The following is a 57,671-nucleotide window of genomic DNA, read 5'->3' as shown; positions in this document are numbered from 1 at the left end:
TGTGGCGCAAGCGGACGTTGCTGGCACGCACGCGTGAGAGGATGTGGCTGCAGGACGGGGATTTTCTCGACATGGACTGGCACGGGCCACATCAGGTCGACGCGCCGCTCGTGCTGGTGCTGCATGGCCTGACGGGCTCTTCGAACTCGCCTTATGTGGCTGGCCTGCAAAAAGCGCTCGCAACGCAGGGCTGGGCAAGTGTGGCGTTGAACTGGCGCGGCTGCTCCGGCGAGCCGAACCTGCTGTCGCGCAGTTACCATTCCGGCGCAAGCGAAGACCTGGCCGAAGTCATCGCGCACCTCAGATCACTGCGCCCTCTGGCGCCGCTCTATGCCGTGGGCTACTCGCTGGGCGGCAATGTGCTGCTCAAGTACCTGGGTGAATCCGGCATGAGCAGTGAGTTGCTCGGTGCAGTGGCGGTCTCGGTGCCGTTTCGGCTGGATGAATGCGCCAACCGGATCGGACAAGGATTCTCCAAGGTCTATCAGCGGCACTTCATGCGCGAGATGCTGGCGTACATCCGCGACAAGCAGAACCGCTTCCAGAACGAAGGTCTAAGCGAAGGCCTGGCGGAACTGGCGGCGTTGGGATCTCTGGAAAACATGCGCACCTTCTGGGACTTCGATGGCCGGGTGACGGCACCACTGCACGGCTTTACCGACGCCCAGGATTATTACCGCAAAGCCTCAAGCCGCTATTACCTGGGCCAGATTCAGACGCCAACCTTGATCATCCAGTCAGCGGACGACCCGTTCGTCTTCCCCCACAGCCTGCCCGAGCCTGAGGAGCTGTCCCCCTGCACGGAGTTCGAGCTGCAGGCCAAGGGAGGGCACGTCGGGTTCGTCGAAGGCTCGCTGCGCAATCCGGGCTATTACCTTGAGCGACGCATTCCGCTGTGGCTGAGCATCGCCCACGAACGGGATAACCCTTACCTGAACTGACGCAGAATCAACCTGCGCCTGTTGCGACTTCACGCGTCGGATCGGTGATCCACTCGCTCCACGAACCGGCATACAGCGTCCCCAGTGGATAGCCGGCCAGGCACATAGCAAACAGATTGTGGCAGGCTGTCACGCCCGAACCACAGTATGAAACCAGGCTCTGCGCAGGCCGCCCCTGAAGCTTCTCGGCAAAGTGCTGCTTGAGCTGCTCGGGCGCAAGAAAACGTCCGTCTGCACCCAGGTTCTCATTGAACGCTGCGCACTGCGCACCGGGAATATGCCCGGCAATCGGGTCGATGGGCTCGACGTCTCCCCGAAAACGGGCTTCAGCGCGAGCATCGATCAGGGTCATTTCCGGGCGCCCCAGACGACCTTGCAAGCGGCTGGCACTGAGCACTAGCGACATGTCCGGCTCACCCGTGAAATCTCCCGCTTCGCCGCGCGGCGCATCCAGGCTCAGCGGCAGACCCGCCGCATGCCAGGCCTTGAGACCACCGTCGAGCATATAAACGCCCTCGCGCTTGCCCAGCCAGACCAGTAGCCACCAGGCGCGAGCGGCAAACATGCCTGGACCGTCGTCATACAGCACGATGTCACTGTCATCGCAAATGCCCCACGCCTGAAAACGCTGCAACAGCGCTTCCGGGTCCGGCAGTGGATGACGGCCGGTCTTGCCTTTGATGACGGCCCCACTGAGGTCTCGATTCAAGTCGGCATAGCGGGCACCTTCAATGTGGCCCTGCGCATAACTGCGCTGCCCGTAATCAGGATCTTCCAGAGCAAACCTGCAATCGAGAATCACCAGCCCCGGCGCTTGCTGACGTAAAGCCAGCTGTTCAGGACCAATCAGTTGCGCGATGGACATGACACACTCCTGTGACAGAAACCAAATGGCTCAGCGGTAGGTTGAGCCGTTACGTCAGCACCTCGTGCAGCGGTGCATGAAACGCTTCACACAAGGCGTCGAACGCTTCCCGGGCCTTGGGAGTAATAAAGCCTGATTCAAGCATCAACACTTGATAGACACCGCGTCGAATAGCAACTTCGCTCAATTGCCCGGTATTTTCACGCGCGGTGCACAGAAAACGCACCCACGACGTCAGAACGATCCAGGTATTGATACTCATCCACTCGATCTGCGACTCATCCATTTGCAGAATGCCCGCTTCAATGAATTTCCGGTAGATCGCCATCGCCTGAGCCAGACAGCGCTGGGAGAACACCCGATAGCGCGCGGCCAGTTCCGGGTCGCTGCTCAGCAAATGCTCAAGGTCGCGATGCAGGAAGCGGTAGCGCCACATGCCATCGAGGATGGCCATGAAGAAGTCGCGCTTGTCATCGATGGTCGGCAAACGGTCCGCAGTCGGGACCAGAAAGCTTTTCACCAGGGCGTCGTACTCACTGAACAACTCGGCGATGATCGCTTGCTTGTTGGGAAAGTGGTAGTAGAGGTTGCCGGGCGAGATTTCCATGTGCGCGGCAATATGATTGGTCGTGACGCTGCGCTCGCCTTGCTGGTTGAACAACTCCAGGCTGACTTGCACGATGCGTTCACGGGTTTTGGTGCGTGGTGCCATGCTTGCGTGAACCGCTCGAATACTGATGAGATGATGGCGATAGTAGCGCATGGGCATCAATTGCGAACCCTCAGGCGGTCTGATAGACGCGACTGACCTGCCCGGAAATTGACTTTTTAGAGCAATAGCTCTACACACAATGCACGCCCATTGCCCCGAGACAGCGCCATGCTTGCCGAACACGATGCCCATCCCGCCGACCAGACACTTCAGGCAATGGCATCAGCCTTTACTACCCAGCGAGCGGCCTTTTCAGCCAACCCCATGCCGCCTGCGGAGCAACGCCTGCAGTGGCTCAAGCAGTTGGGCAAATTGCTGAGTGAGCACAGGCAGGCACTGATCGACGCCATCCGTCAGGATTTCGGCCATCGCAGCGCCGATGAGACGCTGCTGGCAGAGCTGCTGCCCAGCCTGCTGGGCATTCGCGATGCACGCAAACACCTCAAACGCTGGATGAAATCTTCCCCTCGACGCGTCGGCCTGGCCTTCCAGCCCGCCTCGGCCAAGGTCGTCTATCAACCGCTGGGCGTGATCGGCGTGATCGTGCCGTGGAATTACCCGCTGTTCCTGGCAATCGGGCCGCTGATCGGGGCCATGGCGGCGGGCAATCGGGTCATGCTCAAGCTCAGCGAGTCGACGCCCGCCACGGGGGCGCTGCTCAAGCGGCTGTTCGCCGAGGCCTTCCCGGAAGATTTGGTCGCTGTCGTGCTGGGCGAATCGGACGTTGGCATGGCGTTCTCGCGCCTGCCGTTCGATCATCTGCTGTTCACGGGTGCCACGAGCATCGGCAGGCATGTGATGCGTGCTGCTGCCGAAAACCTGACCCCGGTGACACTGGAGCTGGGTGGCAAGTCGCCTGCTATCGTGTCCCATGACGTGCCCCTTAAGCACGCGGCCGAGCGTATCGCCTTCGGCAAGACGCTGAACGCCGGCCAGACCTGCATCGCGCCCGACTACGTGTTGGTGCCAGAGGATCGCCTGGCCGGGTTCGTCGAGGCCTATCGGCAGGCCGTCAAACGCTTCTATCCCACGCTGGCCGACAACCCTGACTACACCGCGATCATCAATCAGCGCCAGTTCGACCGCCTGATGCGCTATCAGGAAGATGCTGCCCGTAAAGGCGCGACCATTGTCTCGCTATACGAACAAGGCCAGGACAGGCGAATGCCGTTCAGTGTCCTGCTTGACGTGCGCGATGACATGCTGGTCATGCAGGACGAGATTTTCGGTCCGCTGTTGCCCGTTGTGCCTTATAAACGAATCGAAGATGCCTATGCCTACATCAATCAACGTCCTCGCCCGCTGGCGCTGTACTACTTCGGCTACAACAAGGCCGAACAGCAACAGGTGCTGGAACGCACTCACTCAGGGGGCGTGTCGCTCAACGACACCTTGATGCACGCGGCTCAGGACGACTTGCCCTTTGGCGGCGTCGGCCCGTCGGGAATGGGCAACTACCATGGGCGTGAGGGCTTCCTGACGTTCAGCCAGGCCAAGGCAGTGTTCATCAAGCAGCGCTTCAACGCCGCACGGCTGATTTATCCGCCTTACGGCCGTGCGATTCAACGTTGGGTTTATAAACTCTTTTTGCGCTGATCAAAAAAGTACTGCACGCCTGTAAACAGGGCTTTTTGAGCCGAAGATGGCCGATTATCGGCGTAATACGACTTTTGAAGCCCGCTGCGTGGCTTGGCCCATCGGGTAGGCTGCGATACCATCCGAGTCCCACAACGGACTCCGACCAGGACGACGCGATGAACCGAGTGTTGTACCCAGGCACCTTCGACCCTATTACCAAGGGCCATGGAGATCTGGTCGAGCGCGCCTCGCGCCTGTTCGACCAAGTGGTCATTGCCGTTGCCGCCAGCCCCAAGAAAAACCCGCTGTTTCCCCTGGAACAGCGCGTCGAGCTGGCACGCGAGGTCACCAAACACTTGCCCAACGTTGAAGTCGTGGGTTTCTCCACGCTGCTGGCGCATTTCGCCAAGGAACAGGGTGCCAATGTGTTTCTGCGCGGTCTTCGCGCCGTGTCGGACTTCGAGTACGAGTTTCAACTGGCCAACATGAATCGCCAGCTGGCCCCGGACGTCGAAAGCCTGTTCCTCACCCCGTCCGAGCGCTACTCGTTCATTTCCTCGACGTTGGTGCGTGAAATCGCGGCGTTGGGCGGTGATATCACCAAGTTCGTGCATCCTGCAGTCGCGCAGGCGCTGACAGAGCGTTTCAAGCGATAGCACAACGCTGGAACGTGCAGGTGCAACCCGAGGCCTAATGCGGCACAATTCGCCGCATTGGTTTTCATATGCCCCGGCGTCGGCCGCGGCAGGAGCATTTCATGTCCCTTATCATCACCGACGATTGCATCAACTGCGACGTCTGCGAACCCGAGTGCCCGAACGAAGCGATTTCACAAGGCGAGGAGATCTACGTGATCAATCCGAACCTGTGCACCGAATGCGTGGGCCACTACGACGAACCACAATGCCAGCAGGTCTGCCCTGTGGATTGCATCCCGCTGGATGAAAATCACGTGGAGAGCAAGGAACAGTTGATGGACAAGTACCGGATCATCACCAGCAGGGTGGTCTAGTTCCGTCGTTATTCCTGTTTACCGTAACCGTCGCCCGTACACCCCAGACAACGCACGAAGGCCGACTTGCCAGGGTCGACCACCAGCGCCTTGGCGGTCGCCTTGAAATTGCCGCCCGCCGCCGCAAACGGTGCTGCGATGACGAACAGCCCGGTGCCGATCACAGTGGCAGCAATCAACAAGGGGCGCGCGATCAGCAGATCACCGACCATGGCGAACACAGGTGGATTCTGGATGGTGTAAACGGGATTACCGCTGCCTGCGGGAATATCCGCTGCAATGGCGGGCACGGCCTGCAGGCCGAAGAGCAGCGCCAACGTGGCAGCAAGAATGCGAAACGGGCTCATAGCGTGGTCCTTCAGGCGTGGCGTTGAGGTTTTGCCCATCACTATAAACAGCGACGGGGGTTAAGCAAGGGGCCTGATGTTTCAAGACCCTGCCCTGTTCTCAGCGCTGACACTTGGGGCAATACACACTTGCTCGTTGACCCAGTTTGATTTCACGCAACGTCGAGCCGCAGACCTTGCACGGCTGATCGGCACGCCCGTACACGAACAACTCCTGCTGAAAGTAACCCGGCTTGCCATCACCCCCGATGAAGTCACGAAGCGTGGTGCCTCCCCGCTCGATGGCGTAGGCCAGGATGCGCTTGATCTCGATCGCCAGCTTGAGGTACCGCGCCCGGGAAATGCTTTTCGCCTCGCGGCGCGGATCGATTCCGGCCGCAAACAGGGCTTCGGTCGCGTAGATATTGCCCACGCCCACCACCACCGCGTTGTCCATGATGAACGGCTTGACGGCAATCGACTTGCCCCGGGAACGCTCATAGAGACGTTCGCCATCGAACAGATCGGTCAGCGGCTCGGGACCGAGGCGAATCAGCAGCTCATGGGCATGCGGATCCAGGCTCCAGAGCATGGCACCGAAACGCCGTGGATCGGTGTAACGCAGGGCGAGGCCCGACTCCAGCTCGATGTCCACGTGCTCATGCTTGAGCGCAGGCAGACCGGCTTCGACCAGGCGCAAATTGCCTGACATGCCGAGGTGGCTGATCAGGGTGCCGACCTCGGCCTGAATCAGCAGGTATTTGGCGCGGCGGTTGACCTGGACGATGCGCTGCCCGGAAAGCCGGACATCGAGGTCTTCGGGAATGGGCCAGCGCAAACGACTGTCGCGCACAATCACGCGACTCACGCGCTGCCCTTCCAGATGGGGCGCAATGCCGCGTCGGGTGGTTTCGACTTCAGGTAATTCAGGCATGGATAACTCGGTCGTGCAGAAAGGAACGGCGGGCGACACGCAGAATCAGCGGGCGCCCAGCTCGCGAATGCTTTCCCTCAGGTATTCAAAGTCGTACTCGGACAGGCCGACATAGTCCAGCACCAGCGGGCCGACGCTTTCCCACTCGTGATCTTCTTCCTGATTGCCCAGCACGCGGTAGGACTGGCAGATGTGCTCGGCCATCTTCAGCGGGGCCAGCAGATTCTTTAGCGCCGCATTGCGACTGGTATCGTCCTGGAATATCCCAAGGGCATTGTGGTGATTGGCGATGGCTTCAGTGACATGATCCGGCAAGCGCCACGACTTGGCCGTGTAATAACCGACCACTGCGTGATTGGTATCGAACGCCTCGTTCTCGGTGTCTACCACGCGGCAGTCGGGGCCGGTATTGGCGTAGGCGCTTTCAAGCACGCTCATGTAATGCGGAAAACGCTTGAGCATCAACGGAATGCCGCAATCGTGGAAGAGGCCAAGGGCGTAGGACTCGTCCACCGCTTGCGAGCCAATGCGCTTGGCCAGCGTCAGGCTGGTCATCGCCACATCCTGAGCGGTGTCCCAGAAACGGTTGAGCGTGACAATGGTTTCGTCAGTCATCTGGCCCTTGATCGACTGCGCATTGATCAGGTTGATGACGGTACGACTGCCCAGCAGGTTCACCGCCTTCTGAATCGAGGCGATCTTGTTGGAAAGCCCGTAATGAGGCGAGTTAACGATTTTCAGCAGCGCACCGGACAGGCCCGGGTCCTGTGAAATCAGCCGCGCAATCACGCCCAGATCAGGATCAGGCATGTACTGTTCCATCTGCAAATCCACCATGATCTGCGGCTGCGGGGGCACACTGATACCCTGCAACGCTTGCTGGATCTGCTCGGAAGTTAGCTCGGGTGACAGCTGTGAGGGCATAGGTATTTACTCGAAGGCATAGCTGGATTCTGCCCCCTCATCGGGCAACGGTCCATCACCTTCTTCGCTCATTTTCTCGGAACTTTGCCGCGCGCCCAGCTTCGGACTCTCTGTGACCGGCGTGAGCCCGGCCCCACGAGGGCCAGTAATACGCCACCCCTAAGCACGAGACTGGAGGACCCCATGTCCAACGCGTTGAATGGCAAACGAATCGCAATTCTTGTAACCGATGGTTTCGAGCAAGTAGAACTGACCGGCCCCAAGCAGGCCCTGGAGCAAGCAGGCGCTACCGTGAAAATCCTTTCCAGCCAGGATGGCAAGGTCAAAGGCTGGAACCATGACAAGCCTGCCGACGACTTTCAGGTAGACGCCACATTCAAGTCTGCCAACGCAGGCGACTACGATGGCATCGTCCTGCCAGGCGGCGTACAGAATTCCGACACGATCCGGCTGGACAGCGACGCTCAAAAGATCGTCACCGAGGCCAGCCAATCGGGCAAACTACTGGCCGTCATTTGTCACGGCGGCTGGTTGTTGATTTCCGCAGGCCTGGTCAAAGGCAAGACCATGACCAGCTTCAAGACTTTGAAAGATGATCTGGTCAACGCAGGTGCCGAGTGGGTCGATCAGGAAGTGGTCACCGACGGCAACCTGATCAGCAGCCGCCAGCCCGATGACATCCCGGCGTTCAACCGCACACTGATCGACGCGCTGTCGGCGTAATCGGTTGCGTTAATTGTCGTCATCCCGGCGCGTAACCGGGATGACGCGCTATAATCCCGCTCTTTTTTCCGGAGCGACGTCATGTCCCTGCCTAGCTTGCGCCTCAAAGCCAACGCCGACCGTCGCCTGCGCGCCGGTCACTTGTGGGTCTACAGCAATGAAATCGATGTAGCCGCCACCCCTCTTCACGGCTTTGCAGCAGGTGACCAGGCCATCCTCGAAGCCGCCGGCGGCAAACCGCTGGGCATCGTTGCCATGAGCCCCAACAACCTGATCTGCGCCCGCCTGCTGTCACGCGACATCAAGCTGCCTTTGGACAAGTCGTTGCTGGTTCACCGCCTGAATGTCGCGTTGTCATTGCGTGACCGGCTGTTCGACAAGCCCTTCTATCGCCTGGTCTACGGCGATTCAGACCTGCTGCCGGGCCTTGTGGTGGATCGTTTTGGTGACATTCTGGTGGTGCAGCTGGCTTCAGCCACCATGGAGCACCATAAAGAAGATGTCATCGCTGCCCTGGTCCAGGTGCTCAAGCCAAGTGGCATCCTGTTCAAGAACGATTCCGCCGCTCGTGATGCCGAAGGCCTGAATCGTTACGTGGAAACCGTCTTCGGTCTGGTTCCCGAGTGGGTCGCGCTGGAAGAAAACGGCGTGCAGTTCGAAGCACCGGTCATGGCTGGCCAGAAGACCGGCTGGTTCTACGACCACCGCATGAACCGTGCGCGCCTGGCGCCTTATGTCAAAGGCAAGCGCGTACTGGACCTGTACAGCTACATCGGCGGCTGGGGCATTCAGGCCGCCGCATTCGGCGCCAGCGACGTGACCTGCGTCGACGCCTCGTCCTTCGCCCTCGATGGCGTGGAACGTAACGCGGCGCTGAACGGTTTTGCCGAAAAACTGACCTGCATCGAAGGTGACGTGTTTGAAGCCCTTAAAGAGCTGAAGGCGGGCGAAGAGCGCTTCGACGTGATCGTTGCCGATCCGCCTGCGTTCATCAAACGCAAGAAAGACATGAAAAACGGCGAAGGCGCCTACCGCCGCCTGAACGAACAGGCCATGCGCCTGCTCACCAAGGACGGTATTCTGGTCAGCGCGTCGTGCTCGATGCACCTGCCTGAAGATGATCTGCAAAACATTCTGCTGACCAGCGCCCGCCATCTGGACCGCAATATCCAGCTGCTGGAACGCGGCAGTCAGGGCCCGGATCATCCTGTCCATCCGGCCATTGCCGAAACGCGTTACATCAAGAGCATTACCTGCCGGTTGCTGCCTAACAGCTGACCCTGCGCCAGGCCCTGTACGAAAAGTCGGCGAGCGCAGCCACTTTTCGTGCAGAGCCCGTGGCCGATGACGAGTCTGCCCGAGACGCCCTCGATACGCCGAGGGCGACTGCGCGACGATAAATATCCTGAAACATGCTGCCCACAGCTCGATAGATATCTATCGCGTCGCTGTTTTTCGCGCTGATAAATTGTTAGCGTCCTGTTAGCAAACACCGACAGACGTACGGTTCAGGACAACACTCAAAATGGACTTTGTTTAATTTAAATGGATTTAAATCATGATCGACTCTACCTATGTTGACTACATTCGCGACGACCTGAACAGGATGGCGGCCGACCAGTTGTCCAAAGGCCTGCTTTCCCCGGAAGGCGCAGACCTGATTCACCATGTCGTCAATGCCCCGACGGCCTCCGATGACGATGGCATCACCATCGGCCGGTTTGTCATGCCACTTCATGGCGGTGTCAATCTCATCCGTCTTTTCGTGATTCGTGGCCCGGAAGGTCAGTACATTCTTTATGTACCTGAGCAACCGGCTGCTCCGACTGATCGAATCTTCCATGAAAACCATGACTGGACGCGTACCGGTTACGTACTGGGCGAGTTCCTGGGCAAGCCTGGCGGGCTGGAATACATGATGAATCTGGTGCAGGAAGATCAACGCCAACATGTTGCCGATTACTTCGAGGAAATCACTCGCCTGCCTTCTTCGTGGATCAAGGAAGCGCTGGTGTTCCAACCGGTCACAGGCGAAACCTATCTGCATCAGATTCAGGCCATCGTGAATCGTTGATTGCTGGCAGTTACGCCTGATACACAACAGGCATACGTCGCCGACAGGGCCCTGTCGGCGACTTTTTCATGCCTGTAAATCCTGACACGGGTCCAAGACTCAGCATTCCGGCATCCGGCCCGCGGCGCCTGTCCCTGCCGATACGTCCTCCTGAAAGATCACGCTTCGCCCTTGCGCCACAAGGCAAGCGTTTCCTCCGCCCTCCATCGGTGTAGAATCGCGCTATTCATCGCCAGTCATCCCCCGGCGGGTTTATGAGCTCAGGCCGAGTACACGGTGATCCCGTGGTTTTCGGTTTCTTCGCTGCATCCGGTCACTGCCGAATGCGAGCGACGTCAATAGAAGCTCACTCCCTTCCTGATCAGCCTTATTTTGCCGGAGTGCTCCAATGCCTGATTACCGCTCGAAAACGTCCACCCACGGCCGCAACATGGCCGGCGCCCGTGCCCTTTGGCGCGCCACGGGCATGAAGGACGAAGATTTCAAGAAACCGATCATCGCCATCGCCAACTCGTTCACCCAGTTCGTACCGGGCCACGTTCACCTGAAAGACATGGGTCAGCTGGTGGCACGCGAAGTCGAACGCGCCGGCGGTGTGGCCAAGGAATTCAACACCATTGCGGTGGATGACGGCATCGCCATGGGCCATGACGGCATGCTGTATTCGCTGCCGAGCCGCGAGATCATCGCCGATTCCGTGGAATACATGGTCAACGCCCACTGCGCCGACGCCATCGTCTGCATCTCCAACTGCGACAAGATCACCCCCGGCATGCTGATGGCCTCATTGCGCCTCAACATCCCGGTGATCTTCGTGTCCGGCGGGCCGATGGAAGCGGGCAAGACCAAGCTGGCCAGTCACGGGCTGGATCTGGTCGATGCCATGGTGATCGCCGCCGACTCCACAGCCAGCGATGAAAAAGTCGCCGAGTACGAGCGCAGCGCTTGCCCGACATGCGGTTCGTGCTCGGGCATGTTCACCGCCAACTCGATGAACTGCCTGACCGAAGCGCTGGGCCTGGCCTTGCCGGGCAATGGCTCGGCACTCGCCACTCACAGTGACCGTGAACAACTGTTCCTGCAGGCGGGCCGTACCATTGTCGACCTGTGCCGACAGTACTACACCCACAACGATGACTCGGTGCTGCCGCGCAACATCGCCAACTTCAAGGCGTTCGAGAACGCCATGACGCTGGACATCGCCATGGGCGGCTCGACCAACACCATCCTGCACTTGCTGGCCGCAGCGCAGGAAGCCGAGATCGACTTCGACCTGCGTCACATCGATCGCCTGTCCCGCAAGGTGCCACAGCTCTGCAAGGTCGCCCCGAACATCCAGAAGTACCACATGGAAGACGTGCATCGCGCAGGCGGCATCTTCAGCATCCTAGGCGAGCTGGCTCGCGGCGGCCTGCTGCACACCGATCTGCCGACCGTGCACAGCAAGACCCTGGCCGAGGGCATTGCCAAGTGGGACATCACCCAGACCACCGATGAAGCGGTTCACACCTTCTTCAAGGCAGGCCCTGCCGGCATCCCGACGCAGACCGCGTTCAGCCAGTCGACCCGCTGGGACAGCCTGGATGACGACCGTGAAAACGGCTGCATCCGCAGCGTCGAACACGCCTACTCACAGGAAGGCGGTCTGGCCGTGCTCTACGGCAACATCGCGCTGGATGGTTGTGTGGTGAAAACCGCAGGTGTCGACGAGTCGATCCATGTCTTTGAAGGCAACGCCAAGATCTTCGAAAGCCAGGACAGCGCCGTGCGCGGGATCCTTGCTGACGAAGTGAAGGCTGGCGACATCGTGATCATCCGCTACGAAGGCCCGAAAGGCGGTCCGGGCATGCAGGAAATGCTCTACCCGACGTCGTACCTGAAATCCAAAGGCCTGGGCAAAGACTGTGCGCTGCTCACCGACGGGCGTTTCTCGGGCGGCACCTCGGGCCTGTCCATCGGCCACGCGTCGCCTGAAGCGGCGGCTGGTGGCGCAATCGGTCTGGTGCGCGATGGCGACAAAGTGCTGATCGATATCCCGAACCGCTCTATCAACCTGATGATCGACGACGCGGAACTGGCTGAGCGCCGTGCCGAGCAGGATAAAAAAGGCTGGAAGCCGGTCGAAGTACGTCCGCGCAAAGTCACCACCGCCCTCAAGGCCTACGCCCTGCTGGCGACCAGCGCCGACAAGGGCGCCGTGCGTGACAAGGCACTGCTGGACAAGCTGGTGCCATAAAGCAGCGTCGCTTACGCAAAAAGCCCGGCAGAGATGCCGGGCTTTTTGTTGGGCGTGTGTGCCATCAAGCGCGGACGCAGAGCGCAGCCGCGATCACATTCGACTCACTGAATTTCGTCCGGTTTGACGATGACCCAGTTCTTGTCGGCTGTCACCGGCAAACCTTCCTTGGCCTGAGCCTCGGCATTTTTGGTCATCATGCCGTTGAGCTGGGTCATGTACTTGTCCTTGCGGTTGATCCACAAGTGCACGCCGCCTTTGCTGACGTCAACGCTGTGGAACAGCATGTAGCCATCGCTCGTCGGCGTGTCGCCGCCAACCAGTACCGGTTTTTTCCACTGATCGATATAAGTCAGGATCGCCGCCTGCTTGCCAGCCATCCAGGTGGCCGGGGTCCACAGGTACGGGGTCAGTTCCAGGCCCATGTTGCTTTTCGCATCATATTTGCCTGCCGTGATCTGTTTGCGCGCAGTGGTCAGCTCACCGGTTTTTTTATCCTTGAGCAGCAGCGATACACCAATCACGTTCTCCGGTTTGACGTTGTAGCCGTACTTGGGATCAGAGGCGACCATGCGCACCAGCTCTTCGGATGCAGCGGTCATCACATAGACATCGATGCCGTTTTCCATCAGCTTTTTGTACAACTCGGTTTGCCCGGTGAACACGCGTGGCGGCTCGACGTTGAGTTGCTTGACGGTATCGCCATCGTAGTAGGTGGCCGGAATCGGTTTGCCGAGCGCCATCAGCTCGTCTACGTAGCCTTTGAGTTCCTGCAGGGTGAAGCCGGAAAACACCTGAGCGACCCATGGGTAGCAGACCATGTCGTCCAGCTCACAGAGGCGATAGTAATAACTGAACAGGCTTTCCTTGTGCTCGGCGGTGTCTTTGAACGGGATCAGCTTCAGCGACGGGTCGAGCTTCTCGCGGGTAATCAGGCCTTTGTTTTCCATGTAAGGCAGCAGCGACTCTTCGAGGTCGAAGCGGTAGCTGGTGTTGTCCATGTCAAAGACGGCATAGTTGCCCTTGTTGGCGTTGGCCGCGATCATCGCATCGAGTGCTTTCGCGGCAGGCTCGGGCCAGTGCTTCAATTCAGTGGCGGCGAAAGCCTGGCCGGCAAGCCCGACGCAGAGCGCAGCAATCAGCATTTTTGGCGCGAGTTTCATAGACGAAGTCCCCTTCTTGAAAATTTGAAGGGTCAGACCGTAACAAAATATTGTGAACACAAAAGTGCGTCAGCGACCTTTGAGGCGTTAGAAGACGTCACTTGCCCCACTGATCACGACAGCAAAACCAAAAACGACACTTTTGTGACATTTTGTTTGCTGTCGTCCCATACCTCAAAAATCAAACCCGCTCCCACACCTCGAAGGCGTAGGCAGGCTTGTCTTCAACAGCGGCATTTTCAGTATTGGAAACCAGCTTCCACTGCGCCGTATCGAACTCGGGAAACCAGGCATCGCCCTCCGGGCTCAGCGCCACGCGGGTCAGATAAAGGCGATCGGCCTGATCCAGGCCTTGCGCGTACAACTGCGCGCCACCAATCAGCATGATTTCACCCACGCCTTGCTCGTGCGCCCATTCCTCGGCACGTTTCACCGCAGCGTCGAGTGAAGAGAACACCTCGGCTCCTTCAAGCTGAAGGTCCGCCTGGCGACTGACCACCAGGTTCAGGCGACCGGGCAATGGCCGCCCCAAGGAATCCCAGGTCTTGCGGCCCATGATGATCGGCTTGCCAAGGGTGGTTGCCTTGAAGTATTTGAAGTCCCCCGGCAAATGCCAGGGCATGGAATTGTCGACGCCGATCACTCGGTTTTCACCAAGGGCGGCAATCAGGCTGAGGGAGAGATGAGTCGTCATGGTGCGAGGATATCAGAGCGCGCCCGGCAAGCCACTGAACTGTTACGCGTCGTGCTCAGTCCCATGACAGCGGTTATGCTCACCGCTGAATTCATTGAAGAGACGCCGTGTGACTGCGCTGACACCACTCGATACCCTTTGGCTGACCGAAGCTGTGCGCCTGCGCGAACGACAGGCCGGCACGCTGGACGACCAGGAAGCCAACCGCCGCGCCCGCGCTGCCGAGGGCGACCTCACGACCCGCATCACCCATCGCGCCTTGTGGCTCGCGGAGCGCGACGGAATGGTTACCGCGCTGCATCACTGGAAACAGGGTGCGCGACTGGCACTGATGGCGCTGGCGGTATTGGCCATCATGAGTGGCACGGGGCTGGCCTTCGCCGCGATGGGCGACGGGCAGACGCCTGTGAATGTGTTCTGGGCGCTGGGCAGTCTGCTCGGGCTGAACCTCATCCTGCTGATCAGTTGGGCGATGGGCCTGGTCTTTGCCGGACGCCATAACAGTGGGCTAGGTCGTCTCTGGCTGTGGCTGAGTGAAAAGCTCGCCCGCGACGCCCAGGCCGCACAACTGGCACCTGCGTTGATCCTGCTGTTACAGCGCAAACGCCTGAATCGCTGGGCGCTGGGTCTTATGGTCAACAGCCTGTGGCTGATCGCCCTGCTCAGCGCATTGATTGTGCTGTTGATGCTGATGTCGACGCGGCGTTATGGCTTTGTCTGGGAAACCACCATCCTGAGCAGCGACACCTTCGTCAACCTGACCCAGACCTTGAGCACGATTCCGTCCTGGCTGGGCTTCAGCGTGCCGGACGAAGCCATGATCCGCGCCAGCGGCAACGGCGCACTGAGCCTCGAAAACGCCCGTCAGGCCTGGGCTGCCTGGCTGGTCGGCGTGCTGCTGGTCTATGGCATCCTGCCGCGCCTGCTGCTGGCCGCGCTTTGTCTGTGGCGCTGGAAGCGTGGCAAGGCTGCATTGCAACTGGATCTCGAACTGCCCGACTACCTCGAACTGCGCGAGCGACTGATGCCCAGCAGCGAGCGCCTGGGCGTCAGCGACGCGGAGCCGGCGTTGATGCATCAGGTGCAGCGCGAGGCAGGGACCACCCAAAGTGACGGCGCCTTGCTGGTGGCCATCGAGCTGGATGATCAACACGTCTGGCCGCCGCATCTGCCCGCTGGCGTGGCCAACGCAGGCGTGCTGGACAGCCGCGAATCCCGACACAGACTGCTGGAACAACTGACTCAATACCCGCCCGCACGCCTGCTGATTGCCTGCGATCCGCGCCGCTCGCCTGACCGTGGCAGTCTTGCGCTGATCGCCGAGCTGGCCCGCTGCGCAGGCGCGACCCGCGTCTGGCTGTTGCCTGCGCCTGCCGGACAGGCTCTGGACCCCGAACGTCTGGACGACTGGCACGTTGCACTGGATCAACTGCAATTGCCATGGGCAGACAGCACGCCCATGAGCTGGCTGGAGACAGGCCATGAGTGAAGCGCACACACCCGCAGCCATCAAGCTGGCAGTGGTCGGACACACCAACGTGGGCAAGACCTCGTTGCTGCGAACCCTGACAGGCGACGTCAGCTTCGGCGAAGTCTCCCATCGGCCCAGCACTACACGGCATGTCGAGGGTGCCCGCCTGTCGGTGGACGGCCAGGCCACCGTCGAGCTGTACGACACGCCTGGCCTGGAGGACGCCATTGCCCTCCTCGACTATCTGGAACGTCTGGATCGCCCCGGCGAACGGCTGGACGGTCCGGCGCGCCTGACGCGCTTTCTGGAAGGCAGCGAGGCGCGACAACGCTTCGAGCAAGAAGCCAAGGTCCTGCGACAGTTGCTCGATTCAAATGCAGGTCTGTATGTGATCGATGCCCGCGAACCGGTGTTGTCCAAATACCGCGACGAGCTGGCGGTGCTGGCCAGTTGTGGCAAACCCCTGCTGCCGGTCCTCAACTTCGTCAGTGCGCAGCAGCATCGCGAACCGGAATGGCGCGAAGCGCTCTCGCGCCTCGGCCTCCATGCGCTGGTGCGTTTCGACAGCGTCGCGCCGCCGGAAGACGGCGGGCGTCGTCTTTATGAAAGCCTGGCGCTCATGCTTGAAAGTGCGCGACCGCAGCTGGAACGCCTGATTCAGGACCAGGAAAAGCAGCGCCAGGCCAAGCGCCACAGCGCAACACGCCTTATCGCTGAAATGCTGATCGATTGCGCGGCCTGCCGGCGCAGCGTCGAGACGATACCGGATCAAGAGAAACAGGCGATAGACGCACTGCGTCAGGCAGTTCGTCAGCGCGAACAACAGTGCGTCGAGGCGCTGCTCAAGCTGCATGCGTTTCGCAAGGATGACGTGACCGCCAGCGATTTGCCGTTGATGGATGGCCGCTGGGGCGACGACCTGTTCAACCCCGAAACCCTCAAACTGATGGGCGTGCGCGTCGGTGGTGGTGTGGCGGCAGGTGCTGCGGCCGGAGCTGGCGTCGACCTGATGGTCGGCGGTGTCACCCTCGGCGCCGCTGCGCTGGTGGGCGCGATTGCCGGCGGCGCCCTGCTGACCGCGCGCAGCTATGGCGGACGCCTGCTCGGCAAACTCAAAGGGCATCGGGAACTGACCGTCGACGACGCCGTGCTGCGCCTGCTGGCATTGCGTCAAAGCCAGTTGCTGGTTGCGCTGGGTGTCAGAGGTCATGCGGCGATCAACAGCATCGAATTGACCACTCCGCAAGACAAGACCTGGCGCAAGGGCAAGCTGCCAGAGCCCCTGTCACGCTCCCGCGCCCACCCGCAATGGTCGTCGCTCAATCCCCGTGCGCGGTTGAATCAGGCCGAAAGGCAGGAGGCGATTGATGAGTTGGCGGGGGTGATTTTGCGGGAGTGAGGCCCTGCATTACATTGCCTTGCAGCAAACTCATCACAGTGGGAGTGAGCGTGCTCACGAAGAGGCCGGTCCATCCGCTGAAATAGAGGCGTGCGAACGGTGGCTTTCGCGAGCAAGCTCGCTCCCACAAAGTGTTGAACGTGTACACACGGGACTGTGAGAGGCGGCTTGCCAGCGATGGCGTCAGTTCAGCAACCATAAAAAAACCCGCATCTCTGCGGGTTTTTTATTACCTCAAGGAATCAACCCTTGAACACGTCATCCACGCTGGTCAGCGGGTAGTGTTTCGGATACGGCAGGGTGGCCACGCCGCTTTCAATGGCGGCCTTGGCGACTGCGTCGGCGATCAGGCCCAACAGGCGAGTGTCCATTGGTTTCGGGATGATGTACTCACGACCGAATTCCAGTTTGATACCGCCGTAGGCGTCGCACACTTCCTGAGGAACAGGCAGCTTGGCCAGTTCGCGCAGGGCGTTGGCTGCAGCGATTTTCATTTCTTCGTTGATGCGCTTGGCGCGAACGTCCAGAGCACCACGGAAGATGAACGGGAAGCCCAGCACGTTGTTGACCTGGTTCGGGTAGTCCGAACGGCCAGTGGCCATGATCACGTCGCTGCGAGTGGCGTGAGCCAGTTCCGGGGAGATTTCCGGATCAGGGTTCGAACAGGCGAACACGATCGGATCCTTGGCCATCAGATTCAGGTTTTCCGGGCTCAGCAGGTTCGGGCCGGACAGACCCACGAACACGTCAGCGCCATCCAGCGCATCGGTCAGGGTGCGCTTGTCGGTTGCGTGTGCAAAGACAGCCTTGTACTGGTTCAGGTCGGTACGGCCGGAATGGATCACGCCGGTGCGGTCGACCATGAAGATGTTCTCGATCTTCGCGCCCATGCTCACCAGCAGCTTCATGCAGGAGATGGCGGCAGCGCCCGCGCCCAGGCAGACGATCTTCGCGGAATCGAGGGACTTGCCGACGATTTCCAGGGCGTTGATCATGCCGGCCGCGGTCACGATAGCGGTACCGTGCTGGTCATCGTGGAAAACCGGGATGTCGCACTGTTCGATCAGCGCTTTCTCGATTTCAAAGCACTCAGGTGCCTTGATGTCTTCCAGGTTGATACCACCGAAGGTGATGGAGATACGCTTTACGGTATCGATGAAAGCCTGCGGGCTTTCCGAATCGACTTCGATATCGAACACGTCGATACCGGCGAAACGCTTGAACAGAACCCCTTTACCTTCCATGACAGGCTTGGAAGCCAATGGGCCCAGATCGCCGAGGCCGAGGATCGCGGTGCCATCGGAAATAACTGCTACCAGGTTGCCTTTGCCGGTGTACTTGTAAGCCAGCTCAGGGTCGCGGGCGATTTCACGCACGGGTTCAGCAACGCCAGGGCTGTAGGCCAGAGCCAGGTCACGAGCGGTTGCAGTCGGCTTGGTGAGTTCTACGCTCAGCTTCCCTGGACGAGGGTTGGCGTGGTACTCGAGCGCGGCAGTTTTCAAATCTGACATGTATTGGATTCCGCTTTTTTTACTGTGGGACAGACGGACCGCCGAGGATACGCAAGATGCATAGTCCTAACAAGACTGGCCAGTCACTGCTGTCAAGGGGCGAGAAGTTAGACTTTCCGCTAAGGCACTCGGAACACAAAAAGCCGAACCGCTCGTCGAAAGGCCTGTAATTGCAGGCGATGCCTAGAGATTGAGCATGGCCGGGTGGGTCAGCGGCATCAGCCAGCGAGCCTGTCCTGACTGTAGACCACCGCGCCGGGAGCGGTCCACCACCCAGCCTCGTGCTTCAACATGTCGCCCCTTTAGACGCTCAAGTCTGGCGACATCGAAGGCAGGCAGCAGATCAGGCGCAATACGCAAAACCATTGAACCGTCGAGTTCGAGCCAGACGCCGCCGCGGTTACGGTGAACGCTCTTCACCTGCCCGGACACCACGGCAAAGCCGCCCTTGTCGATCTGAGCGGACGATTGCACAGGCGAGTTGCGCCACAGCCCCACTTTGTTCTGGCGCGCCTGCCGCTCGGCGCTCTGCTGGCAGTCGACCAGCGCCGTATTGGGCATAATGACGACCAGATAACCAAGCCCTTCGCTGAGCAACTGCGCTTCAAGGTTGGTGCCGTCGCGGCCGTAGACATTGGCCAGCGTACGACCGTAACGGTCCTTGGGCTGCTGGCCGACCTGCAGGCGGACCTGACCTGCGCTCTCTTTCACCAAGGCTTGCAGGCGTCGCTTGCCCGCCTCGGCAAACGGCTCGGCGGACTGGCCGAGCTTGCCGGTTTCAGGCGTATTGAGCCCGATCATCCGCACACTGCGGCCGTCGTCCAGGCGCAGCGTGTCGCCATCCACCACGCGCTGCACCTGTACGACGGGCAGGCCGTCCGGCGCAGGACAGAACGCGTGCGCGCTGGACAGCCAAATCGCGGACATAAAAAAGACGCCCACAAGGGGCGTCTTTTCAAGCAGCCTGGACATGCCCATAAGGCAACCAGTCTTACTTCGCTTTGGTTGCGCCGAACGCACCGAAACGGGATTTGAACTTGTCGACACGGCCGCCGATGTCAAGCGTCTTCTGCTTGCCAGTGTAGAACGGGTGGCACTCGTTGCACACGTCGAGGCTCAGAGGAGCGGCGAGCGTGGAACGGGTCTTGATGACATTGCCGCAGCTGCAGGTAGCGTCAATGGCTTCGTAAACTGGATGGATATCAGCTTTCATCGGTACTTCCTCGGTCTAGCGTGCCGCCACCCAACACTATTGTTGAATACCGCACGGAAATAGGCCGTGGATAGTACCAGACAATCGAAACGACGCAAGCGAACCTTTGCACCGGTCGTCTGCTAAGATCGCCCATCGCCCACGACCGCCACAGGGAAACACCGCGTGCCCAACGCCATCCTGCGCCTTGCCCTGCCCTCGCCGCTGCGCCGCCTGTTCGATTACCGCGCGCCCGCAGGTGTGCTACGCAGTGATCTGCAGCCCGGCATGCGCCTGCGCGTGCCCTTCGGGCGGCGGGAAATGATCGGTATTCTGGTCGAGGTCGTGGACCACAGCGAAGTACCTGCCGACAAGTTGAAACCTGCGATTGCGCTGCTGGACAGTCAGGCGCCGCTGCCGCCTTCACTCTTCAAGCTGTGCCTGTGGACGTCCCAGTACTATCAGCACAGCCTGGGCGACACCCTGAGCTGGGCCTTGCCGGTGCTGCTGCGTCAGGGAGAACTGGCTGAAACCCGTCAGGAGCGTTTCTGGCATGTTTCTCCGGGGGCCAGCGTCGACGACTCGCGCATCGCCCGTGCGCCCAAACAGCGCGAAGCCTTGACCACCCTTGCCCAGCATCCGCATGGCGTGGCGCATCAGTTGCTCAGCAAGCTGATGCTCAACAAAGACAGCCTCAACCTGCTGCTGGCCAAGGAGCTGGTGTACGTCGAAGTACGCAGCCACGCGCCCAGCGCCCGGCATGAACACTGGCTGGCCCAGCCGGAACTGCCACTCAACACCGAGCAGCGCGCCGCCTATGAAGCCATCCGCGCCGGGTTCGACAGCTTTCATGCGTTTCTGCTGGCGGGGGTGACGGGCAGCGGCAAGACCGAGGTCTATCTGCAGTTGATCCGCGAAACCCTCGAAGCGGGCAAGCAGGCGCTGGTGCTGATCCCGGAAATCAACCTCGGGCCGCAGACCCTGGCGCGCTTCGAGCAACGCTTCAATGCGCGCATTGCGCTGGTGCATTCGGCCGTCAACGACCGCGAGCGACTGGACGCCTGGCTGGCAGCACGCGATGGCGAAGCCGACATTATTATCGGCACTCGCTCGGCCCTGTTCACGCCCATGAAGAACCCGGGGCTGATCATCATCGACGAAGAACACGACGGCTCCTATAAACAGCAGGAAGGCCTGCGTTATCACGCCCGCGATCTGGCGCTGGTGCGCGCCCGCCAGGAAAACATCCCGATTGTGCTCGGCTCGGCCACCCCTTCGCTGGAAAGCCTGCACAACGCCTACACCGGTCGTTACGGCCTGCTGCGCCTGAATCAACGGGCGGGAGGCGCGCAACAACCGCGCTTTCTGCGACTGGATGTGAAGAGTCGTCCGCTGGACAGCGGCATTTCCGGCCCAATGCAACAAGCCATTGGTCAAACGCTCGCGGCAGGCCAGCAAGTGCTGGTGTTCCTCAACCGACGCGGTTTCGCACCGACCCTGCTTTGCCACGATTGCGGCTGGATGTCCGGCTGCCAGCGCTGCGATGCACGCATGACAGTGCATCAGCGCTCGGGCGAATTACGCTGTCACCACTGCGGGTACGTTGAAAGAGTGCCGCGCCAGTGTCCATCGTGCGGCAAGGTCGACCTGCGGCCGGTCGGCGCAGGCACCGAGCGCGCGGAAGAAAGACTGGCGATTCTGTTCCCGGATTACCCGGTGCTGCGAGTCGATCGCGACAGCACCTCGCGCAAGGACGCGATGAATCAGCTGTTCGCGACCATCCAGCGCGGCCAGCCATGCATTCTGGTCGGCACGCAGATGCTCGCCAAGGGGCATCACTTCCCGCGCGTGACGCTGGTGTCGATTCTGGATGCCGACGGCGGGCTGTTCTCAGGCGATTTCCGCGCCAGCGAGCGCATGGCACAACTGATCGTCCAGGTCGCCGGGCGCGCAGGCCGGGCCGAGGAGCCGGGCCGGGTGATCATCCAGACGCACCTGGCCGACCATCCCTTGTTGATCCAGCTCACCGAACAGGGCTATTTCGCCTTCGCCGAACAAGCCCTGAGTGAACGTCGCTCCGCCGGCCTGCCGCCGTTCTCGCACCTGGCATTGCTGCGCGCCGAAGCCCACAAGCCAGGGCAGGCTGAAGCGTTTCTCGATCAGGCCTGCAGCGAAGCCGAACATTTGCTGACTGAAATGAGCCTGGGCGGCATCGAGCTGCTCGGCCCGGTGCCCGCACCAATGGAACGCCGCGCCGGACGGTATCGGGCGCAATTGCTGTTGCAGTCCAGCGCCCGAGCGCCGCTGCATAAACTGTTGAGCAACTGGCTGATCGCTCTTGAGCAGATGCCCAGTGGCAGGCAGGTCAGGTGGTCGCTGGACGTGGACCCGGTGGATTTATACTGAGCTATCCATGTGAATAAATACGCTTTCGTGGGAGGCGGCTTGCCGGCGATACGATCATTCAGGCGACCTTTCAGTGACTGAACCCCGCGATCGCTGACAAGCCGCCTGCCACATTGCCTCCACAGTTATGGGCCTGAAAACCAACACGGTTGGCAACACGGCCTGAGCAACGGATAATGCGGAGTTTTTCCACCCGCGCTTCCATGCGCCACCGCGCTTGCGGTCGAAGAGAGCCTCATGAAAGACACCATTCGCCAGCTGATCCAACAAGCCCTGACCCGTCTCGTCACCGAGGGCGTCTTGCCAGAAGGACTGACGCCGGCGATCCAGGTAGAGAACGCTCGCGACAAGACCCATGGCGATTTCGCCAGCAACATTGCGATGATGCTCGCCAAGCCCGCCGGGATGAAGCCGCGTGACCTGGCTGAAAAACTGATTGCCGCACTGCCCGCCGACGAGCAGGTCAGCAAGGTGGAAATCGCAGGCCCCGGCTTTCTGAATTTCTTCCAGAACACTCAGGCCCTGGCAGCGCGCCTGGATGCAGCCCTCGCCGATCCGCAGCTTTCGGTGCGCAAGGCAGGCCCGGCCCAGCGTGTGGTGGTCGACCTGTCGGCACCGAACCTGGCCAAGGAAATGCACGTAGGCCATCTGCGCTCGACGATCATTGGTGATGGCGTGGCCAATGTCCTCGGCTTTCTGGGCGACACGGTCATTCGCCAGAACCACGTCGGCGACTGGGGCACGCAGTTCGGCATGCTGCTGGCTTATCTGCAGGAAAAACCGGCGACCAGCGACGAGCTGTCGGACCTGGAAAACTTTTACCGTGCGGCGAAACAGCGTTTCGACGAGTCTGAAGAGTTCGCCGAGCGCGCTCGCGGGCTGGTGGTCAAATTGCAGGGCGGCGATGCCGAGTGCCTGGCACTGTGGAAACGCTTCAACGAGATCTCGCTGTCGCACTGCCAGAAGACCTACGAGCGTCTCAACGTCAACCTGACACCGGCCGATGTCATGGGCGAAAGCGCCTACAACGACGACCTGGCCAACGTCGTCAGCGACCTGAAGGCTGCCGGGCTGCTGGTAGAGAGCAATGGCGCGCTGTGCGTGTTCCTCGAAGAGTTCCGCACCGCCGAAGACACGCCGCTGCCGGTCATCGTGCAGAAGGCCGGTGGTGGCTACCTGTATGCGACCACCGACCTGGCCGCCATTCGTTACCGCAGCAAGGTGCTCAAGGCTGATCGTGCGCTGTATTTCGTCGATCAGCGCCAGGCGCTGCACTTCCAGCAAGTGTTCGAAGTGGCGCGTCGTGCAGGCTTCGTACATGAAGGCATGCAACTGGAGCACATGGGTTTCGGCACCATGAACGGCGCCGACGGCCGTCCGTTCAAGACCCGCGACGGCGGCACGGTCAAGCTGATCGACCTGCTCGACGAAGCCGAAGAGCGCGCCTACACGCTGGTGAAAGAAAAGAATCCAGAGGTGGCCGAAGCCGAACTGCGCAGCATCGCCAAGGCCGTGGGCATCAGCGCGGTGAAGTACGCCGACCTGTCCAAGCACCGCACCAGCGACTACAGCTTCAATTTCGATCAGATGCTGAGCTTCGAAGGCAACACCGCGCCGTACCTGCTGTACGCCTACACCCGTGTATCCGGGGTGTTCCGCAAGCTGGGTACGCCGTTCGACGCCAGCAAGGGCCAGATCGTGCTGCAAGCGACGCAGGAGCAGGAACTGGCTGCGCGTCTGGCGCAATTCGCCGAAACCCTGAACAACGTCGCAGAAAAAGGCACGCCTCACGTACTCTGTGCTTACCTGTACGACCTTGCGGGTCTGTTTTCGAGTTTCTACGAAAACTGCCCGATCCTCGGTGCCGAAAGTCCCGATCAGCAACAGAGCCGCCTGCGTCTCGCCGCTCTGACCGGTCGCACCCTCAAGCAAGGCCTGGATCTGTTGGGTCTGGAAACTCTGGAGCGTATGTAAGTTGGCAGTTGCGAAGAAGAAACCGGCTCCCAAGCGCGGCGCCAGCCGTTATCAGGCACCCGCGAAGAAGCCGATTCCAGGCTGGTTGTGGCTGGCAATTGGCTTGACCGTAGGGGCGTTCGTCGTCTTTCTGATGAAGCTTGAGCCGGGCGGCGAAGACGTCAAGCGGGTCAAGGCCGACGTCAAGGCTGCGAAGATCGCCGAAGCGAACAAGACGCCACCAAGCCCGACGGCGCCGGTCAAGCCCAAGTACGACTTCTACACGCTGCTGCCGGAATCGGAAGTGATCGTGCCGAACGAGGCGGTGCCGGAGAAGACGCCACCTGCGGTCGCGCCGATTGCCCCGGTTTCGCCGGAACAGGCCGCCAAGATCGACACCGCACGCGCTCAGGCCGCCCTCAGCGGCCTGACCCCGCCGCCGCAGCCTCCGGTCGCTACGACCAAGCCGGCAGCGGTGACGACGTTCTTCCTGCAAGCGGGTTCGTTCCGCAAACAGGCTGATGCGGAGAAGGTGCGTGCGCAAATCATCCTGCTGGGCCAGACGGCGACCGTGGAGTCGGGCACTGTGAAGGACGAGACCTGGTACCGCGTACTGGTCGGCCCGTTCAGCAACCGCGAGCAACTGACCACGGCCCAGAAGCAACTGGCGGGCGGCGGATTTAGTAACCTCTTGTTGCAACAACGCCAGAGCCGGTAAGGCGTTGATCGTGTCCATGCGCCGCGTTCATCGTCATACCTAAACCTTGCTGCAACATCCCGTGGGAGCGGACTTGTCCGCGAAAGCCATGGTTCAGACGACCCTGCTTCAGCGGATGTGCCGGCCTCTTCGTGAGCAAGCTCACTCCCACCAGGACTGTGGGAGGCGGCATGCATTCAGTCAGAGACCTCGATGATCGTTCCCGCGCGCCCGTGTGGTAACGCCGCCCGGGACGCTCCGCGCCCGCTCTCGAATGTGACGCAGAGCGTCACGGGATGCATGCCCACGCGCAGTGGAACGATCACACCCGTCGGCCTGACACCATTCAGACGGCCATTCACCGCCAACGGTTGAAATACCCGCCCCCACCCCCATATGAGTCTGCATCAGGGCATTTTCGCCCCGCTGCGTGGAGACTCTCCCCTTGACCACCATCGTTTCAGTGCGCCGTCACGGCAAAGTCGTCATGGCTGGCGACGGCCAGGTTTCCCTGGGCAACACCGTCATGAAAGGCAACGCCAAGAAAGTGCGTCGCCTGTACCACGGCGAAGTGATTGCCGGATTTGCCGGTGCCACCGCCGATGCGTTCACGCTGTTCGAGCGCTTTGAAGGCCAACTGGAAAAACACCAGGGCCATCTGGTGCGGGCCGCCGTCGAACTGGCCAAGGACTGGCGTACCGACCGCTCGCTGAGCCGTCTGGAGGCCATGTTGGCCGTCGCCAACAAGGATGCCTCGCTGATCATCACCGGCAACGGCGATGTCGTCGAACCGGAAGACGGTTTGATCGCGATGGGTTCCGGTGGCGCATTCGCCCAGGCCGCAGCACGCGCCCTGCTGCTCAAGACCGATCTGTCGGCACGCGAAATCGCGGAAACCTCCCTGCACATCGCAGGCGACATTTGCGTGTTCACCAACCACAACATCACTATTGAGGAGCAGGACCTCGCCGAATAAGCCACTGCTGGCTTGTTTGCGCTAGAGGACCGTCAATCATTATGTCCATGACTCCCCGCGAAATCGTCCACGAACTCAACCGCCATATCATCGGCCAGGACGATGCCAAGCGCGCCGTCGCGATTGCCCTGCGCAACCGCTGGCGCCGCATGCAGCTGCCTGAAGAGCTGCGCGTCGAAGTGACGCCCAAGAACATTCTGATGATCGGCCCGACCGGTGTCGGCAAAACCGAAATCGCCCGTCGTCTGGCCAAACTCGCCAACGCGCCGTTCATCAAGGTCGAAGCGACCAAATTCACTGAAGTCGGCTATGTCGGCCGCGATGTCGAGTCGATCATCCGTGACCTGGCCGACGCCGCGATCAAGCTGCTGCGCGAACAGGAAATCGTCAAGGTGCGTCATCGTGCCGAAGACGCCGCCGAAGACCGCATCCTCGACGCCCTGCTGCCTCCGGCACGCGTCGGCTTCAACGAAGATCCAGTGCAGACCAACGATTCCAATACCCGTCAGCTGTTCCGCAAGCGCCTGCGCGAGGGTCAGCTGGATGACAAGGAAATCGAGATCGAGATCAACGAGGCCGTGGGCGTCGATATCTCCGCGCCGCCCGGCATGGAAGAGATGACCAACCAGCTTCAGAGCCTGTTTGCCAACATGGGCAAGGGCAAGAAGAAAAACCGCAAGCTCAAGGTCAAGGAAGCGCTCAAGCTGGTGCGTGAAGAGGAAGCCGGCCGCCTGGTCAACGACGAAGAGTTGAAGGTCAAGGCGCTGGAAGCCGTCGAGCAACACGGCATCGTGTTCATCGACGAGATCGACAAGGTCGCCAAGCGCGGCAATTCCGGTGGCGTGGACGTGTCCCGTGAAGGCGTTCAGCGCGACCTGCTGCCGCTGATCGAAGGCTGCACGGTCAACACCAAGCTGGGCATGGTCAAGACTGACCATATCCTGTTCATCGCTTCGGGCGCGTTCCACCTGAGCAAGCCAAGTGATCTGGTGCCTGAGCTTCAGGGCCGTCTGCCGATCCGTGTCGAACTCAAGGCGCTGTCGCCACAGGACTTCGAGCGCATTCTCAGCGAGCCGCATGCGTCGCTCACCGAGCAATACTGCGCGCTGCTCAAGACCGAAGGCCTGAATATCGAATTTCAGCCCGATGGCATCAAGCGTCTCGCGGAAATCGCCTGGCAGGTCAACGAGAAGACCGAGAACATCGGTGCCCGTCGTCTGCACACGCTGCTTGAGCGCCTGCTCGAAGAAGTGTCGTTCAGCGCAGGCGACCTGGCCACCAGCCCGGACGCAGCGCCCATCGCCATTGATGCCGACTACGTCAACAGTCACCTGGGCGAACTGGCCAAGGACGAAGACCTGTCGCGCTATATTCTGTAAACCTGCCAGACGCCTCGGGAGCGCCGCCAAGGCGCTCCCGAGGACGATCAATGGCTCGACAGCCCATCGAACCGGACCCCATGACCCCGATCCCTACCGCCATCAAGCTGCACAAAGCCTCCAGAACCCTGACACTCACGTACGCGTCGGGCGAGGAATATCATCTGCCCGCCGAACTGCTGCGGGTGCATTCTCCGTCGGCTGAAGTTCAGGGCCACGGCAACCCTGTCCTGCAGTACGGCAAGCTGAACGTGGGCCTGACGAAAGTGGAACCGGCCGGGCAATACGCGCTGAAACTGACCTTTGACGATGGTCACGACAGCGGGCTGTTCACCTGGGACTACCTGTACCAACTGGCCGTGCGTCAGGAGTCGCTCTGGGCCGATTATCTTCAGGAACTGGAAAAAGCCGGCAAGTCCCGCGATCCTTCCGAGCACGTCGTCAAACTGCTGCTCTGACCTGCATAACCCCGCCCCAGCCGCTCTGGCACGCCTGCGTCGTTTTAGGACGCGCTTTCTAATCGAATTTGTTTCAATGGTCCGCGCAGCGGCCAATGACTGACGCTGCTTGCGATTTTTGCAAATCTCGCGTAACCAATGGCACTGGCAGTTCCTCTGCATCGAACGATGCACATACGCGGTATGCAAGGAGTGGTGACACGAAGCGCAGTGGTTAAGCTGCGTTCGCGGTAGCCTGCATGAAAAACGGGGAATGGGTCGCCAAGCCATCTTAGGTCACACGAGCAGTAGTACCGGCTATTCGCCTGTGTCGCTGGTTCACAGGGAAGAAGTGGCGGTACTCGTCTCAGGACAACGGAGCGTCGTAGATGAGTAACACGAAAGACGATGATTTGCAGCGCCAGGCCTCTGAAAACACCTTGAATCTCAATCCGGTGGTGGGCTTGCGCCGCAAGGATTTATTGAGCACCGCGCGCATGGTCTTGCGCCAGGCGATCAAGCAACCGATCCACAGCCTCAAACATGTCGCTCACCTGGGTGTTGAACTCAAGAATGTGGTGTTCGGCAAATCCGCCCTGCAACCCTCCCCGGATGATCGACGCTTTGCCGATCCGGCCTGGAGCCAGAACCCCCTTTACCGTCGCTACCTGCAGACTTACCTGGCCTGGCGCAAGGAGCTGCACGACTGGATCGGCAGCAGCAACCTGACGCCGCAGGACATCAGCCGTGCTCACTTTGTGATCAACCTGATGACCGAAGCCATGTCACCCACCAACTCGGCCGCCAACCCCGCCGCTGTAAAGCGCTTCTTTGAAACGGGTGGCAAAAGCCTGCTGGACGGTCTGTCACACCTCGCCAAGGACCTGGTGCACAACGGCGGCATGCCGAGCCAGGTCAACATGGATGCCTTCGAGGTGGGCAAAAGCCTGGGCACCACCGAAGGCGCTGTGGTGTTTCGCAATGACGTGCTGGAACTGATCCAGTACAAGCCGATCACCGAGCAGGTCCACGAGAAGCCGTTGCTGGTGATTCCGCCGCAGATCAACAAGTTCTATGTGTTCGACCTGAGCCCGGAAAAGAGCCTGGCGCGCTTCTGCCTGCGCAGTAATGTGCAGACCTTCATCATCAGTTGGCGCAACCCGACCAAGGCACAGCGCGAGTGGGGGCTGTCGACCTACATCGAGGCGCTCAAGGAAGCCGTTGACGTCGTACTGGCGATCACCGGCAGCAAGGACCTCAACGTGCTGGGCGCCTGCTCGGGCGGTATTACCTGCACCGCGTTGCTGGGCCACTATGCAGCGCTTGGCGAGCAGAAGATCAACGCCATGACCCTGCTGGTCAGTGTACTGGACACCACGCTGGACACGGACGTCGCGCTGTTCGTCGATGAGCAGACCCTGGAGACAGCCAAACGCCATTCGTATCAGGCAGGCGTACTCGAAGGTCGGGACATGGCCAAGGTCTTCGCCTGGATGCGGCCCAACGACCTGATCTGGAATTACTGGGTCAACAACTACCTGCTCGGCAACGAACCGCCGGTCTTCGACATTCTGTTCTGGAACAACGACACCACGCGTCTGCCCGCAGCCTTTCACGGCGACCTGATCGAGATGTTCAAGAACAACCCGCTGATCCGGCCCAACGCGCTGGAAGTCTGTGGCACGCCCATCGATCTGAAGCAGGTCACCACCGACGTGTTCTGCCTGGCAGGCACCAACGATCACATCACCCCGTGGGCCTCGTGCTACAAGTCTGCCCGGCTGTTTGGCGGCAAGACCGAGTTCGTGCTGTCCAGCAGCGGGCACATTCAGAGCATTCTCAACCCGCCGGGCAACCCCAAGTCGCGCTACATGACCAACTCCGAGCTGCCGCCGACTGCAGACGAATGGCAGGAGAATGGCACCAAGCACACCGACTCGTGGTGGCTGCACTGGCAGACCTGGCAAACCGACCGGTCGGGCAAGCTCAAGAAGGCGCCCACCACCCTTGGCAACAAGACGTTCCCGGCAGGCGAGGCATCGCCCGGCACCTACGTTCACGAACGCTAGACTCAAGGAAGAAGGCACGCTGCCGTTCACTATGGAAGTGACCGGCAGCGCTCGTTAGGCGAATGACAGACGTACGATCTGGTCGAAACGCAGGACAGCTTTCCCAGCGGTTTAACCAACAGGGCTTCGCGCATGCCTCAACCGTTTGTATTTCGCTCCATCGACCTGGACGGTCATACCATTCGCACCGCCGTGCGACCTGGCAAGAGTCATTTGACGCCGCTGCTGATCTTCAACGGCATCGGCGCCAACCTCGAACTGGTGTTTCCGTTCGTCGACGCATTGGACCCGGACCTGGAAGTCATTGCGTTCGATGTGCCGGGGGTCGGCGGCTCGTCGACGCCCAAACGGCCCTATCGCTTTCCCGGTCTGGCCAAGCTCGCCGCGCGCATGCTCGATTATCTGGATTACGGACAGGTGAACGCGATTGGCGTGTCATGGGGCGGCGCGCTGGCCCAGCAGTTCGCCCACGACTACCCCGAGCGCTGTAAAAAGCTGGTGCTGGCTGCAACAGCGGCAGGCATGGCAATGGTGCCGGGCAAGCCGCGGGTGCTGTGGTTGATGGCGAGTCCACGCCGGTATATCCAGCCGTCCCATGTGATTCGTATCGCCCCGGAAATTTACGGCGGTGCGTTTCGGCGTGATCCTTACCTGGCCGCCAACCACGCAGCCAAGGTCCGCTCGTCCGGCAAGCTGGGCTACTACTGGCAGCTGTTTGCGGGCATGGGCTGGACCAGCATCCACTGGCTGCACAAGATCCATCAACCGACACTGGTCCTGGCCGGTGACGACGACCCATTGATCCCGCTGGTAAATATGCGCCTGCTGGCTTGGCGGATACCCAATGCCCAGCTACACATAATCGATGACGGACATTTGTTTCTGATCACTCGAGCCGAAGCCGTGGCCCCCATCATCATGAGTTTTCTACAGCAGGAACGACAACGCGCGGTCATGCACCCGCAACCTGCACCTCCCAGAGCGCGCTGAAGCCGTCCGTCATGGTCGAAGGCACTGGAACGCTTCGCGAACAAAAATGCTTCACCGACTGCGCCAGAGACAGGAGTGTCGAACCGCGCAGAACGACGCTGGCCGCCGGGATGGGGCCTGCGCCAGTCCATGGTTGATGGCTTGACGAAGGAGTGTTGCCCTCATGCAAGAAAAACCAAAGAAGGTGGCAGAAATGACACCGACCACCTTCATCAACGCGCAAAGCGCTTTCACGGGTTTGCGCGGGCGAGACCTGTTTTCTACCCTGCGCAGTGTCGCCGCCCAAGGCTGGCGACATCCCTTTCGCAGCGCTCGCCACGCCCTCGCGCTGGGCAGCCAGTTGGGCCGCGTGATGGTGCTGGGCGAAACGCCCTATCCGCCCAACCCGCGAGACAGCCGTTTCGCCGACCCGACCTGGAGTCTCAACCCGTTGTACCGTCGCGGGTTGCAGGCCTATCTGAGCTGGCAGCATCAGGTCAAACGCTGGATTGATGACTGTGATCTGTCCAAGGATGACCAGGCGCGGGCGCACTTCCTGTTCAACCTGCTCAACGATGCGCTGTCGCCCACCAACACGCTGCTCAACCCGCTGGCACTCAAGGAGCTGTTCAATTCTGGTGGCACCAGCCTGATCAAGGGCCTGAGCCACATGGCCGACGATCTGCTGCACAACAACGGCCTGCCCAGCCAGATCACCCGGGATGCGTTCGAGATCGGTCGAACCGTAGCCGCCACCCCCGGCGCGGTGGTGTTTCGCAACGAGCTGCTGGAGCTGATCCAGTACAAGCCGATGAGCGAAAAGCAATACAGCCGACCGATGCTGATCGTCCCGCCGCAGATCAACAAGTACTACATCTTCGACCTCAGCCCCGCCAACAGCTTCGTGCAATACGCCCTCAAGAACGGCCTGCAGACCTTTGTCATCAGCTGGCGCAACCCGGATGTCCGGCATCGGGAATGGGGGCTTTCCAGCTACGTGGAAGCCACTGAAGAAGCCCTGAACGTATGCCGGGCGATCACCGGCGCCCGCGAGGTCAATCTGGTAGGGGCCTGCGCGTCCGGCCTGACCATTGCGGCGCTGCAGGGCCATTTGCAGGCCAAGCGGCAGATTCGACGGGTGGCCAGTGCGACCTATATGGTCAGCCTGCTGGACAGCCAGATCGAAAGCCCGGCCACCCTGTTCGTCAACGAGGAGGCGCTGGAAGCGGCCAAGCGACGCTCCTACCAGCGCGGTGTGCTGGAAGGCAGAGACATGAGTCGGGTCTTCGCCTGGATGCGTCCCAACGACCTGATCTGGAGTTACTGGGTCAACAACTACCTGCTGGGCAAAGCGCCACCGCCGTTCGACATTCTCTACTGGAACAATGACAGCACGCGCCTGCCTGCCGCGCTGCATGGCGACCTGCTGGACTTCTTCAAGCACAACCCGCTCAGGCATCCGGGAGGACTGGAAGTCTGCGGCACGCCCATCGATCTGCAGAAGGTCACGGTAGACAGCTTCAGCGTTGCCGGCATCAACGATCACATCACCCCCTGGGACTCGGTCTATCGCTCGACCTTGCTGCTGGGTGGCGAGCGGCGTTTCCTGTTATCCAACAGCGGCCACGTGAAGAGCATCCTCAACCCGCCCGGTAATGCGAAAGCCAGCTACGTTGAGAACAGCAAGTTCAGCAGCGATCCGCGTGCCTGGTATTACGACGCACAGAGCCGGGACGGCAGTTGGTGGCCTGCATGGCTGACCTGGATTCAGGAGCGCTCTGGCACCCAACGTGAAACCCGCATGGAACTGGGCAGCGAGAAATACCCGCCCATGGAGGCCGCGCCAGGTACTTATGTGCACGTGCGTTAGGCTCTGTACGAAAAGTCAGCAAGGCGAAAACAGACGAGGAGCGGCCGGGGTCGCGTTCGACTCCAGGTGGTGTAAATGAGCATTCCGGCCTGTTTTTTAACGCGCATCACCGATGCACAGCCACTTTTCATACAGATCCTAAAAGCCTGACGCAAAGGGCCCAGCCTGTCCGGCGAGCCCCTTGCCCCCTACCCAACCTTGGATTTTCGAACAAGAAGACCGGATGAAAACCCGCGACCGTATCCTCGAATGTGCGCTGACGCTATTCAATCAGCAGGGCGAACCCAATGTCTCCACACTGGAAATCGCCAACGAAATGGGCATCAGCCCTGGCAACCTGTACTACCACTTTCATGGCAAGGAACCGCTGATTCTGGGGCTGTTCGAGCGATTTCAGACGGAACTCGCCCCGCTGCTCGACCCACCCGCCGACGCGAGGCTGGGTGCCGAGGACTATTGGGTGTTCCTGCACCTGATCGTCGAGCGACTGTCGCACTACCGGTTTCTGTTCCAGGACCTGTCCAACCTCGCCGGACGCCTGCCCAAGCTGGCACGTGGCATCCGCAACCTGCTCAACTCGCTGAAACGCACCCTGGCCTCACTGCTGGCACGTCTGAAGTCCCAAGGCCAACTGGTCAGCGAAACCCAGGCGCTCGGGCAACTGGTGGAGCAGATCACCATGACCCTGCTGTTCTCGCTGGATTACCAGCGGATTCTCGGCCGTGAGGGCGATGTGCGGGTGGTGGTGTACCAGATCATGATGCTGGTCACCCCACACCTGCTGCCCACCTCCAGGCAGGCGGCCGAGCAGATTGCGATGGAGTATCTGGGGCGGTGATGCCATACCGCAGGAGATGACGTAGAGCGTTACGGGCTGCACGCCAATGCGCAGTACTCATCGTTTTGCATAAGTCCAGAGCAAGCACACAACAGGAGCGTGGGGGTCTAAGGGTACAGGCGATGTTTTCCATGGCGTCAGCGCCGTCCCTTTCGCGAGCAAGTTCCCATGGGGCGTGGAGCTTGTACGCCCACAGGGGTTGAACGTGTGCACATCCTCGTGGGAGTGAGCTTGCTCACGAAGGCCATGGTTCAGGCAGCCTGATTCATGAAGGCTGGACCGGCTGTTTCGCGAGCAAGCTCGCTCCCACAAAAAGCGTTTTTATTCAGTCAGTTGCATTTTGTTGGGCTTGCCAGCGATGACACAGTCCAGTCACTGATAGGCGCTGCAGAAATCGCATCGCCGGCGGCCTTCCACTATCCGATGCCTGGAGCGAGATGTGTGCGTGCAACGCTGAGTGAGCATGCGTGGGCACGGTTCACTCCATTGCACGCACAACAAAAAGCCCGACCTGCTAAGCAGGCCGGGCCTTGGCGTTCCGGTCTTCTTACGAAGGCTGGTTGGCTGGCGCTTCCGACGAAGGCGTTGGGGTGGCAGCGGGTTTAGGGCTGTCTTCCCTGGCCGATGCTGCGGGCTTGGGTGCCGCGGCTTTTTTGACTGGGGGTTTTCTCGGCGCAGCCGGTTTGGCGGCCGGCTTGGCAGCGTCCTTGGCTTTGCTTGCCGTTTTGGACGCGGCTTTCTCGGCCACATCCAGCGGCTTGGTCACTGCCTTCCTGGCTGCCGGTTTGGCCGCTGCTGCTTTATCCGCTGCCTTGTCTGCTGTCTTGGCGACGACCTTGGCTGCTGCTTTCAGCGGTTTGGCCGTGGTCTTGGGAGCAGGCTTGGGCGCGGCCGCAGCACGCGAGACCACCGGACGAGCCTTGGCACCTGTCAGTTGCTCGATCTGATGGGTCAGCTGATCGACCTTGCTGTGCAACGCCTGCACTTCGTTACGGCTCGGCACGCCCAGACGCGAAATGGCGCTGTTCAGGCGCTTGTCGAACGCACCTTCCAGCTCACTCCACTTGCCCAGCGCCATGTCTTTCACATCACCGACGCGGGATTTGGCCGCTTTGGTGGTGTCCTTGACGTCGTCGATCTGCTTCTGCGCTTCAGCCTTGGTCTGCTTCTCGGCCTTCTCGCCGTCTTTAACCAACGTCTCGAAAAGCTTACTGCCGTCATTGCTTATCTTGGAGTAAGCGCCCAAACCAGCCAGCCAGATTTGGCGAGAGTACTTCTCAACCTCGCCAATCCAGGAGCTGCCTTCTTTCTCTACCTTTTTCTTGCCAGCCATCCTGTTCTCCTTATTGTCCAGGCTCGGAACGTTCGAGTCGTTTAGGCTCGGAGCGTTCAAGCTTTTTAGGCCCGACACGTTCAAGCAATGCCGTCAGCTCATCGAGCTTAGCAGAGAGAGAGTCAACATCATGTTTAGATGGGATACCGATGCGGTTCAAGGCCTTTGCGACGCGACGGTCGAAAGCGCTTTCGATCCGGTCGAGCTGCGCCTCGACGCGACCCTTGGCCTCTGACACTTCGCCCTTGATCGAATCCATCTCGCTGTTGGCAGCTTCAAGCTTTTCATCCAGGACTTTTTTGGCTTCTTTCTCTGCCTGCTCGCCGGTCTTGATCAGCTCTTTGACGTACTGCGTGCCTTCCTCGTTGACCTTGGAGTAGGCGCCCAGGCCAGCCAGCCAGATTTTACGGGCATACAATTTCACGTCGGAAAGGGTGGAAGCCTGTTCGTCTTCGATTTTTCTCTTGATGGTCGCTCTGGCCATGGTGCACCTCATGCTCGAAAGTTGAAGGAACCGCCCTCTATAGGGCATGAGCTCAAAGCTACGGACAAAAATTAGAATGCTCACCCTAGGGTGAGGAGAAAGAAATGGCGTGCGGTGGCGTTAAAAGCCCCCACAGGCAGGCACTCGCGACTCAGGCAGCCAGCGCCTTGTCCAATACACGTTCGACCTCGGATTTGATCGAGCCGCTCATGGTCGACAGGATGAAGTTCAGCTCGATCCTGATACGAATCAGCTCGTCCTCGACTTCAACCCGGCCCTTGGCGCCCTTGCCTTCAAGCTTCACGGTATCGCCGACCCACTCATGAGCCAGCCCGTACTTGTCGGCCAGCTTCTCCACCAACTGCTCTGCACGCGCGCGCGCCTGCTCCCGGCCCAGGGAATGAGGGCGTTCAACAGTTATCTTGGCCATGGGGGCGTTCCTTGATCGTCGGATGAAATGCGGCGCAACTATATACATCCGCCTGCATCCAAGAAAGCGTTGGCGGTGAGCCTTGTCAAGACAAAGCCAGCCTTGACGATTAGAATGGCCCGCAATCTATTCCGGTGAAGCGATATGAACGATCAGCGCAAAGGCAGCGATGCCGAACCTACGACTCACTTCGGTTACAAAAATGTACCGGAAAGCCAGAAGGCAGATAAAGTCGCTGAGGTATTCCACTCGGTGGCGGCCAAGTACGACCTGATGAATGACCTGCTGTCCGGCGGCATGCACAGGCTCTGGAAACGTTTCGCCATCGAACTGTCGGGCGTTCGTACCGGCAACCGTGTGCTCGATATCGCGGGCGGCACGGGTGACCTGACCCGCAAGTTCTCCACGCTGGTCGGCCCTACCGGCCACGTGGTGCTGGCCGACATCAACGCCTCGATGCTCAAGGTCGGCCGCGACCGTCTGCTCGACCTCGGCGTGGCGGGCAATGTGGAGTTCGTTCAGGCCGACGCGGAAAAGCTGCCGTTTCCGGATAACCACTTCGACTGCGTGACCATCGCCTTCGGCCTGCGCAACGTGACGCACAAGGAAGACGCCCTGCGCTCCATGCTGCGCGTGCTCAAGCCCGGCGGTCGTCTGCTAGTGCTGGAATTCTCCAAACCGACCAACAAGCTGATGTCCAAGGCCTACGACGCTTACTCGTTCGCGTTCATGCCGCTCATGGGCAAGCTGGTGACCAATGATTCGGAGAGCTACCGCTACCTGGCTGAATCGATCCGCATGCACCCCAACCAGGAAACCCTGAAGTCGATGATGGTAGAAGCCGGTTTCGACCGCGTGACCTACCACAACATGACCTCAGGCATCGTGGCCCTGCACCGCGGCATCAAGCCGTAATGCTGCTTCGGGGGCTGCTCGCCAGCGTCGAGCACGGCATCAACCGCGTATTGCGTCTGGACAGCACGGCGATGCCGCGTCTGGCGCAGTTGTCCGGCCATGTGATCAAGATCGACTGCCGCGATCCGTCCCTGAAAATCTTCATTCTGCCCAGCGACGAGGGCTTGTTGCTCGCCCCCGAGTGGGCGGCCGACGCCGATTGCACCTTGCGTGCCCCGGCTTCAAGCCTGCTGCGTCTGGCCCTGAGCAAGGACAAGACTGCGGTGCTGCATGGCCCGGAAGTCGAACTCGACGGCGACAGCGGTGTACTGCTGGAACTGGTCGGCATCCTTCAGGATATGGAACTGGACTGGGAGCACGAACTGTCACGCTGGCTCGGCCCGGTTGCCAGCCCGTTGCTGAGCGGCCATTTGCGCAGCCGTGTGCGCTGGACGCGTGATAGTGTGGCGAGTCTGAGCCAGAACGCCGCCGACTACTTCAGTGAAGAGTCGCGCACGCTGGTCGGCAAGCATGAAGCCGAAGCCCGTTTTGCCGAACTCGACCGGATCAAACTCGATCTGGAACGTCTTGAGGCGCGCTTTGAGCGCCTTTCCCGATCCCTCAATTCCAGCGATAACGCATGAAGCTGCTTGCCGTCCGCCGTCTGTTTCGCATTCAACGTGTCGTTATCCGCTACCGTCTCGATGACCTGTTGTTCGCCCTGCCCCTGCCGTGGTGGATGCTGGCAGTACGCTTCGTGCTGCCTTGGCGCTGGCTGCCGCGCAGCAAATCGGAGCTGAGCCGGGGCGCACGTTTTCGCCTGGCGTTGCAGGATCTGGGGCCGATCTTCATCAAGTTTGGTCAGTTGCTGTCGACAAGGCGCGACTTGCTGCCTGAAGACATCGCCGACGAACTGATGCTGTTGCAGGACCGCGTACCGCCGTTCGACCAGAATCTGGCGATCAAACTGATCGAAGAACAACTGGGCGCGAAGATCTGCGATGTGTTCAGCCGTTTCGATGAAACGCCACTGGCGTCGGCCTCGGTCGCCCAGGTGCATGCCGCTCGCCTGAAAACGGGCGAAGAGGTCGTGGTCAAGGTGGTGCGTCCCGGCCTGAAACCGATCATCGGTCAGGACCTGGCGTGGCTGTTCATCCTGGCCCGCACCGCCGAACGCGTCTCTGCCGATGCACGTCTGCTGCACCCGGTTCAGGTGGTGATGGACTACGAGAAGACCATCTACGACGAGCTGGACCTGCTGCGCGAAGCCGCCAACTCCAGCCAGTTGCGCCGCAACTTCGAAGGCTCCGAGCTGCTGTATGTGCCGCAGGTCTACTGGGACTGGTGCCGTCCGAAAGTGCTGGTCATGGAGCGTATCTACGGTGTTCAGGTGACTGATCTGGCGACGCTGGCCGATCAGCGTACCGACATGAAACTGCTGGCCGAGCGCGGGGTGGAAATCTTCTTCACGCAGATTTTTCGCGACAGTTTTTTCCACGCCGACATGCACCCTGGCAACATCTTCGTCAGTACCGTCAGCCCGTGGAGCCCGCAGTACATTGCCATTGACTGCGGCATCGTCGGCAGCCTGACGCCTGAAGACCAGGACTACCTCGCGCGCAACCTGTTCGCGTTCTTCAAGCGCGATTACCGGCGCGTGGCACAACTGCACATCGATTCGGGCTGGGTGCCGGCAGAGACCAAGCTCAACGAATTCGAAGCCGCGATCCGCACCGTGTGCGAACCGATCTTCGAGAAGCCGCTCAAGGACATTTCTTTTGGCCAGGTGTTGATGCGTCTGTTCCAGACCGCCCGACGCTTCAACATGGAGGTCCAGCCACAGCTGGTCCTGCTGCAAAAGACGTTGCTCAACATCGAGGGCCTGGGTCGCCAGCTGTACCCCGAGCTGGATCTGTGGAGCACCGCGCAACCCTATCTGGAACGCTGGATGCGCGAGCGTGTGAGCCCCAAGACGCTGGTCAGCAATCTGCAATCGCAGGTCGAGCAGTTGCCGCACATCGCCAACATGACCCGCGACCTGCTGGAGCGCCTGTCCCGCCCACATGCGTCAGACCCGCCAAATCCGTGGCGCGAGAGCAAGGATGGCTGGGCTTTACGCCTCATCGGCTCGGCCTTGCTGGCTGGCGGCGTCATACAAGGCTGGGTGATCAGCGAAGCCGGCACTCAACTGCCCACGCTGGCGGCCTGGCCTGCGGCGATCATGCTGATTGCGGGGCTGTATCTGATCGTTCGCCGATAGCCAGCAGCGCATGGCGCTGGCACACTGTTCAACCCGCCGGGCCTCAAGTCCGGCTGCCGGAGTAGATATGAAAGACTGGCTGGACGAGATTCACTGGAACAGCGACGGTCTGGTGCCTGCTATTGCACAGGATCACAAGACCGGACGCGTACTGATGATGGCCTGGATGAACCGCGAGGCCCTGAGCCTGACGGCTTCCGAGAATCGTGCAATCTATTGGTCGCGTTCGCGTGGCAAACTCTGGCGCAAAGGTGAAGAATCGGGTCATGTGCAAAAGCTGCATGAACTGCGCCTGGACTGTGACGCCGACGTCATTATCCTGATGGTCGAGCAGATCGGCGGCATCGCGTGCCACACAGGTCGCGAAAGTTGCTTCTACCGAGTGTATGAAAACTCAGGCTGGAAGACCGTAGACCCGGTCCTGAAAGATCCTGATGCCATTTACCACGCAGGCCATTGAACATGACTGATACGCTGTCCCGCCTGGCCGAGGTGCTGGAATCGCGCAAGGATGCCGCTGCCGACAGTTCCTATGTCGCCAGCCTGTATCACAAGGGTTTGAACAAGATTCTGGAAAAAATCGGCGAAGAGTCGGTTGAAACCATCATCGCCGCCAAGGACGCTGCCGTCAGCGGTGACTGCAGCGACGTGATCTACGAAACGGCTGACCTGTGGTTTCACAGCATGGTAATGCTGGCAGCGCTGGGTCAGCATCCACAAGCTGTGCTCGATGAACTGGATCGCCGGTTCGGGCTGTCCGGTCATGCGGAAAAAGCCGCCCGCACAGCAGACTGACTGCCTCCCCTTTCGAACTTGAAGAATCTTCTACGAGGACTGTTTCATGGGTATTTTTGACTGGAAACACTGGATCGTCATCCTGATCGTCGTGGTACTGGTTTTCGGTACCAAGAAACTCAAGGGTCTGGGCACTGACGTTGGCGAGTCGATCAAAGGCTTTCGCAAAGCCATGAATGACGACGAAAAACCGGCCGAGCAGGCATCGCCGCAACCACAGCCGCAGCCGCAACAGCCCTATACCGCGCCGCAGGGCTCGCCCCTGAATCAGCCGCATACCATCGATGCGCAGGCGCATAAAGTCGAAGAGCCGACCCGCAAAGACCAGGTTTAAGACCATGTTCGGTATCAGCTTCTCTGAACTGCTGCTGGTCGGACTCGTGGCCCTGCTGGTGCTGGGCCCCGAGCGACTGCCCGGCGCAGCACGCACCGCAGGTCTGTGGATAGGCCGACTGAAGCGCAGCTTCAACGCGATCAAACAGGAAGTTGAACGTGAAATCGGTGCCGACGAGATTCGTCGGCAACTGCACAACGAGCACATTCTTTCGCTGGAAGATGAAGCGCGCAAAATGTTTGCTCAGCAACAGCATCCTGAAGTGGCGTACGAGCCGGTCACTCCGCCGCCAGCGCCGCAGGAAATGGCTGCCGACACGCCATCGCACAGCGAAATCGGCCCGGCCGAGCCTGTTGTGAAGGCACCACTGACGCTCGAGAAAACCGCGAAGCCTGCCGCCGTGTCGGCCCCGGTCGCGACGCCCTCTCCCGCCCACGATTCGTCATTGCCACCGCGAGCCCCATGAGCGCAGATACCCCGGAAAACGATCAGCAAATGCCGCTGATCTCGCACCTCACCGAGTTGCGCACACGCCTGTTGCGCTGCGTTGCCGCAGTGTTTCTGATCTTTGCGGGCCTGTTCTACTTCACGCAGAAGATCTACACGCTGGTGTCCGCACCGCTGCGGGTCTATCTGCCCGAAGGCGCAACGATGATCGCCACCGACGTGGCCTCACCATTCATCACGCCGTTCAAGCTGACCATGATGGTGGCGCTGTTTCTGTCCATGCCGGTGATCCTCCATCAGATCTGGGGTTTCATTGCACCAGGGCTGTACAAGCACGAAAAGCGTGTGGCCATTCCACTGCTAGTGTCGAGCATCATCCTGTTCTACGCCGGCATGGCGTTTGCCTACTTCCTGGTCTTCCCGCTGATTTTCCACTTCTTCGCCAGCGTCACCCCGGAAGGGGTGTCGATGATGACCGACATCGCCAGCTACCTCGACTTCGTGATGACCCTGTTCTTCGCCTTCGGCGTGGCGTTCGAGATTCCCGTGGCCGTGGTGCTGCTGGTCTGGATCGGCATCGTCGACGTGAAGTACCTGAAGAAGATCCGCCCGTACGTGATCATCGGCTGCTTCGTGGTCGGCATGATTCTTACCCCGCCGGACATCTTCTCGCAGACCCTGCTGGCCGTGCCGATGTGGCTGCTGTTCGAGCTGGGTGTGTTGTGCAGCGGGTTGATCAAGAAACGCGGCGAACACCCTGACGATGAAGAAGAGGCCGACAAGCAAGACCAGCCGCCCGCGACTCAGCCGTGAATCTGCTGTTACTTGAAGAGGCCGATTTCATTGCGCCCGACCGGGTTGCGCTGCGTGATCGTCGCCTCAAGCACCTGCAGGAAGTGCACCGTGCCGAGGTCGGCGACAGCGTTCGGGTCGGTCGCGTCAACGGCCTGCTCGGCACTGCAGAGCTGCTGCGTCTGGATCCCCATGAGGCCGAGCTGCGTGTTTCGCTGAACAGTGAGCCGCCTGCCAAGCTGCCACTGACCCTGCTGCTGGCCCTGCCGCGCCCCAAGATGCTGCGCCGGGTGTTTCAGACCGTTGCGACCATGGGGGTGCCGAAGGTCATTCTGCTCAACAGCTACCGAGTGGAAAAGAGCTTCTGGCAGACACCGTTTCTTGAGCCCGAAGCGATTCGTGAGCAACTGATTCTGGGCCTGGAGCAGGCGCGCGACAGCGTGTTGCCGGAAATCGTGATCGAGAAACGCTTCAAGCCCTTCGTCGAAGACCGCCTGCCGCAACTGGCCATGGACACCTTGGGGCTGGTAGGCCATCCCGGCGACTACCCTGCCTGTCCGCGCGCCGTCACTGAACCTGTCACGCTGGCCATCGGTCCCGAAGGCGGCTGGATTCCCTACGAAGTCGATCTGCTGTGCAAATCCGGCCTGCAACCGGTGCAACTGGGCGACCGTATTCTGCGGGTCGAAACCGCCGTCACTGCGCTGCTCGCGCGCTTGTTCTAAGCCCTTCGCTCTGGGTCGACTGCTCCTTTCATTTGTCGTCACTCAATCGCTTCAGTTAACACGTGACTGGCCGATAGGGATGAGTACGCACAAGAATCAGACGTCGAGGAATGGTCATGTATCGCGGGTTAACTCAAAGTCTTGCTAACGCGAGTGTCAGCTTGAAATTGGCGATCGGCTTCGGCCTGGTGCTGGTGATGACCCTCATGATCTCGATCACGGCCTGGTTCAGCACTCAGGGCCTGATATCTCGTGGCGATCGGGTGACCGCTATTGCCGAGATCAACGAGCTGACCCTGGAGCTGCGCATTAGCAGGATGCGCTATGAAGCCCTCTATAATGCCGAGACCGCCACCGCGGTAAACGACGCCCTCAAGAAACTGAACGACGCGCTTCAACAAGCCCGAAACATGCTGCGCAGCCCCGAAAACATTGCCTTGCTGGACGGTCAACTGCAGGCTGCCCGTGATTATCAGCAAGCGTTTTCCGAGATGACCAAGGCCATCGAAGTGCGCGAAGGCAGCCGTAGCCAGATGGGCGACAACGCCGACAAGGCGGTGGAGCAGGCGAACAAGATCGAAGCGGCATTGCTTAAAGAAGACAACATCCTGGCCTTCAACGGCATTGTGGGTGTCAGCAAGCTGATCCAGCAGGCCCGCTTCCAGGTGCGCGGCTACACCTACAGCGGCAGACCGGAATTCGAGAAGAACGCCAACCAGGCCATTGATGAAGCGATCACCGGCATCAACACGCTGGCCGGCGACATCTCTTCTGAGTTCGCTCCGACCCTGCAGCAGGCCATCGCAGGCCTAAAGGGCTACCGCGCAGCCGTCGGCGTGTACCGCGACTCGCAGGCCGCCAGCAAGGCAGCGTTGGAGAAAATGACCACACTTGGCGTGAAAATGCTGGCCGTCAGCAGCGACATGATCGACCGCCAGAACAAGAGCCGCGATCAGGAAAGCGACCACGCCGTCATGATGATTGCACTGGCCACAGCCCTGGCATTGCTGTTCAGCGTGCTGGCGGCCTGGATCATTACCCGCCAGATCACTACACCGCTGCAGGAAACCCTGGAAGTGGTCGAGCGCGTCGCCGCAGGCGATCTGAGTCGCAACCTGAAGGTCGGCCGCAAGGACGAACTGGGCAGACTGCAAAGCACCATCCAGCGCATGACCCTCAGCCTGCGCGAGCTGGTGGGGGGCATTCGCGATGGCGTCACGCAGATCGCCAGTGCAGCCGAAGAACTTTCCGCCGTTACCGAACAGACCAGTGCAGGCGTCAACAGCCAGAAGGTCGAGACTGACCAGGTTGCGACCGCCATGCACGAGATGACAGCGACCGTGCAGGAAGTCGCCCGCAACGCCGAGGAAGCCTCCGAAGCCGCTGTGGCCGCCGACCAGCAAGCCCGCGAGGGCGAGCGCGTCGTCAATGAAGCCATCGCTCAGATCGAGCGTCTGGCGTCGGCTGTTGGAAACTCCAGCGAAGCCATGGGCGCCCTGAAGCAGGAAAGCGACAAGATCGGCAGCGTGCTGGATGTCATCAAGTCGGTCGCCCAACAGACCAACCTGCTGGCCCTGAACGCCGCCATCGAAGCCGCCCGCGCCGGGGAAGCCGGCCGTGGCTTTGCCGTGGTGGCCGACGAAGTGCGCAGCCTGGCGCAGCGCACCCAGAAGTCCACCGAAGAGATTGAAGCCCTGATCGTCAGCCTGCAAAGCGGTACTCAACAGGCGACAACCGTCATGGACAGCAGTCGTGAACTGAGTGCCAGCAGCGTTGACCTGACGCGCCGCGCCGGTGGCTCGCTGGAGAACATCACCAAGACCGTTTCGGCGATTCAGGCGATGAACCAGCAGATCGCTGCCGCTGCTGAACAGCAGAGTGCGACAGCCGAAGAGATCAACCGCAGCATCATCAACGTACGTGACGTTTCGGAACAGACGTCCGCCGCCAGTGAAGAAACCGCTGCCTCCAGCGTTGAACTGGCGCGACTGGGCACCCACCTGCAAACGCTGGTGAGCCGCTTTACCATCTGACCCTCCGCGGATGATTCCCGCGCGCACGCCACGGCGCGGGGATGATCAGCGTGGCGATTGAGTGACGCCCGTCACTGATTCAGCCGACTCGGAAATCTCCTACGACCTGTTCAGGTCACGTGATTCACCTCCTCGCCGATGCGCTCATAACGCAGGCTCTCTGCCTTTTGGAGCCTGTTTTTGTTCGCATACCGCAGGAGTATTTCAATGCCCGGAAGGATCACCAAAACGCTTGGCAACCTGAGCGTCAGACTCAAATTGTCGCTGGGCTTCGGCCTGGTGCTGCTGCTGACGCTGGCCATCACGCTGACCGGCTGGCACGGTCTGGACACCATGATCGAGCGCTCCGAATCGCTCTCCTCCACCGACCGGCTCAACAGCCTGACCAAAGACCTGCGCGCCGAGCGGATTATCGCGCGGGTGGAAAATACGCCACAGAACGTCACGAAGGTCGTGGACCGGCTCAACGAGATCGAGGCCCACCTGACACTGCTGCGCAAACAGAGTGATGAAGCGGACACGCTGGCCAGCCTCGACGCACAAAGCAAACTGATCAGCCGCATGGAAAAGACCTTCACCGATCTGGGGGTTGACCGCGAGGCTCGCGATCAGACCCGCACCCAGCTCGATCACAAATCCGAACAGGCCGTGAAAGCTGTTGCGCAGGTGGAAGCCGAAGTCCTCAAGGCGGTCAGCGAGGAACAGGATAACGGCGAGCGGATGGATGAATTCACCAACCTCTCGCAACTCAAGCAGCAGATTCAGATTGCGCGCTATCAGGTGCAGGCCTACACCTTCAGCGGCAAGGAAGCCGATGAAGTCTCAGCCATTGCTGCGATTGATGAAGCCCTCAAGGAAATGCAGCAGATTTCGCAGGACCAGGCCGACGAGAACATCCAGGCACTGGTGCCCGCCGATCAGGCCTTGCAGCAGTATCGAGAGCAACTGACCCGGTTCAAGGCGATCCAGATCAAGACCGAAGCAGGCCAGGAGGCCATGGAGAGTCTGGGCGATCAGATGCTCAGCGCCGTTGCCGAATTGAGCAGTCTGCAGGGAACCCGTCGCGACAGCGAAGCGGCCGATTCAAGGCGAACACTGACGGGCGTCGCCGGGCTGGCCCTGCTGGTCGGCCTGCTGGCCGCCTGGGTCATGACGCAACAAATCACGGTACCGCTGCGCGACACGCTGAACGCCGCAGCCCGCATCGCCCAAGGGGATCTGAGCAAGGATCTGCAGCTTGGACGCCGCGATGAGCTGGGGCAGTTGCAGAACAGCATGCAGGCCATGACCCTGAGCCTGCGTGACCTGATCGGCGGGATCGGCGACGGCGTTACCCAGATTGCCAGCGCTGCCGAGCAGTTGTCGGCCGTCACCGAACAGACTTGCTCGGGGGTCAACACCCAGAAGGAAGAGACCGATCAGGTCGCCACCGCCATGAACGAAATGACTGCGACTGTTCAGGAGGTTGCGCGTAACGCGCAGGAAGCATCGCACTCTGCCGCACAGGCAGACCAGCAGGCGCGGGAAGGTGATCACGTGGTCGGCCAGGCCATTACCCAGATAGAGCAGCTGGCTCGTGAGGTCGTCAACTCAACCCAGGCGATGAATCAACTCAAGCAGGAAAGCGGCAAGATCGTTGGTGTTCTCGACGTGATCAAGTCGGTTTCGCAGCAAACCAACCTGCTGGCCCTGAACGCCGCCATCGAAGCGGCCCGCGCTGGCGAGGCCGGACGTGGTTTTGCGGTGGTGGCCGACGAGGTTCGCAGCCTGGCGCAGCGTACTCAGAAGTCGACCGAGGAAATCGAGGAACTGATTGCCGCCCTGCAGACCGGCACTCAGCAGGTGGCAACCACGCTCGACAGCAGCCGCAGCCTGACGGACAGCAGTGTCGACCTGAGCCGCAGGGCAGGCAGCGCGCTGGAACAGATCACCCGCACCGTGGCGACCATTCAACAGATGAACGAACAGATCGCGACCGCCAGTGAAGAGCAGAGCACCGTTGCCGAGCAGATCAACGCCAACGTCATCAACGTGCGCGACATCTCCGAGCAAACCGCGTCCGCCAGCGACGAAACCGCCGCGTCGAGCGTCGAGCTGGCGCGTCTGGGTTCGCACCTGAAGGCGTTGGTGGGGAAATTTCGGGTGGGGTGATCACTCGGGGACGATGAGCGAGACGGTCTGTGGCGTCAGCACAAGCCTCTTCGTAAGCAAGCTCCCACTGGCTGAAACCGGTTTTGATTTGTAGGAGTGGACTTGTCCACGAAGGCTGACTTCCAGCCGCAACACCTCGGCCGAATACACCGGCCCCTTCGCGGACAAGTCCGCTCCCACAGACTGAAATCGGTTTTCAACCTGTGGGAGTGAGCTTGCTCACGAAGACTCACTTCCAGCCGCAACCCTTCGACTGAATATACCGGCCCCTTCGCGGACAAGTCCGCTCCCACTGGCTGAGATGGGTTTTCAACCCGTGGGAGCGGACTTGTCCGCGAAGGCAGTCGCTCAGCGGGTGAGCCTGGATCAGCGCCTAAAAAAAAGCCCCTGAAGCGGCGCTTCAGGGGCTTTTTCGAACCGGGTGGCTTACGCCAGAACCGGTTCCGACTCAGGCTTGAGTGGCTGCAAAGGCAGCAACGGCGCATGAGGATCGGCTTCGATGGACGCTCTCCAGGCAGCCAGCCACTGTTCGTGACCGTCGCTCCAGACCAGCTCGTGCAGACGACCCAAGGCAACCGGATCGCTCAGCAGCATCAGGCGCTCGTGATTGCCAAGCTTGTCCGGCCCCACCTTCAGTGCATGCTCGACGCGTTCCATACGGACCACTTCGATCGGCCTGGCCTGCTTGTGACGAGACGTCGCCAGCGCACATGCCAGCGCATTCTGCTGCGGGTCCACCACGGCACGAATAAAGCCTTGTTTCAGCGCGTGCCAGCGGTTCTCGTGGGTGTACTGATCGGTAGAGATCAGTTCCTGCGGCGGCTCGAACTCTTCCGGGATCAGGAAGAACTTCTCGTCACGCGCCTTGAGCCCCAGACCGGTACGGCTGGAAATCACCGACACCGGAATCGACAGCATCAGCGACACCACAATCGGCGCCAGCCACCACAGGAAGCTGGGGTTCAACCAGAAGACCAGACCGGCCCAGCAAGCGCCGAGCAATGTCTGCGGACCGTGACGTTTGACTGCTTCGATCCATGGCGTGGAGTCATCGTCGCGCTGCGGCGAGTTCCAGGTCGCTGCCCAGCCCAGGAAAGCGGCCAGTACGAAGCGGGTGTGGAACAGCATGCGAACCGGGGCCAGCAGCACCGAGAACAGCATTTCCAGCAACATCGAGACGGTGACCTTGAACTTGCCACCATAGCCCTTCGCGCCCTTGGCCCAGATCAGAATGACGCTGAGCAGTTTAGGCAGGAACAACAGGACAATGGTGGTCGAGAACAGCGCGACGGCTTTTTCCGGGTGCCATTGTGGCCACAGCGGATACAACTGACGCGGTTCCAGGAAGTAGGTCGGCTCCATCAGCGTGTTGACGGCCAGCAAGGCAGTGGACAGCACCAGGAAGAAGAACCACAACGGGGCCGACAGGTAGGACATCACGCCCGTCAGGAACACCGCACGGTGAACCGGGTGCATGCCCTTGACCAGGAACAGCCTGAAGTTCATCAGGTTGCCGTGGCACCAGCGGCGGTCACGCTTGAGTTCGTCCAGCAGGTTGGGCGGCAACTCTTCGTAACTGCCTGGCAGGTCATAGGCAATCCACACACCCCAGCCGGCACGGCGCATCAGCGCAGCTTCAACGAAGTCGTGAGACAGGATCGCACCGGCAAACGCGCCTTTACCCGGCAACGGCGCCAGCGCGCAGTGCTCGATGAACGGCTTCATGCGAATGATCGCATTGTGACCCCAGTAGTGGGATTCACCCAGCTGCCAGAAGTGCAGACCGGCCGTAAACAGCGGACCGTAGACCCGTGTGGCGAACTGCTGCATGCGGGCATACAGCGTGTCCATACCCGAGGCACGCGGTGCGGTCTGGATGATACCGGCGTCTGGCGTGGCTTCCATCAAACGAACCAGACTGGTCAGGCATTCACCGCTCATCACACTGTCGGCATCGAGCACGACCATGTAGCGGTAATCGCCACCCCAGCGACGGCAGAAGTCGTCGAGGTTGCCGCTCTTGCGTTTCACGCGACGACGGCGACGGCGGTAGAAGATCTTGCCGAAACCACCGGTCTCGCGGCACACGTCCAGCCAGGCTTGCTGCTCGGCAACGGCGATGTCGGTGTCATTGGTGTCGCTGAGCACGAAGAAGTCGAAGCGATCCAGGTCACCCGTGGCCGCTACCGATTCGAATGTCGCACGCAGACCGGCAAACACCCGTGGCACGTCTTCGTTGCAGATCGGCATGACCAGCGCAGTACGCGCGCCGACTTCAATCGGCTCGTTACCTGCGCTGGCACCGGAAATGCGGTACTTGTCGCGACCGGTGAGCAGTTCCAGGAAGCCCATCAGCGCCGTCCAGAAACCGGCCGAGACCCAGCAGAACAGAATCCCGAACAGCAACAGGATGCTGGTCTGCAGCGCGTACGGCATGACCTGCAAAGCCGTCTGCACGAACGTCTGGCGAGTGATTTCGTCCAGCGAAACCAGCGACCAGCCTTGATACGGCAGAATGCCTTTCATGTACCAACCGGCAACGATCGTCTGACCCAGCATGAGAATCAGCAGGATATAACGACGAATCGAACCGACCGTGCGCCAGCGGGACTTGGGCAAGTCACGCGGCAAGTCACTGTGGTCAGGCTTGGGCGGATTGGTCTTGCCGGTCAGGCGACGCCAGCCACGCACCAGAATATTGGTGCGCCACGGCTCTGGAACGACCTTGGTACGACGGATAGGAGGCGTGGCCTTCAGGCACAACCGACCACTGGCATCCACGCCGAGCATCTCGGCGTCCTGCAGTTCGTCGGCTGTGGACAGCGTCAGGCGACGACCCACCGAAGCCTGAGCGGCCTCGGCGGTGTCGTTGACCGGCTGCGCCGAAAGGCGTTCATGCAACTCGGCGAAGGATTTGCAGCTGGCAAGTTCTGCCCGCTGCTCGTCGCTCATCGGTAAATGCGCCAGGTACTCGTTCAGGGACACTGGCACCGGTAGAGAATTACTCATCGCTCGGCAACTGATAGCTCCAGGTCTCGGTCATGACTTGCAGCGTCTTGGCCGGTTCCGGATGGGTGGGCGCGGCCTCGGTTTCAGGCTGCTTGATTTCTTTACCGTCCTTGTCTTTAGCCACGTCAGCCTTGGCCGCGTCAGCTTTCGCTGCATCGACCTTGGCGACATCACCTTTGGCGGCGTCAGGCTTGGAAGCATCACCTTTGGCAGCATCAGGCTTCACAGCCTCGGTCTTCGGCGCATCGGACTTGGCGATTTCCACCTGGTCGTTGGCAGTGTCCTTGGTCGCTGCAGGCTTCGCAGCTTCCTTGGCAGCCACTTCCTTGGCGGCAGCTTTCTTCTCTTCGGCCTTGTCGGCCACCAGCAGCGCCGGTTCCTTGCCAGGCTCGGCCGGAATTTCGCGCAGCAGGTAAGCACGCATTTCAGTCGGCTTGCCGGAATCCTTGACCTTCACACGCAGGGTCAGGCGATAGCCTTTGGTGACCGGGTTGTAGCGCAGGTTGTTTTCGACCAGCTCGACGTTGTCGTCTGTGGTGACCTGGCTGCGAATGGTCTTGTCTTCAGGCAATGCGGCCAATACCGGACCGACAAAGTCGACCAGGAATGCCAGGCTGCCGTCTGGCTGACGAATCAGGTTGGACTGACGCACGTCACCGATGGAGCGCTGAGTCTGCTTGACCCAACCCAGATCCGGGGAGTGAATCGAGTTTTCCTGCATGGTCCAGTGGATGCGGTAGTTGAAGTCCATCGGCTCGCCCGGCTTGGCCAGGGTCTCAGGCTTCCAGAACGCGACGATGTTGTCGTTGGTTTCATCGGCAGTCGGGATTTCGACCAGGTCGACGGTGCCTTTGCCCCAGTCGCCTTTCGGCTCGATCCAGGCGCTTGGGCGCTTGTCGTAGCGGTCATCGAGATCTTCGTACTGGCTGAAGTCACGGCCACGCTGCAGCAGACCGAAACCACGCGGGTTCTCGACCGAGAAGCTGCTCACGGACAGGTGCTTAGGGTTGTTCAGCGGACGCCACAGCCATTCACCGTTGGCTGCCTGAATCGACAGGCCACTGGAATCGTGAAGCTCGCGGCGATAGTTAGGCACACGCGAAGGCTGGTTGGCACCGAACAGGAACATGCTGGTCAGCGGCGCAACACCCAGTTTGGTGACGTTGTCACGCAGGAACATGCGCGACTTCACATCAACCAGGGTGTTGGTGCCCGGACGCAGGGTCAACTGATACGCGCCGGTGGCACGCGGCGAATCAAGCAGTGCGAAGATCACCAGATGGTTGTCATCCGGACCTGGCTTCTCGATCCAGAATTCCTTGAAGCGCGGGAACTCTTCACCCGACGGCAGCGCAGTGTCGATGGCCATGCCACGGGCAGACAGGCCATAGACCTGGCCCTTGCCGATCACGCGAAAGTAGCTCGCGCCCAGCATGGTCATGATCTCGTCCTGCTTGTCGTCCTTGTTGATCGGGTACAGCACACGGAAACCGGCATAACCCAGTTTCTCGGTGGATTTAGGGTCGATCTTCAGGTCGCCGAAATCAAAACGGCTGGCGTCGTATTTGATCTCTTCAACGTTGGTGGCCGTGACCTCATTGATCTTGACCGGAGTGTCAAAGTGCATGCCCTGGTGATAGAACGACAGCTTGAACGGCGTCTTGTCGCCGGCCCACTCGGCCTTGTCATCGCGGAAACGGATTTTCTGGTAGTCCGCGAACTTCATGTCGCGCAACTCGTTGGGCAGATTGCTTCTCGGGGCTTCAAACTTCTGCCCGGCCATTTCTTTGGCCCTGGCCGCTACATCATCCAGGTTGAAGGCCCAGAGCTGGCCTGCACTGAACAGGCACACAAGCGCCGAGCTTGCCAGAAGCGCACTACGCAACCGCTTGACAGGTTTCTTTGGAGCATCACAGGGACTAACAATCACGAGCAACCCTCGCCGAAAACAGATGAAGAAACCAACGGCCAGCTATCAATGCCGGGTTGGCGAGCATTGTTCCGACTCCAAATGGGCATAATGATTCCCCAATCAAGTATCGGAACCGCTTTTGTCATACAAGATGGATCACTGAAGACCTACAGTAGCGCGCGATTATCCAGTAGCACGCGCCACAACGCATCAGGTATGACAAAGAATTTTAACCCCTCCTGAACTTATTCATTCCAGCGGAGCGGATGGAATCTTAGCTTATGTATCCAGCAGAAATGTCACCGGGCCATCATTGACCAGATGCACCTGCATGTCCGCACCAAATTGGCCCGCCGCCACCGCCGGATGCGCGATCCTGGCCTGACTCAAAAGGTAGTCGAATAATTCGGCTCCCAACGCAGGCGGCGCTGCTTTCGAGAAGCTCGGGCGCATGCCGCTTCGCGTATCGGCCACCAGTGTGAATTGCGAAACCAGCAGCAAGCCGCCTTCCACGTCACGCAACGACAGGTTCATCTTGCCATCGGCATCACTGAACACCCGATAGTTAAGCAACTTGTGCAGCAACTTATCGGCACTGGCCCGGGTGTCTTGAGGCTCCACGCCGACCAGCACAAGAATGCCCTGATCAATAGCGCCAACCACCTCACCGCCGACCTCGACGCGTGCGCCGCGCACGCGTTGCAATAAACCTTTCATAGAGACTCTTTCAGACCTGCGACAAGGGGAACGACGGTATCAGGCTTCTTCAGGCGGCAGGTCCAGCAGGCGGCGAGCGACCTGGGCCGCAGCACGCACCAGCGCATCGGTAATGCCTGGCTCCGACGCCGCGTGGCCTGCGTCGCGAATGACCTGCAGCTCACTGTTGGGCCACGCCTGATGCAACTCCCATGCGTTGTCCAGCGTGCAGATGACATCGTAGCGGCCATGAACAATGATGCCCGGCAAGTGGGCAATCTTCGGCATGTCGCGGATCAACTGATTGGCTTCCAGGAACGCGTCGTTCATGAAGTAGTGACATTCGATACGCGCAATCGACAGCGCGCGCTGCGGTTCGGAGAAACGATCGACCACCTGCGGGTTGGGACGCAGGGTGGCAGCGCGACCTTCCCAGGTAGACCAGGCCTTGGCGGCGTGCATCTGGGCAATCTGGTCCGGTCCGGTAAGACGCTTGTGAAACGCGGCCAGCAGGTTGTCACGCTCATCCATTGGAATGGGCGCGACATAGTCCTGCCAGTAATCGGGAAACAGGCGGCTGGCACCGGCCTGATAAAACCAGTCGATATCTTGCTGGCGCGCCAGGAAGATTCCGCGCAGGATCAGCGCATGAACACGGTCCGGGTGCGTCTGGGCGTAGGCCAGCGACAGCGTCGAACCCCATGAACCACCGAACAGCACCCATTTATCGATGCCGAGGTGCTCGCGAATGCGCTCAAGATCTTCCACCAGATGCCAGGTGGTGTTGTTCTCGATACTGGCATGAGGCGTGGAGCGACCGCAGCCACGTTGATCGAACGTAATGATGCGATACAGGTTCGGATCGAAGTAGCGACGGCTCTGTGCATCGCAGCCCGAACCCGGCCCACCGTGAATGAACACCACGGGAAGTCCTTCGGGCGATCCGCTTTCATCGACGTAAAGCACATGCGGTTGTTCCACGGCCAGATCGTGCCGGGCGTAAGGTTTGATCTGCGGGTACAAAGTCTGCATATGTGCTCCATGAGTCCGATTCAGAGGCTTCTATTATTCTGCCGTGGGGCATCATAAACCCGAAACGAGGAATGAGCATGCTGCACATCATCGATCAGTATGGAACGAACGATGCAAGCGTTTTGCCAATTTGCACGGTTCGCGAACCAGAGCAGTCGCGCTGGGTCGAAGCGTGAGTCGTGCCCTCAATTATTTCTTCTATTTTCAGGAAATAACTGACGACACGCCTACAGTCAGAGAACCCCATCTTTTAACCCGTCAGACTACTTGAGGTCGTACCGATGTCTCAGGAACCACTCGTTCGTGACGCTGATGTGGCAGCTTTTCGCGCCGCAGTGCTCGCCAAACTCACTTACTCGGTGGGCAAGGACCCCGACCATGCGTTCGAGCATGACTGGTTCGAAGCGGTTGCGCTGGCCGCTCGCGACCACATGGTCGAACACTGGATGGACCACACTCGGCAGATTTATCGCACCGTTCAGAAGCGGGTGTATTACCTGTCACTGGAATTCCTGATCGGCAGACTGCTTTACGACAGCCTCAGCAACCTGGGTCTGCTGGAGATCGCGCGCGAAGCCATGACCGAACTGGGCGTGGACATCGAGCGCATTCGTCTGCTCGAACCCGATGCAGCATTGGGCAACGGCGGCCTGGGCCGTCTGGCTGCCTGCTTCATGGAAAGCATGTCGACCCTGGGCATCGCCGGCCACGGCTACGGCATCCGTTACGAACACGGCCTGTTCCGTCAGGCCGTGGTCGATGGCTGGCAGCAGGAGCAGACCGAAAACTGGCTGGACTTCGGCAACCCGTGGGAATTCGAGCGCCCTGAAGTGGTGTACTCGATCGGCTTTGGCGGCAGCGTCGAAACCTTCACCAACGAAGCCGGCGAAACACGTCAGGTCTGGCGTCCGGGCGAAACCGTGCGGGCCATTGCCTACGACACGCCCGTGGTCGGCTGGCGCGGCAAAAGTGTGAACACGCTGCGACTGTGGCGTGCCCGCGCCGTGGAAGACCTGCACCTGGAGCGCTTCAACGCCGGTGACCACTTCGGTGCGGTGGCGGAAGTGGTCCGGGCCGAAAGTATTTCCCGCGTGCTGTACCCCAACGATGCGACCGAAGCGGGCCAGGAACTGCGCCTGCGCCAGGAATACTTCTTTGTGTCGGCCTCGTTGCAGGACTTGCTGCGTCGTCACCTGAACATGCACGCCACGCTGACTGATCTGCCGGAGCATGCGGCGATCCAGATGAACGATACGCACCCGTCCATTGCCGTGGCCGAGCTGATGCGTCAACTGATCGACAACCACAGCATTGCGTGGGACGTCGCCTGGAAAATCACCGTCGGCACGCTCGGTTACACCAACCACACCTTGCTGCCGGAAGCTCTGGAAACCTGGTCGGTCGGCCTGATGGAGCGGATGCTGCCGCGCCACATGCAGATCATTTACCTGATCAACGCGCAACACATCGACACGTTGCGCGCCAAGGGCATTCACGATTTCGAAGTGCTGCGTGCCGTGTCGCTGATCGAAGAGGACAACGGCCGTCGCGTGCGCATGGGCAACCTGGCATTCCTCGGCTCGCACAGCGTCAACGGCGTTTCGGCACTGCACACCCAGTTGATGCGCAAGACCGTATTCGCCGAACTGCACAAGCTGTACCCCGAGCGAATCAACAACAAAACCAACGGCATCACCTTCCGCCGCTGGTTGTTCCAGGCCAATCCGAAGCTGACCGAAATGCTGGTCGAGTCCCTCGGCGCGGACGTGCTGGACAACGCCGAAACCCGCTTGATAGAGCTGGAGCCCTTCGCTGAAAAGTCATCGTTCCGCAAGCAGATGGCCGATCAACGCCTGCACAGCAAACGTGCGCTGGCGGCGATCATTCACGAGCGCCTTGGCATCGTGGTCAACCCGGCGGCAATGTTCGACGTGCAGGTCAAGCGTATCCACGAGTACAAGCGCCAGTTGCTGAACCTGTTCCACACCGTCGCGCTGTATCAGGCGATTCGTGCCGAACCGGGGACCGACTGGGTACCACGGGTGAAGATCTTCGCGGGCAAGGCGGCGGCCAGTTACCACTCGGCCAAACTGATCATCAAGCTCACCAACGACATCGCACGCACCGTCAACAATGACCCGACCGTACGCGGTCTGCTCAAAGTGGTGTTCATGCCCAACTACAACGTCAGCCTGGCCGAAAGCATCATTCCGGCAGCCGACCTGTCCGAGCAGATTTCCACGGCAGGCCTGGAGGCTTCGGGCACTAGCAACATGAAGTTCGGCCTCAACGGTGCGCTGACCATCGGCACGCTGGACGGTGCCAACGTGGAGATGAGCGAGCAGATCGGGCTGGAGAATATGTTCATCTTCGGCATGACCTCTCAGGAAGTCGAGGCACGCAAACAGGCAGGCGACTTCAGTGCGCATGCCGACGTGGCAGCGTCCGGTCGCCTGAACGATGTGCTGCAAGCGATTCGCGGCGGCGTGTTCTCGCCGGATGATCCGAACCGTTATGCAGGTCTGGTCGATCAGTTGCTGGCGTACGACCGCTTCCTGGTCTGCGCCGACTTCGATTCGTACTGGGCAGCTCAGGCCAGGGTCGAAGAACGCTGGCACGACTCCAAGCAATGGTGGCGCTCGGCAGTGCTCAATACTGCGCGCATGGGCTGGTTCTCCTCGGACCGGACCATTCGCGAGTACGCAGGCGAAATCTGGAAAGCGCTGGACTGAAAGTAGCAGGACAGCTCCGCGAGGGGATGTACCGTCCCCTTCGCGGACAAGTCCGCTCCCACTGGCTGAAACCGGTTTTCAACCTGTGGGAGTGAGCTTGCTCACGAAGGCTGCTTTCCAGACGCAACCCGTCGACTGAAAACACCGCCCCCTTCGCGGACAAGTCAGCCCCCACTGGCTGAAACCGGTTTTCAACCTGTGGGAGTGAGCTTGCTCACGAAGACTGACTTCCAGCCGCACCCCTTCGACGGAACACACCGACCCTTCGCGAGCAAGCTCGCTCCCACTGGCTGAATACGCCGTTGCGCGTCAGCAGCGCGCTCGATCCCGTTCCGCCCTATACTGCGCACCGATAAACCTTCACACATCGAAAAGGATGTCGTCGCGTGCTCTGGATTTGTCTGGTGGTAGGTGGTGCAGCGCTGGGCTACTCGTTGAGTTATGACGAGTGGGGAGGCATGTTCATCGGTGCCATCATGGGCTGGGCGCTGTGGGCGGGTATTCGCCTTTACGTGCTGGACAAGCGGTCGGCCGAGCAGTCACTTGAACTGCTTGCCACACGAAAAACCGTCGAATCCTTGCAGCAACGCCTGACCGTCCTCGAATACCCACCCGTTTCCAGTGTTCAGTCTGTGGCCACGCCAGAGCAGGCGGCGCCGCTGCCTGCGGACTCGCTCATCATCCCCGCGCAGACCACTGGCCCCGAGTTGATCTGGGACCTGCCGGTCGCCGAGGCGCCTGCTGTGCCGCGGGCCGAACCTGCGATCAAGGCGGCGCAAAACAGCAAGGCGACACAGACCGCCGCGCCCAATGTCCTCGAAAAGACCCTGTCCAGCGCCATGGGCTGGCTGATGGGGGGCAACACAGTGTTGCGAGTTGGCGTGGTGGTGCTTTTTCTGGGGCTGGCGTTCCTGTTGCGCTACGCCACCGAAGGCATGGTTGTGCCGATCGAAGCGCGCTACGCAGGTGTCGCAGCCAGTGCGCTGGCTCTGCTGGGGCTTGGCTGGTGGCTGCGCCTTCGTAACGGGCCTTATGCGTTGATGCTGCAAGGCGCTGGCATTGGCGTGCTGTACCTGACCGTTTTCGCCGCCATGAAACTGCATCCGCTGCTGGACCCGACCCTGGGTTTCGCATTGCTGGTGGCGATCACCACGTTCTCCGCCGTACTGGCCCTGACCCAGAACGCGCTGGCACTGGCCTGCGCGGGGGCGCTGGGCGGGTTCGCCGCGCCGCTTCTGGCCTCGACCGGGCAAGGCAGCCATGTGTCGCTGTTCAGTTATTTTGCCCTGCTCAATGCAGGTATTTTCGCCATCGCCTGGTTCAGGGCATGGCGCATCCTGAACCTGATCGGTTTCTTCGGCACCTTCGGCATCGGTTTCGCCTGGGGCATCAAGGCCTACACAGCCGAGATGTTCTGGAGCACCGAGCCGTTCCTGATTCTGTTTTTCGTGATGTACCTGGCCATCGGCCTGCTGTTCGCCCGGCGCAAGCTTCAAGAGCAGGCCAGCGCACCGCAGGATGACAGCCGCCATGCGCTGCTGCGCTGGTCGGCGCGGCAAGGTGACTATGTCGATGGCACCTTGCTGTTCGGCACGCCGATCGTGGGATTCGGCCTGCAATATGCGCTGGTCGAACACATTCCCCTGGGCGCTGCGTTCAGTGCGTTGGTCCTGGGTCTGATCTACATGGCGCTGGCGCGAGTGCTTGCTGCGCGAGGCTCGGAGCGGACCACTCTGTTGATGGAAACCTGCCTGGCACTGGGCGTGGTGTTCGCCACGCTGGCGATTCCGCTGGGGCTGGGTTCTCAATGGACGACCTGCGCCTGGGCCGTGGAAGGTGCCGCCATCTTCTGGCTGGGCATGCGCCAGCAACGGGTGCTCGCGCGCGCTTTCGGCCTGTTGCTGCAACTGGCCGCTGGCGCAACGCTGCTGAGCAACCTTGATCTGGCCTACGCCTCGCTGCTGTTCAACGGCGATTACTGGACGTCGATGATTCTGGCGATTGCTGCGCTGCTCAGCGCGTGGTGTATCCATCGCTATAAGGGGCTGACGCGGGTGGACCAGGAGCTGGCCAGGTCATTGCTGATGGTGTGGGCAGCGGCGTGGTGGGTCTTTTCCCTGCTCAGCGCCGTCCAGCTGTTTGTGCCCGGCTCGCTGCAAACGGCCACGCTGTTGATCGCTGCAGCGGCCAGCGTCGCGCTGTGGACGGTGCTTGCCCTGCGCCTGCACTGGCCGGACATGGCCCTGCTGTGCGCCGCACTGAT

General features: G+C 60.4%; 50 protein-coding genes and 1 pseudogene (2 of these 51 only partly in view). 34 read left to right on the top strand and 17 right to left on the bottom strand.

The window, feature by feature from the left end:
* On the top strand, positions 1-941 hold the 3' portion of the coding sequence (locus BUB69_RS18345) for a hydrolase (RefSeq protein WP_073169203.1). 94 nt of this gene lie to the left of the window's left edge; 941 of the gene's 1,035 nt are visible here — the last part of the coding sequence; its start codon lies off the left edge, out of view; it ends in the stop codon at positions 939-941.
* Positions 942-948: 7 nt separating this feature from the next.
* Here BUB69_RS18345 and BUB69_RS18340 read toward each other — a convergent pair whose 3' ends face one another.
* Positions 949-1,806, bottom strand: coding sequence for a sulfurtransferase (locus tag BUB69_RS18340; RefSeq protein ID WP_073169201.1), 858 nt, complete (start codon positions 1,804-1,806; stop codon positions 949-951).
* Positions 1,807-1,855: 49 nt separating this feature from the next.
* Positions 1,856-2,518: a TetR/AcrR family transcriptional regulator gene (locus BUB69_RS18335; protein ID WP_073169286.1), complete on the bottom strand. Its 663-nt coding sequence runs from the start codon at positions 2,516-2,518 to the stop codon at positions 1,856-1,858.
* Between the two features lie 168 nt (positions 2,519-2,686).
* Here BUB69_RS18335 and BUB69_RS18330 point away from each other — a divergent pair, with 168 nt between their 5' ends.
* The 3 genes from BUB69_RS18330 to BUB69_RS18320 all read left to right on the top strand — a co-directional run bounded on the left by BUB69_RS18330 (position 2,687) and on the right by BUB69_RS18320 (position 5,108).
* Positions 2,687-4,114 carry a coniferyl aldehyde dehydrogenase gene (locus BUB69_RS18330; protein WP_073169199.1) on the top strand — a complete coding sequence of 476 codons (1,428 nt, stop codon included), beginning with the start codon at positions 2,687-2,689 and terminating at the stop codon, positions 4,112-4,114.
* A 158-nt stretch (positions 4,115-4,272) separates the two neighbouring features.
* On the top strand, positions 4,273-4,752 hold the full coding sequence (gene coaD, locus BUB69_RS18325) for a pantetheine-phosphate adenylyltransferase (RefSeq protein ID WP_024684715.1): 480 nt from the start codon (positions 4,273-4,275) through the stop codon (positions 4,750-4,752).
* A gap of 101 nt (positions 4,753-4,853) precedes the next feature.
* Positions 4,854-5,108, top strand: coding sequence for a YfhL family 4Fe-4S dicluster ferredoxin (locus BUB69_RS18320; protein ID WP_073169197.1), 255 nt, complete (start codon positions 4,854-4,856; stop codon positions 5,106-5,108).
* A gap of 8 nt (positions 5,109-5,116) precedes the next feature.
* On the opposite strand, the gene BUB69_RS18315 is transcribed toward BUB69_RS18320, so the two are convergent.
* The 3 genes from BUB69_RS18315 to BUB69_RS18305 form a co-directional block, all read right to left on the bottom strand.
* Complete coding sequence (locus tag BUB69_RS18315; protein WP_024684716.1) at positions 5,117-5,455, bottom strand: hypothetical protein; 339 nt, start codon at positions 5,453-5,455, stop codon at positions 5,117-5,119.
* A 100-nt stretch (positions 5,456-5,555) separates the two neighbouring features.
* The gene (gene mutM / locus BUB69_RS18310; protein WP_024684717.1) at positions 5,556-6,368 is read right to left on the bottom strand and encodes a bifunctional DNA-formamidopyrimidine glycosylase/DNA-(apurinic or apyrimidinic site) lyase; all 813 of its coding nucleotides are present in this window, start codon (positions 6,366-6,368) and stop codon (positions 5,556-5,558) included.
* Positions 6,369-6,413: 45 nt separating this feature from the next.
* Entirely contained in the window at positions 6,414-7,226 is an 813-nt protein-coding gene (locus BUB69_RS18305) for an HDOD domain-containing protein (RefSeq protein ID WP_163032131.1), read from the bottom strand.
* A gap of 249 nt (positions 7,227-7,475) precedes the next feature.
* Between BUB69_RS18305 and BUB69_RS18300 the strand changes: the two genes are divergently transcribed.
* From BUB69_RS18300 to ilvD, 4 genes are all read left to right on the top strand, one after another.
* A complete protein-coding gene (locus BUB69_RS18300) occupies positions 7,476-8,015 on the top strand; it encodes a type 1 glutamine amidotransferase domain-containing protein (protein WP_073169195.1) in 540 nt (179 codons plus the stop codon).
* 81 nt (positions 8,016-8,096) lie between these two features.
* Positions 8,097-9,293, top strand: a complete 1,197-nt coding sequence (locus BUB69_RS18295) for a class I SAM-dependent rRNA methyltransferase (RefSeq protein ID WP_073169194.1) — start codon at positions 8,097-8,099, stop codon at positions 9,291-9,293.
* Between the two features lie 280 nt (positions 9,294-9,573).
* Positions 9,574-10,089, top strand: coding sequence for a dermonecrotic toxin domain-containing protein (locus BUB69_RS18290; RefSeq protein ID WP_073169192.1), 516 nt, complete (start codon positions 9,574-9,576; stop codon positions 10,087-10,089).
* Positions 10,090-10,477: 388 nt separating this feature from the next.
* Positions 10,478-12,325 carry a dihydroxy-acid dehydratase gene (gene ilvD, locus BUB69_RS18285; protein WP_073169190.1) on the top strand — a complete coding sequence of 616 codons (1,848 nt, stop codon included), beginning with the start codon at positions 10,478-10,480 and terminating at the stop codon, positions 12,323-12,325.
* Positions 12,326-12,429: 104 nt separating this feature from the next.
* On the opposite strand, the gene BUB69_RS18280 is transcribed toward ilvD, so the two are convergent.
* Together BUB69_RS18280 and BUB69_RS18275 are read right to left on the bottom strand one after the other, a co-directional pair.
* Positions 12,430-13,488 carry an HAD family hydrolase gene (locus BUB69_RS18280; protein WP_024684723.1) on the bottom strand — a complete coding sequence of 353 codons (1,059 nt, stop codon included), beginning with the start codon at positions 13,486-13,488 and terminating at the stop codon, positions 12,430-12,432.
* A 181-nt stretch (positions 13,489-13,669) separates the two neighbouring features.
* A complete protein-coding gene (locus BUB69_RS18275; protein WP_073169187.1) occupies positions 13,670-14,182 on the bottom strand; it encodes a dihydrofolate reductase in 513 nt (170 codons plus the stop codon).
* 109 nt (positions 14,183-14,291) lie between these two features.
* Here BUB69_RS18275 and BUB69_RS18270 point away from each other — a divergent pair, with 109 nt between their 5' ends.
* Together BUB69_RS18270 and BUB69_RS18265 are read left to right on the top strand one after the other, a co-directional pair.
* Positions 14,292-15,671, top strand: coding sequence for a DUF2868 domain-containing protein (locus BUB69_RS18270; RefSeq protein ID WP_073169186.1), 1,380 nt, complete (start codon positions 14,292-14,294; stop codon positions 15,669-15,671).
* Positions 15,664-17,052: a GTPase/DUF3482 domain-containing protein gene (locus BUB69_RS18265; RefSeq protein WP_073169184.1), complete on the top strand. Its 1,389-nt coding sequence runs from the start codon at positions 15,664-15,666 to the stop codon at positions 17,050-17,052. Before BUB69_RS18270 ends, BUB69_RS18265 begins: the two co-directional genes overlap by 8 nt.
* Before the next feature lie 242 nt (positions 17,053-17,294).
* Here BUB69_RS18265 and BUB69_RS18260 read toward each other — a convergent pair whose 3' ends face one another.
* The 3 genes from BUB69_RS18260 to rpmE form a co-directional block, all read right to left on the bottom strand.
* On the bottom strand, positions 17,295-18,563 hold the full coding sequence (locus tag BUB69_RS18260; RefSeq protein WP_073169182.1) for a malic enzyme-like NAD(P)-binding protein: 1,269 nt from the start codon (positions 18,561-18,563) through the stop codon (positions 17,295-17,297).
* 183 nt (positions 18,564-18,746) lie between these two features.
* On the bottom strand, positions 18,747-19,541 hold the full coding sequence (locus BUB69_RS18255; protein ID WP_073169180.1) for a thermonuclease family protein: 795 nt from the start codon (positions 19,539-19,541) through the stop codon (positions 18,747-18,749).
* A 13-nt stretch (positions 19,542-19,554) separates the two neighbouring features.
* Complete coding sequence (rpmE, locus tag BUB69_RS18250; protein ID WP_024686334.1) at positions 19,555-19,776, bottom strand: 50S ribosomal protein L31; 222 nt, start codon at positions 19,774-19,776, stop codon at positions 19,555-19,557.
* Positions 19,777-19,941: 165 nt separating this feature from the next.
* On the opposite strand from rpmE, the gene BUB69_RS18245 reads away from it, so the two are divergent.
* From BUB69_RS18245 to BUB69_RS18200, 10 genes are all read left to right on the top strand, one after another.
* Positions 19,942-22,161, top strand: a complete 2,220-nt coding sequence (locus tag BUB69_RS18245; RefSeq protein ID WP_073169177.1) for a primosomal protein N' — start codon at positions 19,942-19,944, stop codon at positions 22,159-22,161.
* A gap of 237 nt (positions 22,162-22,398) precedes the next feature.
* Positions 22,399-24,135, top strand: coding sequence for an arginine--tRNA ligase (gene argS / locus BUB69_RS18240; protein ID WP_073169175.1), 1,737 nt, complete (start codon positions 22,399-22,401; stop codon positions 24,133-24,135).
* 1 nt (position 24,136) lies between these two features.
* Positions 24,137-24,832 (top strand): SPOR domain-containing protein, encoded by a 696-nt coding sequence (locus tag BUB69_RS18235; protein ID WP_073169173.1) that lies wholly within the window; start codon positions 24,137-24,139, stop codon positions 24,830-24,832.
* A 424-nt stretch (positions 24,833-25,256) separates the two neighbouring features.
* The gene (gene hslV / locus BUB69_RS18230) at positions 25,257-25,787 is read left to right on the top strand and encodes an ATP-dependent protease subunit HslV (RefSeq protein WP_004882674.1); all 531 of its coding nucleotides are present in this window, start codon (positions 25,257-25,259) and stop codon (positions 25,785-25,787) included.
* A gap of 41 nt (positions 25,788-25,828) precedes the next feature.
* A complete protein-coding gene (gene hslU / locus BUB69_RS18225; RefSeq protein WP_073169171.1) occupies positions 25,829-27,166 on the top strand; it encodes an ATP-dependent protease ATPase subunit HslU in 1,338 nt (445 codons plus the stop codon).
* A gap of 80 nt (positions 27,167-27,246) precedes the next feature.
* Positions 27,247-27,624: a gamma-butyrobetaine hydroxylase family protein gene (locus BUB69_RS18220; protein WP_073169282.1), complete on the top strand. Its 378-nt coding sequence runs from the start codon at positions 27,247-27,249 to the stop codon at positions 27,622-27,624.
* 368 nt (positions 27,625-27,992) lie between these two features.
* Positions 27,993-29,672, top strand: coding sequence for a class II poly(R)-hydroxyalkanoic acid synthase (gene phaC / locus BUB69_RS18215; protein ID WP_073169169.1), 1,680 nt, complete (start codon positions 27,993-27,995; stop codon positions 29,670-29,672).
* A 132-nt stretch (positions 29,673-29,804) separates the two neighbouring features.
* Positions 29,805-30,662 (top strand): poly(3-hydroxyalkanoate) depolymerase, encoded by an 858-nt coding sequence (gene phaZ / locus BUB69_RS18210; protein WP_073169166.1) that lies wholly within the window; start codon positions 29,805-29,807, stop codon positions 30,660-30,662.
* A 163-nt stretch (positions 30,663-30,825) separates the two neighbouring features.
* Complete coding sequence (phaC, locus tag BUB69_RS18205) at positions 30,826-32,511, top strand: class II poly(R)-hydroxyalkanoic acid synthase (RefSeq protein WP_073169164.1); 1,686 nt, start codon at positions 30,826-30,828, stop codon at positions 32,509-32,511.
* Positions 32,512-32,734: 223 nt separating this feature from the next.
* Entirely contained in the window at positions 32,735-33,349 is a 615-nt protein-coding gene (locus BUB69_RS18200; RefSeq protein ID WP_073169162.1) for a TetR/AcrR family transcriptional regulator, read from the top strand.
* Between the two features lie 547 nt (positions 33,350-33,896).
* On the opposite strand, the gene BUB69_RS18195 is transcribed toward BUB69_RS18200, so the two are convergent.
* From BUB69_RS18195 to BUB69_RS18185, 3 genes are all read right to left on the bottom strand, one after another.
* Complete coding sequence (locus BUB69_RS18195) at positions 33,897-34,682, bottom strand: phasin family protein (RefSeq protein WP_073169159.1); 786 nt, start codon at positions 34,680-34,682, stop codon at positions 33,897-33,899.
* 10 nt (positions 34,683-34,692) lie between these two features.
* Positions 34,693-35,166 carry a phasin family protein gene (locus BUB69_RS18190; protein WP_073169156.1) on the bottom strand — a complete coding sequence of 158 codons (474 nt, stop codon included), beginning with the start codon at positions 35,164-35,166 and terminating at the stop codon, positions 34,693-34,695.
* Between the two features lie 151 nt (positions 35,167-35,317).
* A complete protein-coding gene (locus BUB69_RS18185; protein ID WP_073169154.1) occupies positions 35,318-35,596 on the bottom strand; it encodes a polyhydroxyalkanoic acid system family protein in 279 nt (92 codons plus the stop codon).
* A gap of 144 nt (positions 35,597-35,740) precedes the next feature.
* On the opposite strand from BUB69_RS18185, the gene ubiE reads away from it, so the two are divergent.
* The 12 genes and pseudogenes from ubiE to BUB69_RS29690 all read left to right on the top strand — a co-directional run bounded on the left by ubiE (position 35,741) and on the right by BUB69_RS29690 (position 46,027).
* The gene (ubiE, locus tag BUB69_RS18180; RefSeq protein ID WP_073169151.1) at positions 35,741-36,511 is read left to right on the top strand and encodes a bifunctional demethylmenaquinone methyltransferase/2-methoxy-6-polyprenyl-1,4-benzoquinol methylase UbiE; all 771 of its coding nucleotides are present in this window, start codon (positions 35,741-35,743) and stop codon (positions 36,509-36,511) included.
* Positions 36,511-37,134: a ubiquinone biosynthesis accessory factor UbiJ gene (locus BUB69_RS18175; protein WP_073169148.1), complete on the top strand. Its 624-nt coding sequence runs from the start codon at positions 36,511-36,513 to the stop codon at positions 37,132-37,134. Before ubiE ends, BUB69_RS18175 begins: the two co-directional genes overlap by 1 nt.
* Positions 37,131-38,750 carry a ubiquinone biosynthesis regulatory protein kinase UbiB gene (gene ubiB, locus BUB69_RS18170; RefSeq protein WP_073169146.1) on the top strand — a complete coding sequence of 540 codons (1,620 nt, stop codon included), beginning with the start codon at positions 37,131-37,133 and terminating at the stop codon, positions 38,748-38,750. Before BUB69_RS18175 ends, ubiB begins: the two co-directional genes overlap by 4 nt.
* A gap of 67 nt (positions 38,751-38,817) precedes the next feature.
* A complete protein-coding gene (hisI, locus tag BUB69_RS18165; protein WP_003414224.1) occupies positions 38,818-39,210 on the top strand; it encodes a phosphoribosyl-AMP cyclohydrolase in 393 nt (130 codons plus the stop codon).
* 2 nt (positions 39,211-39,212) lie between these two features.
* Positions 39,213-39,545: a phosphoribosyl-ATP diphosphatase gene (locus tag BUB69_RS18160; protein WP_073169143.1), complete on the top strand. Its 333-nt coding sequence runs from the start codon at positions 39,213-39,215 to the stop codon at positions 39,543-39,545.
* A 46-nt stretch (positions 39,546-39,591) separates the two neighbouring features.
* Positions 39,592-39,879: a twin-arginine translocase TatA/TatE family subunit gene (locus BUB69_RS18155; protein ID WP_073169141.1), complete on the top strand. Its 288-nt coding sequence runs from the start codon at positions 39,592-39,594 to the stop codon at positions 39,877-39,879.
* Positions 39,880-39,883: 4 nt separating this feature from the next.
* Complete coding sequence (gene tatB, locus BUB69_RS18150; protein ID WP_073169138.1) at positions 39,884-40,345, top strand: Sec-independent protein translocase protein TatB; 462 nt, start codon at positions 39,884-39,886, stop codon at positions 40,343-40,345.
* Complete coding sequence (gene tatC / locus BUB69_RS18145; RefSeq protein ID WP_073169136.1) at positions 40,342-41,139, top strand: twin-arginine translocase subunit TatC; 798 nt, start codon at positions 40,342-40,344, stop codon at positions 41,137-41,139. Before tatB ends, tatC begins: the two co-directional genes overlap by 4 nt.
* Entirely contained in the window at positions 41,136-41,843 is a 708-nt protein-coding gene (locus BUB69_RS18140; RefSeq protein ID WP_073169134.1) for a 16S rRNA (uracil(1498)-N(3))-methyltransferase, read from the top strand. Before tatC ends, BUB69_RS18140 begins: the two co-directional genes overlap by 4 nt.
* A gap of 116 nt (positions 41,844-41,959) precedes the next feature.
* Positions 41,960-43,876, top strand: coding sequence for a HAMP domain-containing methyl-accepting chemotaxis protein (locus BUB69_RS18135; RefSeq protein ID WP_073169132.1), 1,917 nt, complete (start codon positions 41,960-41,962; stop codon positions 43,874-43,876).
* 207 nt (positions 43,877-44,083) lie between these two features.
* Positions 44,084-45,169 (top strand): annotated as a pseudogene (locus BUB69_RS29695) (methyl-accepting chemotaxis protein); the annotation flags it as partial.
* Complete coding sequence (locus BUB69_RS29690) at positions 45,152-46,027, top strand: methyl-accepting chemotaxis protein (protein ID WP_425439384.1); 876 nt, start codon at positions 45,152-45,154, stop codon at positions 46,025-46,027. The pseudogene BUB69_RS29695 and the gene BUB69_RS29690, both read left to right, overlap by 18 nt.
* 426 nt (positions 46,028-46,453) lie before the next feature.
* On the opposite strand, the gene mdoH is transcribed toward BUB69_RS29690, so the two are convergent.
* From mdoH to pip, 4 genes are all read right to left on the bottom strand, one after another.
* The gene (mdoH, locus tag BUB69_RS18125; protein WP_073169128.1) at positions 46,454-49,036 is read right to left on the bottom strand and encodes a glucans biosynthesis glucosyltransferase MdoH; all 2,583 of its coding nucleotides are present in this window, start codon (positions 49,034-49,036) and stop codon (positions 46,454-46,456) included.
* A complete protein-coding gene (locus tag BUB69_RS18120) occupies positions 49,029-50,972 on the bottom strand; it encodes a glucan biosynthesis protein G (RefSeq protein ID WP_281250930.1) in 1,944 nt (647 codons plus the stop codon). The genes mdoH and BUB69_RS18120 overlap by 8 nt, the downstream gene beginning before the upstream one ends.
* A 255-nt stretch (positions 50,973-51,227) precedes the next feature.
* Positions 51,228-51,665: a D-aminoacyl-tRNA deacylase gene (gene dtd, locus BUB69_RS18115; protein ID WP_073169126.1), complete on the bottom strand. Its 438-nt coding sequence runs from the start codon at positions 51,663-51,665 to the stop codon at positions 51,228-51,230.
* A gap of 39 nt (positions 51,666-51,704) precedes the next feature.
* Positions 51,705-52,676, bottom strand: coding sequence for a prolyl aminopeptidase (pip, locus tag BUB69_RS18110; protein ID WP_073169124.1), 972 nt, complete (start codon positions 52,674-52,676; stop codon positions 51,705-51,707).
* A gap of 281 nt (positions 52,677-52,957) precedes the next feature.
* Here pip and BUB69_RS18105 point away from each other — a divergent pair, with 281 nt between their 5' ends.
* Positions 52,958-55,408, top strand: coding sequence for a glycogen/starch/alpha-glucan phosphorylase (locus BUB69_RS18105; RefSeq protein ID WP_073169122.1), 2,451 nt, complete (start codon positions 52,958-52,960; stop codon positions 55,406-55,408).
* Between the two features lie 386 nt (positions 55,409-55,794).
* Positions 55,795-57,671: the 5' portion of a DUF2339 domain-containing protein gene (locus BUB69_RS18100; protein ID WP_073169120.1), read on the top strand. It continues 979 nt past the right edge of the window; 1,877 of the gene's 2,856 nt are visible here — the first part of the coding sequence; the start codon lies at positions 55,795-55,797; its stop codon lies off the right edge, out of view.

Origin of the sequence: Pseudomonas asturiensis (genome assembly GCF_900143095.1) — a bacterium.
GTDB classification, from domain to species: domain Bacteria; phylum Pseudomonadota; class Gammaproteobacteria; order Pseudomonadales; family Pseudomonadaceae; genus Aquipseudomonas; species Aquipseudomonas asturiensis.
The sequence above is the reverse complement of the archived record's forward strand: the minus strand, read 5'-3'. Positions and strand labels throughout refer to the sequence as shown.

What these genes read in the sequence shown, in the direction of transcription:
- BUB69_RS18220 (WP_073169282.1), top strand. Translation starts at nt 27,247, where the DNA reads ATGACCCCGATCCCTACCGCCATCAAGCTGCACAAAGCCTCCAGAACC.
- BUB69_RS18260 (WP_073169182.1), bottom strand. Translation starts at nt 18,563, where the DNA reads ATGTCAGATTTGAAAACTGCCGCGCTCGAGTACCACGCCAACCCTCGT.
- ubiE (WP_073169151.1), top strand. Translation starts at nt 35,741, where the DNA reads ATGAACGATCAGCGCAAAGGCAGCGATGCCGAACCTACGACTCACTTC.
- BUB69_RS18330 (WP_073169199.1), top strand. Translation starts at nt 2,687, where the DNA reads ATGCTTGCCGAACACGATGCCCATCCCGCCGACCAGACACTTCAGGCA.
- coaD (WP_024684715.1), top strand. Translation starts at nt 4,273, where the DNA reads ATGAACCGAGTGTTGTACCCAGGCACCTTCGACCCTATTACCAAGGGC.
- BUB69_RS18175 (WP_073169148.1), top strand. Translation starts at nt 36,511, where the DNA reads ATGCTGCTTCGGGGGCTGCTCGCCAGCGTCGAGCACGGCATCAACCGC.
- dtd (WP_073169126.1), bottom strand. Translation starts at nt 51,665, where the DNA reads ATGAAAGGTTTATTGCAACGCGTGCGCGGCGCACGCGTCGAGGTCGGC.
- BUB69_RS18300 (WP_073169195.1), top strand. Translation starts at nt 7,476, where the DNA reads ATGTCCAACGCGTTGAATGGCAAACGAATCGCAATTCTTGTAACCGAT.
- BUB69_RS18105 (WP_073169122.1), top strand. Translation starts at nt 52,958, where the DNA reads ATGTCTCAGGAACCACTCGTTCGTGACGCTGATGTGGCAGCTTTTCGC.
- BUB69_RS18155 (WP_073169141.1), top strand. Translation starts at nt 39,592, where the DNA reads ATGGGTATTTTTGACTGGAAACACTGGATCGTCATCCTGATCGTCGTG.
- tatB (WP_073169138.1), top strand. Translation starts at nt 39,884, where the DNA reads ATGTTCGGTATCAGCTTCTCTGAACTGCTGCTGGTCGGACTCGTGGCC.
- BUB69_RS18315 (WP_024684716.1), bottom strand. Translation starts at nt 5,455, where the DNA reads ATGAGCCCGTTTCGCATTCTTGCTGCCACGTTGGCGCTGCTCTTCGGC.
- BUB69_RS29690 (WP_425439384.1), top strand. Translation starts at nt 45,152, where the DNA reads ATGCAGGCCATGACCCTGAGCCTGCGTGACCTGATCGGCGGGATCGGC.
- rpmE (WP_024686334.1), bottom strand. Translation starts at nt 19,776, where the DNA reads ATGAAAGCTGATATCCATCCAGTTTACGAAGCCATTGACGCTACCTGC.
- BUB69_RS18160 (WP_073169143.1), top strand. Translation starts at nt 39,213, where the DNA reads ATGACTGATACGCTGTCCCGCCTGGCCGAGGTGCTGGAATCGCGCAAG.
- BUB69_RS18265 (WP_073169184.1), top strand. Translation starts at nt 15,664, where the DNA reads ATGAGTGAAGCGCACACACCCGCAGCCATCAAGCTGGCAGTGGTCGGA.
- BUB69_RS18335 (WP_073169286.1), bottom strand. Translation starts at nt 2,518, where the DNA reads ATGGCACCACGCACCAAAACCCGTGAACGCATCGTGCAAGTCAGCCTG.
- mdoH (WP_073169128.1), bottom strand. Translation starts at nt 49,036, where the DNA reads ATGAGTAATTCTCTACCGGTGCCAGTGTCCCTGAACGAGTACCTGGCG.
- phaZ (WP_073169166.1), top strand. Translation starts at nt 29,805, where the DNA reads ATGCCTCAACCGTTTGTATTTCGCTCCATCGACCTGGACGGTCATACC.
- ubiB (WP_073169146.1), top strand. Translation starts at nt 37,131, where the DNA reads ATGAAGCTGCTTGCCGTCCGCCGTCTGTTTCGCATTCAACGTGTCGTT.
- hslU (WP_073169171.1), top strand. Translation starts at nt 25,829, where the DNA reads ATGTCCATGACTCCCCGCGAAATCGTCCACGAACTCAACCGCCATATC.
- BUB69_RS18280 (WP_024684723.1), bottom strand. Translation starts at nt 13,488, where the DNA reads ATGAAACTCGCGCCAAAAATGCTGATTGCTGCGCTCTGCGTCGGGCTT.
- hisI (WP_003414224.1), top strand. Translation starts at nt 38,818, where the DNA reads ATGAAAGACTGGCTGGACGAGATTCACTGGAACAGCGACGGTCTGGTG.
- BUB69_RS18135 (WP_073169132.1), top strand. Translation starts at nt 41,960, where the DNA reads ATGTATCGCGGGTTAACTCAAAGTCTTGCTAACGCGAGTGTCAGCTTG.
- BUB69_RS18275 (WP_073169187.1), bottom strand. Translation starts at nt 14,182, where the DNA reads ATGACGACTCATCTCTCCCTCAGCCTGATTGCCGCCCTTGGTGAAAAC.
- phaC (WP_073169164.1), top strand. Translation starts at nt 30,826, where the DNA reads ATGCAAGAAAAACCAAAGAAGGTGGCAGAAATGACACCGACCACCTTC.
- BUB69_RS18200 (WP_073169162.1), top strand. Translation starts at nt 32,735, where the DNA reads ATGAAAACCCGCGACCGTATCCTCGAATGTGCGCTGACGCTATTCAAT.
- tatC (WP_073169136.1), top strand. Translation starts at nt 40,342, where the DNA reads ATGAGCGCAGATACCCCGGAAAACGATCAGCAAATGCCGCTGATCTCG.
- BUB69_RS18255 (WP_073169180.1), bottom strand. Translation starts at nt 19,541, where the DNA reads ATGGGCATGTCCAGGCTGCTTGAAAAGACGCCCCTTGTGGGCGTCTTT.
- BUB69_RS18290 (WP_073169192.1), top strand. Translation starts at nt 9,574, where the DNA reads ATGATCGACTCTACCTATGTTGACTACATTCGCGACGACCTGAACAGG.
- BUB69_RS18295 (WP_073169194.1), top strand. Translation starts at nt 8,097, where the DNA reads ATGTCCCTGCCTAGCTTGCGCCTCAAAGCCAACGCCGACCGTCGCCTG.
- BUB69_RS18195 (WP_073169159.1), bottom strand. Translation starts at nt 34,682, where the DNA reads ATGGCTGGCAAGAAAAAGGTAGAGAAAGAAGGCAGCTCCTGGATTGGC.
- BUB69_RS18340 (WP_073169201.1), bottom strand. Translation starts at nt 1,806, where the DNA reads ATGTCCATCGCGCAACTGATTGGTCCTGAACAGCTGGCTTTACGTCAG.
- mutM (WP_024684717.1), bottom strand. Translation starts at nt 6,368, where the DNA reads ATGCCTGAATTACCTGAAGTCGAAACCACCCGACGCGGCATTGCGCCC.
- BUB69_RS18190 (WP_073169156.1), bottom strand. Translation starts at nt 35,166, where the DNA reads ATGGCCAGAGCGACCATCAAGAGAAAAATCGAAGACGAACAGGCTTCC.
- argS (WP_073169175.1), top strand. Translation starts at nt 22,399, where the DNA reads ATGAAAGACACCATTCGCCAGCTGATCCAACAAGCCCTGACCCGTCTC.
- BUB69_RS18320 (WP_073169197.1), top strand. Translation starts at nt 4,854, where the DNA reads ATGTCCCTTATCATCACCGACGATTGCATCAACTGCGACGTCTGCGAA.
- pip (WP_073169124.1), bottom strand. Translation starts at nt 52,676, where the DNA reads ATGCAGACTTTGTACCCGCAGATCAAACCTTACGCCCGGCACGATCTG.
- phaC (WP_073169169.1), top strand. Translation starts at nt 27,993, where the DNA reads ATGAGTAACACGAAAGACGATGATTTGCAGCGCCAGGCCTCTGAAAAC.
- BUB69_RS18185 (WP_073169154.1), bottom strand. Translation starts at nt 35,596, where the DNA reads ATGGCCAAGATAACTGTTGAACGCCCTCATTCCCTGGGCCGGGAGCAG.
- ilvD (WP_073169190.1), top strand. Translation starts at nt 10,478, where the DNA reads ATGCCTGATTACCGCTCGAAAACGTCCACCCACGGCCGCAACATGGCC.